At 49.1% G+C, this 57,671-nt stretch carries 51 protein-coding genes, 1 pseudogene and 2 other annotated features (2 of these 54 only partly in view); of the genes and pseudogenes, 5 read left to right on the forward strand and 47 right to left on the reverse strand.

Annotated elements, in window-relative coordinates; all coding sequences use genetic code 11:
* From recJ to ACRPK8_RS00345, 10 genes and pseudogenes are all read right to left on the reverse strand, one after another.
* On the reverse strand, window positions 1-2,045 hold the 5' portion of the coding sequence (gene recJ / locus ACRPK8_RS00300) for a single-stranded-DNA-specific exonuclease RecJ (protein WP_432236413.1). 265 nt of this gene lie to the left of the window's left edge; only the first 2,045 of its 2,310 coding nucleotides appear in the window; its start codon is at window positions 2,043-2,045; its stop codon lies beyond the left edge, outside the window.
* 72 nt (window positions 2,046-2,117) lie between these two features.
* A pseudogene (gene secD / locus ACRPK8_RS00305) lies at window positions 2,118-4,329 on the reverse strand (protein translocase subunit SecD).
* Window positions 4,330-4,482: 153 nt separating this feature from the next.
* Window positions 4,483-4,773 carry a preprotein translocase subunit YajC gene (gene yajC, locus ACRPK8_RS00310; protein ID WP_432236414.1) on the reverse strand — a complete coding sequence of 97 codons (291 nt, stop codon included), beginning with the start codon at window positions 4,771-4,773 and terminating at the stop codon, window positions 4,483-4,485.
* A 71-nt stretch (window positions 4,774-4,844) separates the two neighbouring features.
* A complete protein-coding gene (gene tgt / locus ACRPK8_RS00315) occupies window positions 4,845-5,990 on the reverse strand; it encodes a tRNA guanosine(34) transglycosylase Tgt (RefSeq protein ID WP_029342245.1) in 1,146 nt (381 codons plus the stop codon).
* Window positions 5,990-7,030 carry a tRNA preQ1(34) S-adenosylmethionine ribosyltransferase-isomerase QueA gene (gene queA / locus ACRPK8_RS00320; protein WP_432236415.1) on the reverse strand — a complete coding sequence of 347 codons (1,041 nt, stop codon included), beginning with the start codon at window positions 7,028-7,030 and terminating at the stop codon, window positions 5,990-5,992. Before queA ends, tgt begins: the two co-directional genes overlap by 1 nt.
* Window positions 7,031-7,034: 4 nt before the next feature.
* Window positions 7,035-8,030: a Holliday junction branch migration DNA helicase RuvB gene (gene ruvB, locus ACRPK8_RS00325; RefSeq protein ID WP_055968701.1), complete on the reverse strand. Its 996-nt coding sequence runs from the start codon at window positions 8,028-8,030 to the stop codon at window positions 7,035-7,037.
* Window positions 8,031-8,034: 4 nt separating this feature from the next.
* Window positions 8,035-8,628 (reverse strand): Holliday junction branch migration protein RuvA, encoded by a 594-nt coding sequence (ruvA, locus tag ACRPK8_RS00330; RefSeq protein ID WP_394679230.1) that lies wholly within the window; start codon window positions 8,626-8,628, stop codon window positions 8,035-8,037.
* 164 nt (window positions 8,629-8,792) lie between these two features.
* Window positions 8,793-9,890 (reverse strand): quinolinate synthase NadA, encoded by a 1,098-nt coding sequence (nadA, locus tag ACRPK8_RS00335; RefSeq protein ID WP_432236416.1) that lies wholly within the window; start codon window positions 9,888-9,890, stop codon window positions 8,793-8,795.
* Window positions 9,880-10,731, reverse strand: coding sequence for a carboxylating nicotinate-nucleotide diphosphorylase (gene nadC, locus ACRPK8_RS00340; RefSeq protein ID WP_432236417.1), 852 nt, complete (start codon window positions 10,729-10,731; stop codon window positions 9,880-9,882). Before nadC ends, nadA begins: the two co-directional genes overlap by 11 nt.
* Complete coding sequence (locus ACRPK8_RS00345) at window positions 10,646-12,115, reverse strand: L-aspartate oxidase (RefSeq protein WP_432236418.1); 1,470 nt, start codon at window positions 12,113-12,115, stop codon at window positions 10,646-10,648. Before ACRPK8_RS00345 ends, nadC begins: the two co-directional genes overlap by 86 nt.
* Window positions 12,116-12,213: 98 nt before the next feature.
* On the opposite strand from ACRPK8_RS00345, the gene ACRPK8_RS00350 reads away from it, so the two are divergent.
* Both ACRPK8_RS00350 and ACRPK8_RS00355 read left to right on the forward strand, forming a co-directional pair.
* Window positions 12,214-13,296 (forward strand): cysteine desulfurase family protein, encoded by a 1,083-nt coding sequence (locus ACRPK8_RS00350; RefSeq protein WP_432236419.1) that lies wholly within the window; start codon window positions 12,214-12,216, stop codon window positions 13,294-13,296.
* Between the two features lie 24 nt (window positions 13,297-13,320).
* Entirely contained in the window at window positions 13,321-13,863 is a 543-nt protein-coding gene (locus tag ACRPK8_RS00355; RefSeq protein WP_432236420.1) for a transcription repressor NadR, read from the forward strand.
* A 46-nt stretch (window positions 13,864-13,909) separates the two neighbouring features.
* On the opposite strand, the gene ACRPK8_RS00360 is transcribed toward ACRPK8_RS00355, so the two are convergent.
* The 23 genes from ACRPK8_RS00360 to ACRPK8_RS00470 form a co-directional block, all read right to left on the reverse strand.
* Window positions 13,910-15,178 carry a hemolysin family protein gene (locus ACRPK8_RS00360; protein ID WP_432236421.1) on the reverse strand — a complete coding sequence of 423 codons (1,269 nt, stop codon included), beginning with the start codon at window positions 15,176-15,178 and terminating at the stop codon, window positions 13,910-13,912.
* A 53-nt stretch (window positions 15,179-15,231) separates the two neighbouring features.
* A complete protein-coding gene (obgE, locus tag ACRPK8_RS00365) occupies window positions 15,232-16,527 on the reverse strand; it encodes a GTPase ObgE (protein WP_432236422.1) in 1,296 nt (431 codons plus the stop codon).
* Between the two features lie 15 nt (window positions 16,528-16,542).
* The gene (locus tag ACRPK8_RS00370; protein ID WP_432236423.1) at window positions 16,543-17,025 is read right to left on the reverse strand and encodes a Spo0B domain-containing protein; all 483 of its coding nucleotides are present in this window, start codon (window positions 17,023-17,025) and stop codon (window positions 16,543-16,545) included.
* A 68-nt stretch (window positions 17,026-17,093) separates the two neighbouring features.
* Entirely contained in the window at window positions 17,094-17,372 is a 279-nt protein-coding gene (rpmA, locus tag ACRPK8_RS00375; RefSeq protein ID WP_012370976.1) for a 50S ribosomal protein L27, read from the reverse strand.
* A 14-nt stretch (window positions 17,373-17,386) separates the two neighbouring features.
* On the reverse strand, window positions 17,387-17,725 hold the full coding sequence (locus ACRPK8_RS00380) for a ribosomal-processing cysteine protease Prp (protein ID WP_023468945.1): 339 nt from the start codon (window positions 17,723-17,725) through the stop codon (window positions 17,387-17,389).
* Between the two features lie 3 nt (window positions 17,726-17,728).
* Window positions 17,729-18,037, reverse strand: coding sequence for a 50S ribosomal protein L21 (gene rplU, locus ACRPK8_RS00385; protein WP_012370978.1), 309 nt, complete (start codon window positions 18,035-18,037; stop codon window positions 17,729-17,731).
* A gap of 15 nt (window positions 18,038-18,052) precedes the next feature.
* Window positions 18,053-18,122: a sequence feature (ribosomal protein L21 leader region), on the reverse strand.
* A gap of 74 nt (window positions 18,123-18,196) precedes the next feature.
* Window positions 18,197-19,537 (reverse strand): ribonuclease E/G, encoded by a 1,341-nt coding sequence (locus tag ACRPK8_RS00390; RefSeq protein ID WP_432236424.1) that lies wholly within the window; start codon window positions 19,535-19,537, stop codon window positions 18,197-18,199.
* 63 nt (window positions 19,538-19,600) lie between these two features.
* On the reverse strand, window positions 19,601-20,404 hold the full coding sequence (minD, locus tag ACRPK8_RS00395; protein ID WP_029342255.1) for a septum site-determining protein MinD: 804 nt from the start codon (window positions 20,402-20,404) through the stop codon (window positions 19,601-19,603).
* Between the two features lie 50 nt (window positions 20,405-20,454).
* On the reverse strand, window positions 20,455-21,129 hold the full coding sequence (locus ACRPK8_RS00400; RefSeq protein ID WP_432236425.1) for a septum site-determining protein MinC: 675 nt from the start codon (window positions 21,127-21,129) through the stop codon (window positions 20,455-20,457).
* A gap of 3 nt (window positions 21,130-21,132) precedes the next feature.
* The gene (gene mreD / locus ACRPK8_RS00405; protein WP_432236426.1) at window positions 21,133-21,636 is read right to left on the reverse strand and encodes a rod shape-determining protein MreD; all 504 of its coding nucleotides are present in this window, start codon (window positions 21,634-21,636) and stop codon (window positions 21,133-21,135) included.
* Entirely contained in the window at window positions 21,629-22,513 is an 885-nt protein-coding gene (gene mreC / locus ACRPK8_RS00410; RefSeq protein WP_432236427.1) for a rod shape-determining protein MreC, read from the reverse strand. The genes mreD and mreC overlap by 8 nt, the downstream gene beginning before the upstream one ends.
* 14 nt (window positions 22,514-22,527) lie before the next feature.
* Complete coding sequence (locus ACRPK8_RS00415; RefSeq protein WP_029342258.1) at window positions 22,528-23,562, reverse strand: rod shape-determining protein; 1,035 nt, start codon at window positions 23,560-23,562, stop codon at window positions 22,528-22,530.
* Between the two features lie 162 nt (window positions 23,563-23,724).
* A complete protein-coding gene (gene radC / locus ACRPK8_RS00420) occupies window positions 23,725-24,357 on the reverse strand; it encodes a RadC family protein (RefSeq protein ID WP_432236889.1) in 633 nt (210 codons plus the stop codon).
* Between the two features lie 47 nt (window positions 24,358-24,404).
* Window positions 24,405-24,980 (reverse strand): Maf family protein, encoded by a 576-nt coding sequence (locus ACRPK8_RS00425; protein WP_432236428.1) that lies wholly within the window; start codon window positions 24,978-24,980, stop codon window positions 24,405-24,407.
* Between the two features lie 106 nt (window positions 24,981-25,086).
* A complete protein-coding gene (locus ACRPK8_RS00430; RefSeq protein WP_432236429.1) occupies window positions 25,087-25,812 on the reverse strand; it encodes a hypothetical protein in 726 nt (241 codons plus the stop codon).
* On the reverse strand, window positions 25,809-27,548 hold the full coding sequence (locus ACRPK8_RS00435) for a fimbrial assembly protein (RefSeq protein ID WP_432236430.1): 1,740 nt from the start codon (window positions 27,546-27,548) through the stop codon (window positions 25,809-25,811). The genes ACRPK8_RS00430 and ACRPK8_RS00435 overlap by 4 nt, the downstream gene beginning before the upstream one ends.
* Window positions 27,549-27,566: 18 nt before the next feature.
* On the reverse strand, window positions 27,567-28,322 hold the full coding sequence (locus ACRPK8_RS00440; RefSeq protein WP_432236431.1) for a prepilin peptidase: 756 nt from the start codon (window positions 28,320-28,322) through the stop codon (window positions 27,567-27,569).
* A 57-nt stretch (window positions 28,323-28,379) separates the two neighbouring features.
* Window positions 28,380-28,907 (reverse strand): type II secretion system protein, encoded by a 528-nt coding sequence (locus tag ACRPK8_RS00445; protein ID WP_432236432.1) that lies wholly within the window; start codon window positions 28,905-28,907, stop codon window positions 28,380-28,382.
* A 137-nt stretch (window positions 28,908-29,044) separates the two neighbouring features.
* Complete coding sequence (locus tag ACRPK8_RS00450; RefSeq protein WP_432236433.1) at window positions 29,045-30,262, reverse strand: type II secretion system F family protein; 1,218 nt, start codon at window positions 30,260-30,262, stop codon at window positions 29,045-29,047.
* A gap of 4 nt (window positions 30,263-30,266) precedes the next feature.
* Window positions 30,267-31,301, reverse strand: a complete 1,035-nt coding sequence (locus ACRPK8_RS00455) for a type IV pilus twitching motility protein PilT (RefSeq protein WP_432236434.1) — start codon at window positions 31,299-31,301, stop codon at window positions 30,267-30,269.
* 8 nt (window positions 31,302-31,309) lie between these two features.
* Window positions 31,310-32,974: a GspE/PulE family protein gene (locus tag ACRPK8_RS00460; RefSeq protein ID WP_432236435.1), complete on the reverse strand. Its 1,665-nt coding sequence runs from the start codon at window positions 32,972-32,974 to the stop codon at window positions 31,310-31,312.
* An 8-nt stretch (window positions 32,975-32,982) separates the two neighbouring features.
* Window positions 32,983-33,297, reverse strand: a complete 315-nt coding sequence (locus ACRPK8_RS00465; RefSeq protein ID WP_432236436.1) for a hypothetical protein — start codon at window positions 33,295-33,297, stop codon at window positions 32,983-32,985.
* A 15-nt stretch (window positions 33,298-33,312) separates the two neighbouring features.
* Window positions 33,313-34,641, reverse strand: coding sequence for a G5 domain-containing protein (locus ACRPK8_RS00470; protein WP_432236437.1), 1,329 nt, complete (start codon window positions 34,639-34,641; stop codon window positions 33,313-33,315).
* A 229-nt stretch (window positions 34,642-34,870) separates the two neighbouring features.
* Here ACRPK8_RS00470 and ACRPK8_RS00475 point away from each other — a divergent pair, with 229 nt between their 5' ends.
* From ACRPK8_RS00475 to ACRPK8_RS00485, 3 genes are read left to right on the forward strand one after another with little or no spacing between them, the layout of a single operon-like run.
* Complete coding sequence (locus ACRPK8_RS00475; RefSeq protein ID WP_432236438.1) at window positions 34,871-35,398, forward strand: prepilin-type N-terminal cleavage/methylation domain-containing protein; 528 nt, start codon at window positions 34,871-34,873, stop codon at window positions 35,396-35,398.
* Window positions 35,361-35,981 (forward strand): PilW family protein, encoded by a 621-nt coding sequence (locus ACRPK8_RS00480; RefSeq protein WP_432236439.1) that lies wholly within the window; start codon window positions 35,361-35,363, stop codon window positions 35,979-35,981. The genes ACRPK8_RS00475 and ACRPK8_RS00480 overlap by 38 nt, the downstream gene beginning before the upstream one ends.
* Window positions 35,982-35,999: 18 nt before the next feature.
* A complete protein-coding gene (locus ACRPK8_RS00485; protein ID WP_432236440.1) occupies window positions 36,000-37,571 on the forward strand; it encodes a type II secretion system protein in 1,572 nt (523 codons plus the stop codon).
* Window positions 37,572-37,617: 46 nt separating this feature from the next.
* Here ACRPK8_RS00485 and ACRPK8_RS00490 read toward each other — a convergent pair whose 3' ends face one another.
* From ACRPK8_RS00490 to ACRPK8_RS00555, 14 genes are all read right to left on the reverse strand, one after another.
* On the reverse strand, window positions 37,618-38,304 hold the full coding sequence (locus ACRPK8_RS00490) for an ankyrin repeat domain-containing protein (protein WP_432236441.1): 687 nt from the start codon (window positions 38,302-38,304) through the stop codon (window positions 37,618-37,620).
* A gap of 18 nt (window positions 38,305-38,322) precedes the next feature.
* Window positions 38,323-41,916 carry a DUF5057 domain-containing protein gene (locus ACRPK8_RS00495; RefSeq protein WP_432236442.1) on the reverse strand — a complete coding sequence of 1,198 codons (3,594 nt, stop codon included), beginning with the start codon at window positions 41,914-41,916 and terminating at the stop codon, window positions 38,323-38,325.
* An 82-nt stretch (window positions 41,917-41,998) separates the two neighbouring features.
* Window positions 41,999-43,231 (reverse strand): bifunctional folylpolyglutamate synthase/dihydrofolate synthase, encoded by a 1,233-nt coding sequence (locus ACRPK8_RS00500; protein WP_432236443.1) that lies wholly within the window; start codon window positions 43,229-43,231, stop codon window positions 41,999-42,001.
* A 54-nt stretch (window positions 43,232-43,285) separates the two neighbouring features.
* Complete coding sequence (locus ACRPK8_RS00505; RefSeq protein WP_432236444.1) at window positions 43,286-45,922, reverse strand: valine--tRNA ligase; 2,637 nt, start codon at window positions 45,920-45,922, stop codon at window positions 43,286-43,288.
* Between the two features lie 50 nt (window positions 45,923-45,972).
* Window positions 45,973-46,202, reverse strand: a binding site (T-box leader).
* Between the two features lie 54 nt (window positions 46,203-46,256).
* Window positions 46,257-47,567, reverse strand: a complete 1,311-nt coding sequence (gene hemL / locus ACRPK8_RS00510) for a glutamate-1-semialdehyde 2,1-aminomutase (protein WP_195864652.1) — start codon at window positions 47,565-47,567, stop codon at window positions 46,257-46,259.
* Window positions 47,564-48,553, reverse strand: coding sequence for a porphobilinogen synthase (hemB, locus tag ACRPK8_RS00515; protein WP_023468970.1), 990 nt, complete (start codon window positions 48,551-48,553; stop codon window positions 47,564-47,566). The genes hemL and hemB overlap by 4 nt, the downstream gene beginning before the upstream one ends.
* The gene (locus ACRPK8_RS00520) at window positions 48,550-49,260 is read right to left on the reverse strand and encodes a uroporphyrinogen-III synthase (protein ID WP_432236445.1); all 711 of its coding nucleotides are present in this window, start codon (window positions 49,258-49,260) and stop codon (window positions 48,550-48,552) included. Before ACRPK8_RS00520 ends, hemB begins: the two co-directional genes overlap by 4 nt.
* The gene (gene hemC, locus ACRPK8_RS00525) at window positions 49,220-50,146 is read right to left on the reverse strand and encodes a hydroxymethylbilane synthase (protein ID WP_432236446.1); all 927 of its coding nucleotides are present in this window, start codon (window positions 50,144-50,146) and stop codon (window positions 49,220-49,222) included. Before hemC ends, ACRPK8_RS00520 begins: the two co-directional genes overlap by 41 nt.
* An 83-nt stretch (window positions 50,147-50,229) precedes the next feature.
* Window positions 50,230-51,570 carry a glutamyl-tRNA reductase gene (gene hemA, locus ACRPK8_RS00530; RefSeq protein WP_432236447.1) on the reverse strand — a complete coding sequence of 447 codons (1,341 nt, stop codon included), beginning with the start codon at window positions 51,568-51,570 and terminating at the stop codon, window positions 50,230-50,232.
* A gap of 212 nt (window positions 51,571-51,782) precedes the next feature.
* On the reverse strand, window positions 51,783-52,925 hold the full coding sequence (locus tag ACRPK8_RS00535) for an AI-2E family transporter (RefSeq protein WP_432236448.1): 1,143 nt from the start codon (window positions 52,923-52,925) through the stop codon (window positions 51,783-51,785).
* A gap of 27 nt (window positions 52,926-52,952) precedes the next feature.
* Window positions 52,953-54,386, reverse strand: coding sequence for a glycosyltransferase family 2 protein (locus ACRPK8_RS00540; RefSeq protein ID WP_432236449.1), 1,434 nt, complete (start codon window positions 54,384-54,386; stop codon window positions 52,953-52,955).
* Window positions 54,376-55,398 (reverse strand): HEAT repeat domain-containing protein, encoded by a 1,023-nt coding sequence (locus ACRPK8_RS00545; RefSeq protein ID WP_432236450.1) that lies wholly within the window; start codon window positions 55,396-55,398, stop codon window positions 54,376-54,378. Before ACRPK8_RS00545 ends, ACRPK8_RS00540 begins: the two co-directional genes overlap by 11 nt.
* Window positions 55,395-56,141, reverse strand: a complete 747-nt coding sequence (locus ACRPK8_RS00550; protein WP_432236451.1) for a response regulator — start codon at window positions 56,139-56,141, stop codon at window positions 55,395-55,397. The genes ACRPK8_RS00545 and ACRPK8_RS00550 overlap by 4 nt, the downstream gene beginning before the upstream one ends.
* Window positions 56,142-57,671, reverse strand: the 3' portion of a protein-coding gene (locus ACRPK8_RS00555) for a hypothetical protein (RefSeq protein ID WP_432236452.1). It continues 1,518 nt past the right edge of the window; 1,530 of the gene's 3,048 nt are visible here — the last part of the coding sequence; the start codon falls outside the window, past its right edge — the gene reads right to left on this strand; its stop codon occupies window positions 56,142-56,144.

A 57,671-nucleotide genomic window follows, 5' to 3' on the forward strand; every position in this document is an offset into this window, starting at 1 on the left:
CATTTTCGCGATTTCGACAAACGTACTAGACCGATTCGCAGCTCGTCACGCGGGCATTTCGCAAAATACTGGAAGTAATGTTTGAAGTCTTCGCGTGACGGGACCGTTTCGAAATAATAGCCTTCGTCCTTAAAGGCACAGTAAATCCGTTCTGCCTGTTGCACGTATGGATGAAATGCCGCTTCCTCTTCCGGTAAGTCGAGGAAAACGATATTTTGACGGATCGGACCATTCAATGGACGTTCCGCATACTTTTCTTTTACTTCATCGGTGAAAGCAACGAATGTCGTCGTCTCACGTGGTAAAGCAAACAGCTCGCTCAGCGGACGTTTGCCCCCACGGTAATCAAACACCTGGACATCTTCGACGGCGACGTCTTGAATCATCAACTGCGGTTTACGGAACCCATTCCATTCATTGATGTTCAGACTTCCCATCAAATGGATCTCTGACAAGGTCGAAACTTCATCGACGAGATCACCGAATCCGAAACCGATCGCGTCGAGTTCTTTCCCGTCACCGGACAGCAATGCCTTGACATGCGTCAAGTCACGACCAATCCGTTTCATATCGCGAATCTTCGCCTGCTCGATGACGATCCGTGGTGCAGGATTGCCCATACCGAACGGTGCCAGTCGCTGAATGTCTTCAATCAACTGGATCGAGACGTCACTGACCTGTAAACGTAAGTCGACATCAATCGTCGCGATGAATGCATCATCCGGCAGGCTACTCGCCTGTTCATTCAAGCGGCGGCGTAACGTTTCGACGTCATCGGAAGAGAGCGTCATGCCGGCAGCGGCTGGATGCCCGCCGAAGTGCGGCAGGATGTCTTCACATTTCGTCAGCTCCGCAAATAAATCAAAGGCAGGAATCGACCGTCCGGAACCCTTCGCCGTTCCTTTTTCAGCATCATGACACAGCATGATGACGGGACGATGATACTTCTCGACGAGTCGTGACGCCACGATACCGACGACACCCGGATTCCAGTCTGCCGCATCAACGACGAGGACGCGGTCATCTTTAAAACGTTCTTCGACAAGCGCTGTCGCTTCTTCGGCAATCTGTTTGACGATATCCTGGCGTTGTTTATTTTGTTGGTCGAGCTGTTTCGCTAAGTGCAGTGCTTCATCCTTACTTTCAGCAAGCAACATCTCAAGCGCCGGCATCGCAGAATCAAGACGTCCTGCCGCATTGATCCGTGGACCAAACGCAAATCCGACTGATTCTTCCGTTAGTTCGTCCTCCGTCAAACTACAGACGTCACGTAAGGCAAGGATACCCGGACGTTCACTTGCGTTCAGCGCCTCGATGCCGCGGATCGCAAGCAACCGGTTCTCTCCGACGAGTGGGACAAGATCGGCGATCGTTCCGAGTACGGCAAGATCAAGTAATTCGATCGGTTCCCGCTCGAGGAGTGCATGCGCCACTTTAAAGGCAACACCGGCTCCGGCAAGCTTCGAGAAGGGATAGTCTGGGTCAACACCCGGATGAATCAAGGCGAACGCATCGGGTAACGTCTCTTTTGCCTCGTGATGATCGGTGATGATTAAATCGACACCGAGTTCTTTAAGAACAGTCGCTTCATGAATACCGGAAATCCCACAGTCGACCGTGATGACGAGGCTGAACCCTTCTTCCGCCGCCCAGCGAAACGCTGCTTCGTTCGGTCCATAGCCTTCTGTGAAGCGGTTCGGGATGTAACACTCTGCCATCCCTCCGATTTCAATCAAAGCATGCCAAAGAATTGCTGCCGAACTCACACCGTCGACATCATAGTCGCCGTAAATCAAAATCATCTCACCTTCGTTGACGGCTCGCTGGATTCGCTCGACGACTTTTGGCATATCCTTAAACGCAAATGGATCATGGAACGCCATTTGGTCGGTTTCTAAAAAATCACGGGCGGCTTCACGTGTCGTGAACCCCCGTTGGACAAGTAGTTGTGCGACGTGCGGAGAAATCGTGCCATCCGACGTCAATTGTTCGATCTGTTCAGAATCAATGACTTTATCAAGCCATGTTTTTTTAGCATGGTACATCTCAAACCCTCCAATCAACTTCCCCATTATAATGGAAAATCCGCACCAGCGATAGCTGATGCGGATACTCTTTTAAGAAGCACGTTTTGTCCGACCCAGTGTCCGACCTTTCATGACGAGCCAGAGTTGCGCGGCAATGAAGATCGATGAATACATTCCCATGATCAAACCGACAAGTAGCGCAAGACTGAATCCACGGATGGATTCACTACCGAAGATATAGAGCGCTGCTGCCGTCATGATGACTGTAACGACCGTATTGATCGAGCGGATGATCGTCTGTTGAATCGATTCGTTGACGACATGCGCCAATTCATCGAACGTGACTTTCCGTCCACCTTTTTGAGCGAAACCGAGATTTTCCCGAATCCTGTCGAATGTAACGATCGTATCGTTGACCGAGTACCCGATGATTGTCAGGACTGCTGCGATGAAGTACAGGTTGACTTCGATCTGGAAGAGCGAGAAAAAGGCGATAATCATCAAGGCGTCATGAAGAAGAGCGAGTACTGTCGCAATTCCGTATAACGGCTGGAAACGGAACGAAACATAGATGACGATTCCGAGAGAAGCGAGCAAGACCGCATAAATCGCATTGCGGGCGATTTCCCGACCGACTTGTGCGGATACCGTCGAGATACTCGGTTCTTTATCGTACTTCGCTTCGACTGACTTCTTGATTTCTGAAACCTGTTGTTGATTGAATTCACCGACGAATGTGACATTCGCTAGTTTTCCACCTTGCGCGAATTGAATCCCGTCGATTTCTGCAGGATCGATGCCCGCGTCTTCGATGACGGAGCGGACGTCCGTTTCCTTGATTTGGTTCGTCGAGGAAATCTCGACACGTGTTCCTTGCGTAAAGTCAATCCCGAGGTTAAGACCACGGAACGACAACAGGAGCACCGAAATGACGACGAGCGCAATCGTGATCGCAAAATAGACTTTACGATGTTTGACGTAATCGAATTTCGTAGGATTAAAGCTCACGGATTTCACTCTCCTTTACACCGAACCATGATTTCTTCTTATCGAACCATCGGCTGCTGACGAGGAGCTGCATCAGGTAACGTGAGACGAAGACGTTCGTGACGAACGTGACGGCGATCGAGACCATCAGCATGATCGCGAATCCTTTGACCGTACTTGTTCCGAAGTAATACAGTACACCGGCAGAAATTAGCGTCGTCAAGTTGGCATCAAGAATTGTACCGAACGAGCGGCGGTTCCCGGCTTTAAATGCCGACAGGACCGATTTACCGCTTCGCAGCTCATCCTTAATCCGTTCAGCAGTGATGATGTTCGCATCCACCGCCATCCCGACTCCGAGAACAAGTGCCGCAATCCCAGGTAAGGTAAGGACGGCATTGATTCCGTTAAAGAAGATCATGACGAGATAGATATAGAATAACAATGTAATGATCGAGACAAATCCAGAGACGCGGTAGAACAGCAACATGAACAGGAAGACTGCTGCTACACCGATCGCTGATGCGAACAATGTCTGATCCAGTGCATCTTGACCAAAGGCAGCTGAGACGGATGTCGAGTAGATTTCATCTAACTTGACCGGTAGTGCACCGGCATTTAGGATCGACGATAGTTGTTTCCCGTACTCGGCATCGATATCGCCACCAGAGATGATTGCCTTATCCGAGTTGATCGGTTGTGTGACCGAAGCATCCGAGACAATCTTCGAGTTTGCTTTTTGAATCTCTTTTTCGTAGGTGTCACCTTTTTCATAATCGAGCCAAATGACGAGACGATTCGCGGGCGGTTGCATTTGCGAGACCTTTTGTGTCACTTCATAGAATTTTTGCTTGGACTTCATCGTCAATTCGACGAGAGGTTCGTTCGTGTTCGGATCATATCCGACCTTCGCCCCTTTGGCTTTTAAGTCTGAACCGTCAAGCAGGAGCTTATCGTTGATATCACGGAATGACAATTGGGCCGTAGACGACAAAATCTTCCGAGCTTCTGTCTGGTCTTTGACACCAGCGAGTTGAACACGGATCCGGTTATTGCCTTCGATCCGGATATCCGGCTCCGAGACACCGAGGACGTTGACACGGTTCTCGATTGCCGTCAGCGTCGCACTCATCGCGTTTTGATCGATGACATCCCCTTCTTTTAGTGGTTGTACTTCATACAAGACTTCGAAGCCGCCTTTAAGGTCAAGGCCAAGCTTCGTATCCTTCATCAACCATGACGACGTCGTACCGATCAGTACGAGCAACGCGATGACGATGATGAAGAATGTGGCAAGTTTCCCTTTCTTGATCATGCTACATTGTCCTTTCTCTAGTTCCCAGTATATTTTCAGACAACTTTGTTCTCCTATCCTAGCTTACAAAAGAAATGGCAATCATAGCAAACGTTTTTCTCATATATAAACAGAAAAGACGCTCCGGGATCCGGAAAGCGTCTTTTCAATACCTCATTCGGCCGTTTCATCTTCCATGACAGTCGTTGATTTTTTCGTCACTTCTGCCACAGCACTCCGGTTGAATGTCAATTGTGCATTACCTGACTTCAACGTCACGGTCATGTCGTCCACCTTTTGGACAACCCCGTGAAGACCACCGATCGTAACGATCGAATCGCCGCGTGAGAGTTCGTTTTGCATCTGACGCACTTGCTTCTGGCGTTTGTTCTGTGGACGGATCAACAAGAAATAGAACACCACGAAGATCAAGATCATCGGGAGGAATGTGAGTAATTGTTGCATCGTATTCAGCTCCTTTATCATTCAAATCACGTTCATTATACCGTGAAAGATTTGATTTGTCAGACGATTTGTTAGAAATTCTTTGCGTTCGGCAGATTGTAACCGTATTCTTCGAAGAATTCTTCCTTGAAATCAAGCAGACGATCCTCACGAATCGCTTGGCGAACGCCTTCCATCAACTTCACGAGGAAGTGAAGATTGTGTGTCGAACAAAGATGCAGACCGAACGTTTCCTGCGCGCGGATCAAGTGATGAATGTACGAACGCGAGTAATTCTTACAGGCGTAGCAATCACACTTCTCATCGAGTGGACGGAAATCACGTGCATATTTGGCGTTTCGGACGACGAGACGACCTTGTGATGTCATCAATGTACCATTGCGTGCGATCCGTGTCGGTAAGACACAGTCGAACATATCGATTCCGCGGATTGCGCCTTCGATCAACGCATCCGGTGAACCGACGCCCATCAGGTAACGTGGTTTATCTTCCGGCATGAGGGGAGTCGTGAATTCGAGCGCCCGGTACATGACGTCTTTCGGTTCACCGACCGACAGACCACCGACCGCATAACCCGGGAAATCAAGTGCTACGAGATCTTTCGCACTTTGGCGACGTAAGTCTTCATATTCGCCACCTTGGATGATACCGAAGAGTGCTTGATCGTGCGGACGTTCGTGCGCAGCAAGACAGCGTTCTGCCCAGCGGCTCGTCCGTTCGACAGATGCTTTCATGTACTCATGAGAAGCTGGATACGGTGGACACTCATCAAACGCCATCATGATGTCTGAACCGAGTGCATTCTGGATTTCCATCGCTTTTTCCGGTGATAAGAACAATTTGTCACCGTTCAAGTGGTTCCGGAAATGAACGCCCTCTTCCGAGATGTTCCGGAGGTCAGCGAGTGAGAAGACTTGGAAGCCGCCTGAATCCGTGAGAATTGCGCCATCCCAGTTCATGAATTTATGCAGACCGCCCGCTTCCTTGATGACGTCATGTCCCGGACGCACCCAGAGGTGATACGTGTTCGCGAGGATGATGTTTGCGTTCATGTCCTTGATTTGTTCCGGTGCCATCGTCTTGACCGTCGCTTGTGTTCCGACCGGCATGAAGACCGGCGTCTCGAAACTGCCGTGCGGCGTGTGGACGATTCCTAACCGCGCTCCGGATTGTTTACATGTTTTGATATGTTCGTATGTTACCGCGTGTTTAGTCATTAGTTTCGTTCCTCTCTCGTTAAGAACATCGCATCACCGAAGCTAAAGAAACGATAGCCGTTCGCGACAGCTTCTTCGTAGGCATGCAGAATGTGTTCCCGTGTCGATAAGGCGGACACGAGCATAATCAATGTTGATTTTGGTAAGTGGAAGTTCGTGATCAATCCATCGATCCCTTTGACTTCCTGCCCCGGGAAGATGAAGATGTCCGTCCAGCCCGTTGCTTCAACGAAGTCACCGTGATCACGAATGACCGTTTCAAGCGTTCGCGTTGACGTCGTACCGACCGCGATGATCCGTCCGCCTTGTTTCCGTGTTTCGCGTAGCAAAGCAGCTGAACTTTCCGGCAGTTCATAGTACTCGCTGTGCATCTTATGACTATCGACATCGTCGACCGAGACCGGACGGAATGTCCCGAGTCCGACGTGTAACGTCAACGGTGCGATCCGGACGCCTTTTGCTTTTAATGCTTCGAGCAACTCCGGCGTGAAATGAAGACCCGCCGTTGGTGCTGCCGCACTGCCACGTTCGCGAGCGTAGACCGTCTGGTAACGATCTTGATCCTCGAGTTGTTCGTGAATATATGGTGGCAATGGCATCGTTCCGAGTTGATCGAGGACTTCATAGAAAATCCCGTCATAGAAAAACTTCAGGATTCGTCCGCCGTCTTCCAGTGCTTCAACACATTCAGCGCGGAGTAATCCGTCACCAAACGATAGAATCGTTCCTGGTTTAACGCGTTTTGCCGGTTTCGCCAGTGTTTCCCAGACATCGTCACTTGTCTGTTTCAAGAGCAGTAATTCGATTTTCCCACCTGTCTCTTCCTTCACACCAAAGAGACGTGCCGGTAAGACTTTCGTATCGTTGATGACGAGTGTATCGCCTTCGCGGAAGTGGTCAATGATCTCATGGAAGTGCTGATGCTGAATCGCACCGGTCTCCCGGTCGAGGACCATCAATTTTGAACTCGTCCGGTCGAGCAATGGCACTTGGGCAATTTGTTCTTCTGGTAAATGAAAATCAAATAAGTTTACATCCATTGGTTCAATTTCCTTCTTTCAGTCCTAAATGTTGGCGGGCGAACGGTGTTAAGACACGTCCGCGCGGAGTACGTTGTAAAAATCCTTGTTGCAACAGATACGGTTCATACACATCCTCGATCGTCTGCGCATCTTCCCCAATCGTTGCTGCAATCGTCTCGAGTCCGACCGGACCACCGGCAAACCGTTCTGCTAATGAGCGCAGTAAACGATGGTCGACATCATCGAGCCCGAGCGCATCGACATGTAAGCGATCAAGCGCACTTGTCGCGAGTGTCGCGTCGATGTCGGTTTGATGGGCGACTTGGGCGAAATCACGGACACGCCGTAACAACCGGTTCGCAACACGTGGAGTTCCGCGTGACCGGAGCGCAATCGCTTCTGCCGCGAGGCGATCCGCTTCAAATCCGAATAGACGCGATGTTCGAGTCACGATGGCAGACAACTCTGACATCGTATAATATTCCAGCTTCAGCGTCACGCCGAAACGATCACGTAGCGGTGCCGATAGCATTCCGGCACGTGTCGTCGCGCCGACGAGCGTAAACGGTGGCAAGTCGATCCGGACGCTGCGTGCGAGTTCCCCTTGACCGATGACGATATCGAGACAATAGTCTTCCATCGCCGGATAGAGAATCTCTTCAATCGATCGACTTAATCGATGAATCTCGTCAATGAAGAGAACGTCGCCCGGCTCAAGCGATGATAGGATCGCCGCTAGATCACCCGGCCGTTCGATCGCGGGACCGGCTGTCGTCTTGATGCCGACCCCCATCTCGTTTGCGATGATCGTCGCGAGCGTCGTCTTCCCGAGACCCGGAGGACCGTAGAGTAAGACATGGTCGAGTGTTTCCTGACGGATTTTTGCCGCCTCGATGAAGACACTCAAGTTTCCTTTCGCTTTCTCCTGCCCGATATATTGCTCGAGCGTCTGAGGACGCAGACTCCACTCTTCTTGATCTTCCGCATGGGCGGATTCTGACAAAATGCGCTCTTCCATGTCCTCACCTCACATTCAATAACAACTGGAGTGCCCGTTTGACATATTGATCCGTCGACAGGACTTCTGCCTGCAACGTTTTTTTGACTTTCTCGACTTCTCGGTCACTGTAACCGAGCGCCGTCAACGCTTCACACGCTTCGTTCAGCTCAGCATTGCCTTGTGCGAACAATCCTTCACTCGGTACGTAATCCGGCGCGAGCTCGGCTAACTTCCCTTTCAGGTCGAGCGTCATTTGCTTCGCTGTTTTCTTGCCGACCCCCGGGAACTTGACGAGATAACTTTCCTTCTCTTGCTCGATCGCTTCAACAAGCGCATCAACATTTCCGGATGCGACGATTGCGAGCGCTCCTTTTGGTCCAATTCCTGTGACACCGAGCAACTTCGTGAACAAGGCGCGCTCACGACGGGAACGGAATCCGAATAAGACTTCTTGGTCCTCTCGGACATAATGATACGTATATACGATGATCTGTTCGTCTCCGGTCCGATAAAAAAACGGGTTCGGTGCTACGATTTTGTAGCCAATCCCGCCGACTTCTACCGTCACGAATTCCGCACAGACATAAGCGACTTCGCCGCGTACGAATTCTATCAATGTGGAACGCTCCCATCTATAAACAAACTCTCGTGTTATTGTAGCATACATCTTCGTTTGGCTTCAAAGCGTTCTTCAGCAAAAATCAATACATATGTTCGCTCTCTCATCCGAAGGCGACAAAAAGCGTGATCGTTCGTACGACCACGCTCCCATCCTCTATTTTACGAACGCTCAAGCATCCGTTCGAGCGCCAACACGGCGTGCCGTGTCGTCTCTGCATCGACCGTGATGACGTTGACCGGCTCACCGGCTTCGACCTGTTCGAGTGCCCACGCCAAGTGCGGTAAGTCAATCCGGTTCATCGTCAGACACGGACACATGAATGGATTAAGCGACACGATATCGAGTTCCGGATAGGTCGTTGCGAGTCGATTGACGAGGTTCATCTCCGTTCCGATTGCCCACTTCGTTCCCGGTGCAGCCTGTTCGATTTGTTGAATGATGTACGCCGTTGATCCGTTTAAATCAGACGCCACTACGACTTCATGCGAACATTCCGGGTGGACGAGAATCTTTCGCTCCGGATCCGTCTTACGGAACTGCTCGATTTGTCCGACCGTGAATTTCTCATGGACCGAGCAGTGTCCTTTCCACAAGATGACGCGGACGTCCTGGTCTTCTCCGTCAAAGACGAGTTCGTCCTTAATCGGATCCCAAATCGCCATCTGCTCTAACGGAATTCCGAGTGCATGCGCCGTATTACGACCAAGGTGTTGATCGGGCAGGAAGAATAAGATGTCGCGTTCAGCCAGCGCCCACTCAACCATCTGGACAGCGTTTGACGACGTCACCGTCGCCCCACCGTGACGACCGACGAATGCTTTAATCGCTGCCGTCGAATTGACATACGTCAACGGCAAAATCGATTCTCCAAATCGTTCCGTTAAAATCGCAAAGGCACGCTCCGTTTGTGTGTCATTCGCCATATCGGCCATCGAACAACCGGCACGCATATCAGGCAAAACGACCGTATGTGACGCATCGGTCAGCATATCTGCCGTCTCCGCCATGAAGTGGACCCCACAAAAAACTGTATATTCCGCTTCTGTCATCTGCTTCGCGACTTGCGCGAGCTGGAGCGAATCTCCCGTCGCATCCGCGAACTGGACGACTTCGTCTTTTTGATAGTGGTGGGCAGGTAAAAATAAGCGACTCCCCATCCGTGTTTTGACCCCTTCGATGATCGCGATCAAGTCTGCTTCTGATTGCTGTAAGTACGACGCCGGAATCCCTTCGTGACGTAATAGATCAAATGACATCTTTTTTTCCTCCTTCGATTTTCATGCTGATATCAAGCGCTGTTGCTGAATGGGTAAGTGCTCCGAGTGAGATGACGTCTGCTCCGCTCTCCGCGAAGTCGGGTAATGTCTCGATCGTAATCCCGCCGGAAAGTTCGACCGTGATGTGCGGTGGAATCAGTTGCCGGAGCTGTCTGATTTCTGCCGGTGTCCGGTTATCGAGCATGATGATATCGACTTCTGCCGCTACTGCCTCAAGCACTTCCGCTTCCGTCTCGACTTCGACTTCGATTGGTGTCGTATGACCTGCGACCCGTTTTGCCCGCGTCACCGCTTCCGTAATTGATCCCGCGACCGTGATGTGGTTATCCTTGATCATGACCGCGTCATCGAGTCGCCCGCGGTGACTCACGCCGCCACCGACACGAACAGCGTGTTTTTCTAACATGCGTAATCCGGGTGTCGTCTTGCGTGTATCCGTGATCCGGATCCGCCCTGCTGCTACCTCGACTGCTTGACGTGTTTTTGTCGCGATCCCAGATAAGCGCTGCACAAGATTCAAGGCGACCCGTTCTCCGCTTAAAATATCCTGTAACGAACCCGACCACTCGGCAAGGCGTGTTCCTCGCGTGACGACCGTCCCTTCCGCTACATGAATCGTCACGTCGACCTGTAAGAGATGCGCCATCTCCCGAATGATGTCGACTCCGCAAAAGATGCCATCTTCCTTTGCTAAAAAACGACCGGTCCCGCGTTCTTGTCCCGTCAGACATCCTTCACTCGTGATATCCCACTGTCCGATATCCTCGATTAAAAATGCCTCCAGTTGTTGCCGTAACTGCCACTTGTTCAATGTTTTCATCCTCTCCTGTCAATCGATTTCGTGCTCCTTCAAGTAACAAACATGCCGTTACGTGACGTAATCGATTTTCTTCCGCTTCCTGTCCGGATTCGTCTAATGTCCAGCCTTTTAATACGTCCAGACTTTTTTGTATCTGCCTCACATCCATCTCAACACCGATGACCGTTGATAGACTGTCTGTTACGGAACGAAGTGTTCCCAAGCGTCGTTTCACTTGTTTTACTGAAAGTTCCGGTAACAACTTGAGCTGTTCTGCTACTGTTTTCCCGATGACGACACATTCAAGAAGTGAGTTCGATGCCAGGCGATTTCGACCGTGTAATCCGATCGATGCTGTCTCACCGACCGCGTAAAGGCCAGGAACATTCGTTTTTCCTGTAAGGTCTGTCTCAATCCCGCCCATCAAAAAGTGAATACCGGGTGCAATTTCGACGCGCTCCGGATTTATGTTCAATTTTTCACATTTTTCAACAAACGTCGGAAACCGATTTGTCCGATCAACGACTTTAGACGTATCGAGATAGACCGGTTCGTGTTTTCGCACCTCATGGATTCGTTTGGCGACCTCATCTCGCGCCGCTAAATCTTGCAGCGGATGGTCCGCCATGACCCGCTCCCCGTTTTTTGTCACAAGAACAGCCCCTGCTCCTCGCAATGCTTCCGTAATCAAACCTTCCGAGCGCCCTTCGTGGATCAGTACTGTCGGATGGTGCTGGATATAACCGAGATCACGAATCGTCGCCCCCGCTTCAAAGGCGAGCGCAATCCCGTCTCCTTGAATCGATGGATCATTCGTCGACGCCGCGAATAATCCACCGATTCCACCGGTCGCGAGAATCGTTGCTCGCGCCACAATCTCGATCGGCTCTCCATGGCTATATCCGACTGCACCTACTACCTGCCCGTTTATTTGAATCAACTCTGTCATACGCGTCTGCTCAAGAATCGGAAATGGCACTTGCGGCATCAACGTCTCCATGATTCGTTTACCAGTCTCGTCCCCGCCACAGTGATAAATCCGCGGCAACCGATGTGCTCCTTCACGACCGAGCAAAAACGCTCCCTCGGACTGATCGAATGGAACGCCTTGTCGTAACAAGAATTCCATCGCCTCGGTTCCCGATCGGGTGACGTAATCGACGACGGACGGATTGATACGCCCTTTTGCTGCTTGGCACGTATCTTCAAAGTGACCGCGATGATCGACTTCCGCATAAGCAGAAGCAATCCCACCTTGCGCTCGGACGGAATTCGTCTCAAACCGCGAACCTTTCGAGACGAGTAATGCGTTTATCCCTGATGGAAGGTGCAGGGCGACTGAAATCGCAGCAAGCCCTGTTCCGATGATCAACACATCCGTCTCAAGTCTTTTATGTAAAGACATATGATTTACACCTCTATATCTAAATGTTTACTATTGACTTGACAATAAGTTTGGCATACTTTTAGCTGAGTGACAAGACGAAAGGACAGGATTTTTTCATGATCTATCTCGATTACGCAGCGACGACTCCGCTACACCCACGAGCGCTCGATCATTATCAACAAGCCGCTCAGTCGTTCTACGGCAACAGTTCTTCTCTTCATGACATCGGTGGTGACGCAGAACGGTTGCTCGAACGAGCCCGCCAGTATCTAATGCAAAAATTGAACCAACAAGAAGGAACGATCATCTTTACAGGAAGTGGATCCGAAGCAAATTTTATCGCTTTGACACACTTGATGCGACAGAGTAACAAATCAGTTGTCTTGACACTTCAATGTGAACACGATTCCGTCTTGCTTCCACTCGCACGCTGGGCGCAAGAAACACGTCACCTTTCTTTATTACCGGACGGAACGTTCGATTGGGAACAATTCGTCGCGACTTGTACGGACGAAGTGGGTGTCGTCTCGATTCAGCATGTCAATTCGGATACCGGATTCCGGTTTCCGGTCGAAGAGATTGCAGCATACTGTCAATTGCGCGGGATACTGTTTCATTGTGACGGGGTCCAGGGATTTCTCAAGGACTCAATCAACATTGATGCGTTTGACGCCTACACGATGAGTAGTCATAAGGTGTACGGTCCAAAAGGATTAGGGGCCCTCTATCTGCGCCGACCGCTCTTTAGTCCCTATTACGAAGGACATCACGAATTCGGAATTCGACCTGGCACCGTCGATGTTCCGGGAATCGCGGCCTTCATCGCTGCCTGTGAAGCCTTACGCTTAGAAAATCAAGGAATCCAGGATGCAAGCCGTCGATTTCGTGGTATGCTAAAAAAAACATTGTCTTCGTCTCGTTACACGGTCGTCGAATCACCGTCTCAACTCGCTTCCATCTGTGCCATTCATACGAAACAACGCGATGGTCAATATGTATTGCTCGCCTTGAACCGGGCCGGAATCGGTGTCTCCGCCGGGAGTGCCTGCCGAGCGGGCGAAAACGGGCCGAATGCGACATTGCGGGCGATTGGGTTTGACGAATCAGCAGCTCACGGTTTGATTCGACTCAGCTTTGGAAGAAACACGACGAACGAAGAAATCGAACAGTGCATCGATGTGTTGAACACGATCTCATGACACTGGAGAAAGGTAGGAGACATGATGGGGAAACGCATCTCCGGAGAAGAACGCCGGAAATCATTACTTCGTATGATTGAGGAAAGTGAACAACCGGTCACGGGAACAGCGCTGGCTAAACAAGCAGGAGTCAGCCGCCAAGTCATCGTGCAGGATTTATCATTATTAAAAGCCAAAGGATATCCCGTCATCGCGACGGCTCGTGGATATTTGATCAACGACCCTGAAGTCGATGGCTCAAAATTGCGCCGCAAGATCGTTTGCCGTCATGGTATCGATCAATTAAAGGATGAATGTGACGCGATCGTCGATGAAGGAGTCGTCATCCGCGACGTCATCATCGAACATCCGGTCTACGGCTTCATTACAGGGGAATTGATGTTGAAAAGCCGCCGGGATGTCCGTGTTCTGCTCGAACAACTGAAGGAGACGCAAGCAACGCCTTTATCGAGTCTGACGGACGGTGTCCATATCCATACGCTCGAAGCCGATCACGAAGAAGCGCTCGAAGCCGCGATTTCGAAACTCGATCACCTCGGGATTCTCGTTTCGGAACTCGATGCCTGAAATACCAAAAACCCGCCTATTCCATGGAATAAGCGGGTTTTTATCGTTAAATCGATTCAAGCTGTGAATCCACCAATGTAGAAGATTCGTCAAACGTCGCTAAGACTTTTCGGACACGCCGATTTTCGATGTGCAAAACGGTCAACGTGACACGTTCATACCGCATCGCCGTTCCGACTTCCGGCAACCGGCCGCTGCCTTCCATGATCCAGCCCCCGAGTGACTGGGCTTCGGTATTTGGCATCGTCAATTGGAACTGCTGACAGAAGTCCTCAATGTCATACTCTGCCAAACACTCATACTGATTCGGAGCGATTCGTTTCGTGTATTCCAGTGATTCATCGTGTTCATCCCAAATCTCACCGACGATCTCCTCTAAAATATCCTCAAGCGTGATCAGACCCGCCGTTCCTCCGAATTCATCAAGGACGACAGCCATATGGGACTGCTTGATTTTAAGTTCCGGTAACAAATCCATCAGCCGTGTCTGTGGAACGACGAACGACACGGGACGAATCCATTCCCGGATATCAACGGACCCTGACCGGACATAGGCTTGCAGAAAATCACGTTCGGATAATACACCGATGACATGATCAATCGAGTCTTTATAGACCGGTAGACGGGAATAGCCGCCTTTTTGAACTTCAGCTAGAATGTCCTCAAATCGTGCATCGATATCGATTGCCTGAATGTCCATCCGTGGTGTCAATGCATCCTCGACCGTCGCATGTTGAAAATCAACCGCGTGATGGACGAGATCCGCTTCCGCACTTCCCATGATTCCCTCTTCCTGGCTGATATCGACGAGTGCTTTCAGCTCCTGCTCTGTTACGAGGGGTCCTTTCGGATCCGCTCCGATCAGACGCAGCGCAAACTGCCGTAAGCGGAGTAACAAGAACACGAGCGGGCGAAAGAGCCATGAACACATACGAAGCGGTCGCCCGATCAATAGGACGTACCGTTCCGTATGTTCACGGGCGTACGACTTCGGAATCAATTCTCCAAACAAGAGCAGTAAAAAGAACAGCATGAGAAAGGCAACGGTCTGCGTCGCCATCGTTTCGATGAAGTGGATGATCCACCAACCACCAAACAAGATGAAGCTGACATTGACGAGTGTGTTGCCGATCAAAATCGAAGTCAGTGTCTCCTCATACCGTTGAAGCAAGCGAAAGACGCGGGACGCACGTGCGTCCCCTGCTTCCGACTGATGCAACAACCGCAACCGATTGACACTCGCGAGTGCCGTCTCGGCTGAGGAGAAGAACGCGGATAAAACGAGAATCGGAATTAACCAAACGAATGAAATCATGGGCAATGGGTCCACGATGTTTTCACACTCCGTTTCCTAATGGAATGAACCGCTTAGAACGATGACTCGACGAATTCGAACTCGAAATCACGGATCCGAACGACATCACCGTCAATCGCACCAAGACGACGTAACTCATCATCGACACCCATTTGACGTAGTGTCCGGGCGAAACGTTTAATTGATTCTTCACGCATGAAGTTCGTCATCGTGAAGAGTTTTTCGATCCGTGGTCCTTTGATGACGAAGCAATCGTCTTCATCTTTCGAAATCGTAAAGCCGGCTTCTGGTGCTTCGTAACCGTAGACGACACGTGGTGTCGCTGTTTTCTCTTCGAGTTCCTCAAGACCGAACTCTGGTGTCGCATCGACGAGATCAGCGATTCGGAACAAGAGATCACGTAACCCTTGACGTGTTGCTGCTGAAATCTCGAATACTTCAAGCTCTGGGAAAGCTTCCTTGAAGGCTTCAAGGTGTTCTGCCGCATCCGGCATATCCATCTTGTTCGCGACGACGACTTGCGGACGCTCTGTCAAACGGAGGTTATAGTCCGCGAGTTCTTTATTGATGATGTTGTAGTCTTCGATCGGATCGCGTCCTTCCATCCCACTCATGTCGATGACGTGGACGATGACTTTCGTCCGCTCGACGTGACGGAGGAACTGATGCCCGAGTCCAACACCTTCACTTGCGCCTTCAATCAATCCTGGCAAGTCGGCCATGACGAAGCTACGGCTATCTTCCGTTTCAACGACACCGATGTTCGGTGTGATCGTCGTGAAGTGGTATGCGCCGATTTTCGGGCGCGCTGCCGAAACAACGGATAACATCGTTGATTTCCCGACACTCGGGAACCCGACGAGACCAACGTCTGCTAGCATCTTCAGTTCAAGTTTCAAGTACTTTTCTTCTCCTGGCTCCCCGTTTTCCGCATGCTCCGGAGCCGGGTTCGCTGGTGTCGCAAAACGGGTGTTTCCACGTCCGCCGCGTCCACCGCGTGCAACGATTGCTTGTTGTCCGTGATGGACAAGGTCAGCGAGTACAGCATCCGTATCGTCATCATAGACGACCGTACCCGGTGGAACCTTGACAATCAAATGCTCAGCCTTACGACCGTGCATGCCTTTTGACATTCCGTTTTCACCTTGGACTGCTTTAAAGTGACGTTTGTAACGGAAGTCCATCAATGTCCGAAGCCCTTCGTCAACTTCGAGGACGACGTGAGCCCCGTGACCACCGTCTCCGCCGGCAGGACCGCCGTCCGGAACGTACTTCTCGCGACGGAACGCTACTTGCCCACGTCCTCCGTCACCTGCTTTTACATAAATATTTACCTGATCGACAAACATGTCGGATCCCTCCTCTTACTTCTCTTCCTCAAACGGAAGACTTTCAATCTCAATCACACACTCATTTTCCGTCTGCGACTCGATTTCCATCGGCGTCACTAGATTTTCAAGGCGCGACATATCTAGTAGATCCCGATAGATCTCGATGGTCACGCCCTCGTGAAAGGTCACGGATACTTCTCCTACTCCTACATCAATCATGGCGATGGCTGCTTCGACGAGTTGCTTCAACCGCTCATCTTCCATGTGGGGTGCTCCGATGATATCATACGTCACAGTTTTGCCTGACCATTCAGCTTGCAGTAACGCCAGTGCGGTTTTCGGCAATCCGATTCGCGCTAGACGTCCTTCCCGTGATGCTTGATCCCGGTATGCCGAACAGATTGACTCGACTGCTTGTTCGTCTCCGATCGCGCCATACGAACGGACGAGTTGTATCCGGTTCAACCACTCGTGACGAAGAGTCTTTAAAAGATCAAGTACCTGTTGTTCCTCCATCGGTCGTTCCCTCCTAAAAAAAACAGACCCTAACCCTCGAAAGTGGCTAGAGTCTGCTTCGTCGATCCTTATGCTGGGTAAACGCTGACTTGTTTCTTGTCGCGTCCGAGACGTTCGAAACGAACGACACCAGTTGCAGTTGCGAAAAGTGTATCATCGCCACCACGTCCGACGTTCATACCTGGGTGAATCTTCGTACCGCGTTGACGGTAGAGGATTGAACCAGCAGAAACAGTTTGACCGTCTGCACGTTTCGCCCCAAGGCGTTTCGATTGCGAGTCACGACCGTTCTTTGTCGAACCTACCCCTTTTTTCGATGCGAAGAACTGAAGATTAAGTTTCAACATGTGGAATCCACCTCCTATACTTGTTCAAGTTGGATAAACTCACCGTAACTTTCAGCGATGGTACCAAGCTGGACCAATGTCGCCTCCAGTAACAATTGGGTGCGTTCACTGACATCCGGTGCTAAGTCAGCGTACGGTTCTACATAAAAGTAGCCACCCTCTTGTTGTTCTGCCATTTCAAGGAGCAGGACCTGCCCGAGTAATGCTTCTATGGCATTGTATGCCCCGAAGATCACCGACGAGACGCCGGCGCAGACAAGATCGAGACCTGGTTCTGCGAACTCGGCATGTCCTGTCACTTCGATGGAGCGGACGAGTTCCGCTTCATCTCGTCGAATCTTAACACGTATCATGGCTTACGCTTCGATTTTCTCGATGCGGACCTTCGTGTAAGGTTGACGGTGACCTTGCTTACGACGGTAGTTCTTTTTCGCTTTCATTTTGAAGACAGTGATCTTTTTCGCGCGAGCGTGTTTGATGACCGTTGCTACGACCTTCGCACCTTCTACGAGTGGAGCGCCGACTTTAACATCGTCACCACCAAGGATCAATACTTCACCAAATTCGACTGTGCTGTCGACGTCTGCGTTTAATTTCTCAACGTAGATTTCTTGGCCAGCTTCGACTTTGACTTGTTTACCACCAGTTTTGATAATTGCGTACATTACGTGCACCTCCTCTTAGGAACTCAGACTCGCCATCACGGGCAGCGGATGCTTTAAAACCCGGTCTGTGCGGTTGTAGTCATTTGGGTGCTTCCAAACGAACTAACGTTATTCAGAATACCAAACGTTCTTCCACCTTGTCAATGCTGTTCTGAAGGATTATTCCGATCGCTTGACGAAATCGACACAGTCCTGTGACGACCCGGTGAACAGGACGGCCGGCTCCCCTTCAAGCACATGGACCTCGAGCGGTTGACGGGAGACGAATTCGTCTTGCAGCAAGTGACGCGGTGCGCGAATGACCGCGGCTTCCGCGTAAGTCGCAATCTCAAGCAACTTCGGTTCAATCAACCGATAGACACTTAATCGTGTCCAGTTCCCTGACTCCTGCGAGCGCTCCTGTAGCGATTTCCCGTGGCGTTGTCGGGTCAGTTCACATAAACCCATCTTCGTAAAGCCGTAGACTTCGATCTGTTTCGTTTCGAGTGCTGCTCGCTCTTTTAAGAGTTGGGTCACTCGTGTCTGCCCCTTACTTGAGCCGCGGAGAAAGTCGATTGCAATCATCCCGCTGATGTTGCGCAAACGGAGCTGACGCATGATTTCAACTGCTGCTGCTTCATTGATTTGGTCGAACGTCCGTTTTTGTTCCTTGACGGAAATCGTCTTCCCGCTGTTGACGTCGATGACCGTCATCGTTTCGACTTCTTCAATCAAGAGATACGCCCCACCGTCAAGCCAGACGACACGTTGCATCGCCTTCTCGATTGCCCCGTCGATCGTCTCCATCTCGGGTAAGCGGCCTTTTCGTAGCGATCGTTCGACGGATAGTCCAAGTAATTCGAGGCGTTCTTTTTCCTGACGCGTCATGACGAGTGCTTCCGTGACATGTGGAAGCCGTTTCGCTTCCTGGACAATCAGTGCCTCGTCTTGTTCAAGACGCGGTGCCTGCAGAAGTTCTTTGTGCCGTGTTCGTAACGATTGCAATTCCTGCTTCAATTCGTCGATTGATGCTTTTGCCGCCTCTGTCCGGTAGAGAATCCCCTCTTCTTCCGCCGTCGTCAGTTGCTCGGCCAACTGGCGCTGTACGACGACATCGAGTTTCCGGCTGAAACGGACGCGTCGACCGTACGGGAAATAGACGAGGTAACGTCCGCCATACGTGATGTTCTGTGTCACTTTATGCTGTTTCGGTGCGACACCCTCTTTGACGACCTGGACGAGTAATGTCTGTCCGACCTGGACCGCTTGCCCGATTGTCGGTACGTCCGGATAACGCCGGAGCGCTTCGATTGTCTCATTGAGCGGTAAGTAGAGCGGTGTGCCATCGGTTGCAATCAAAAAAGCTGCTCCGAGCGTCGGATGCAACCGGTCGACCTTTGCATAGACGAACGTTCCGATTCGGATTTCGTCGCGCATCCGTTCATGGTATTCAATCAATCGTCCCCCTTCGACCAATGCCAGTCGTTCGAGTGAGGCGGTCTGTTCACTAATCCATCGCATGCTGATCCCTCCAAAAAAATTAGACTAGGCGCGACGATGTCGTCCTAGTCTAATTTCCCATTCTTATTTCATCCCAAGCATCTTCTTCAATTTGACGAAGAATCCTTTTTGCGGCTGTTCATTTAAGTCCAGCAGTGGTACGGATTCTCCGAGAATCCGGCGGGCGATGTTCCGGTAGCCGAGTCCAGCCCGGTTATCCGGATTCATCGTCACAGGCACACCACGGTGCGAAGCAGCGATGACTTCCTCATCATCGATGATCAGACCAAGCAGATCAATCGACAGAATGCGCATGATTTCATCGATATCGAGCATATCACCGGACGCCATCATGTGTGAACGAACCCGGTTGATGACAAGTTTCGGAACGATATTACGTTCTGAACGTTCGAGCATTCCAATAATCCGGTCCGCATCCTGGACGGCTGCTTTTTCTGGTGTCGTTACGACGACGGCTTCATCCGCTCCAGCGATTGCATTCATGAACCCTTGTTCGATCCCTGCAGGACAGTCAATCAAGACAAAGTCGTATTCCAGCTTTAATGTATCGATGATTGCCTTCACCTGTTCGGGTGTGACGGAGGACTTATCCTTTGATTGAGCAGCAGGCAACAGATACATCTCTTCAAAACGTTTATCGCGAACGAGTGCTTGGTGCAACTTACATTGCCCTGTCACGACGTCAACGATGTTATAGATACTCCGGTTATCGAGACCCAGCACGATATCGAGATTGCGTAAGCCGATATCCGTATCGACGAGACAAACGGAATGTCCCATCAACGCAAGGGCCGTTCCGATATTCGCAGTCGTCGTCGTCTTTCCGACGCCACCTTTACCGGATGTGACGACGATGGCGCGTCCCATGTTCGTCTTCGCCTCCATATGTACCTGTTCTTTCACTTGTTCCATATCCGTCACCCTCTTTCACTATCAATCGCAAACTGATCCATCCGCGCATGCGGGACGGTTTGAAGGCGGGAGAATTCAACCCCGTCTTCCCCTAAAAATGCACAACCCATGTCAAGTGCAGGAATCGGTGCGTCATCCGGTTCCTCATGGACGGTCCCTGCGACCGCGACCCATTTCGGCTGCAATACACTGGCCGCGATGACCGCGTCTGTATTCCCCCCTTTTCCTGCATGAACGGTACCACGGAGGGCACCTAAACAATAGATACTTCCTGTCGCATGGACGACCGCTCCCGGGTTGATATCCCCGATGACGACGATCGATCCCTCGACGTCTACTACATGCCCACTGCGTGCCGTTCCACCGAAATAATGGAACGTCCGCTCTCCGTACAAGGCTTTTGCCTCTTCCTTCGTGATGCACTCACTGTCATATCCTTTGAAAGAGAAGGAATCATGTCGCGCGACGATAGATTCGACGGCCGTCAACACCCCTTCATCGACATATCGTCGACCGAAGAAGAAGGTGATCGGTACGGCGCGTCCGTTCTCGACGGATTTGTCCGCAAGCGTCAACTCTAAATCGTCAAGAAATTCATCCACACTGCACCTTTCATTCACATAGACGGCGAGGCCACCACGATGACCTTTCATCGTTACATAACGTTTACGCTCAATCATGACTCATCCTCTTTTCTCGTCAAGGGTCGATTGCACGAGCCGGGTCATCGGATAATACAGGACGATGATTCCGATCAACTGTGCCACCAGACTCCTTGGAATGATCTGTGTCGCGAGTTCCTGGAAGGAAACCCCGACACCAACGACCGAAGCCGTGAAGAAATATATATCGAGTTCATACAAAATGGCACTAAACGTGAACGTGACAAGAATCGTCAATACGTTCTCCTTTACATATTTTAGCACGAAGCTACTAAAAAGCGGAATGGCGGATAACGCAAATAAGTAAATGCCGATGATATCCGAGTATACGAAATCATACAGCAATCCGAAAACGAGACCGAATCCGAGTGCCTGTTCAAGTTTTCCGTACCGACCAAGAAACATCAATCCGATCAATGTCGCATGGATGACATACGGTGAACCATCACCGAGCGGTCCCGCGAACAACGTCCCTTCTAAGATAAAAAGAAGGAACACGGCGAAAAACAACTTAACGTTATTCACGAGTGTCCCCTCCTTTATCGGTCTCAGCGAAAGGTTCCTTCGCTTCGCGTTCAATCACGAAGACATGACCGAACTGTTCGAAGTCTGCTGCCGGTTTGACGTATGCGATTTTCGAAGCCCCATACTGATCGGATTTCACTTCATCGATCGTGCCGACGACGATCCCGCTCGGATACTTCCCACCAAGACCTGACGTCGTGACGGTCTGCCCTTTTTTCAGTTTCGCGTCATTTGGAATCTTCGTGAACTTAAGTAATTTCGATTCCTCATCAAAACCTTCGATCGTACCGAAGACACCTTTACCTTTCGTGTCATCTGCCGTCGCCGAGACATTATTCGTCCGGCTCGTATCCGACATCAACTGCACGAGAGACGTATAAGCGCTCGCCTGGATGACGCGACCGATTAAACCATCCGCCGTGACGACAGCCATGTTCGCTTTGACCCCTTTTTGTTCACCGATGTTGATCGTCACGAATCGTTGCCACTCGGACGACGTCCGACCGATCATCTCTGCCGGTAACAAGTTGTAGTCCCGAATCGAACCTTTCAGGTCGAGCATATCTTTTAATTCTTTATTTTCACGTTCGAGGTCACGGACTTTGACGGCATTCCCGGCATAGTCACTCAAGCGTGATTTCAAATGTTCATTCTCTTTGTACACGTCACGCACTTCTTTAATCGAAGTGACCGTATCATCAATCCAGCCAATCGGTGTCGCGAAAAGGCGCTGACCGACGCCCACGGTATCCCGCACGAAGCTTTGATACCAGTGGGATTGGTTACGCCCTTGCAGCGAAATACCGATTAAGATCACCAAAAGGAGAAAACTAAGGAGTGTGATGAGCAGTTTTCGATTATTTAAAAATCGCTTCATCGCTCATCCCGTCCTTATCTTTTTTGCGAGATGCCTGATTTCGAACGAAGAACATTCATCATCTCGAGTGATTTTCCTGTACCGATTGCGACACAATCGAGCGCGTTCTCAGCGACGAGTGTCAAAATACGTGTTTCGTCTTCGATGACGGCGTCAAGGTTTTTCAAGAGTGCCCCACCACCCGTTAAGACGATTCCGCGGTCCATGACGTCTGCTGATAATTCAGGAGGCGTCTGCTCAAGCGTGTGTTTGACACCTGCAAGAATCGCTTCGACCGTATCTGACAGTGCGTCACAGATTTCAGCACTTGTGACTTCGATCTGTTTCGGAAGACCTGTCACGAGATCGCGACCACGGATTTCCATTGTTTCGTTTTCTGATTCTTCATCGATGCGAGCGTAACCGATCGTCATTTTCAATGTTTCAGCTGTCCGCTCCCCGATCATCAAGTTGTATTTCGATTTGATGTAACGAATGATCGACTCATCCATCTCGTCACCACCGACGCGGATCGATTGGCTTGTGACGATACCACCAAGTGAGATGACGGCAACTTCCGTCGTACCACCACCGATATCAACGACCATCGAGCCCGTTGGTTCTGAAACCGGAAGACCCGCTCCGATTGCTGCAGCGAATGGTTCTTCGATCGTGTACGCTTCACGCGCACCTGCGAGTTTTGCCGCATCTTCAACCGCACGTTTTTCGACCGATGTGATGCCGCTTGGGACACAGATCATGACGTTTGTTTTAGAAGAGAACAAGCCTTTTTTCTTCGAAGCTTGATCCATGAAGTATTTGATCATCGTAGCGGTTGTTTCGTAATCCGCGATAACCCCGTCTTTCATCGGGCGTCGTGCAGTCACGTTACCCGGCGTACGACCGATCATGTTTTTCGCTGCGTTACCGACTGCTTCAATTTTCCCTGTATCCGTACGGAAGGCGACGACGGACGGTTCGCGGACGACGATTCCTTGCCCCTTTACATACACGAGCGTGTTAGCCGTACCTAAGTCAATGCCGATTTCACGGCTGAATGATCCAAACATTATTCAAAAAACCCCTCTCTGAGAATACACTTCACTAATTATAACGGAAAAGCCTTCATTGGAAAGCGTTAAAACGTTACAGCTTGTTTACAGTTCGCCTTAGAAAACACACAAAAAAACGTCTGACGGAAAGAATCGAGTCTTTCCCTTCAGACGTTATTCTTACATAAATCCGCGCTGTTTCATACTAATAAATTGTCCGTGACCGATTACGATGTGGTCAAGACAACTGATTCCGATGAGCCGTCCTGCCTCAACGAGTCGCTCCGATACCTCGATATCTTCCCGACTTGGTGTCGGATCACCCGACGGATGATTATGGACGGCAATGAAGTTCGCAGCCGAGCAGCGAATCGCTTCCCGGAAAACGTCTCGCGGGTGGACGATCGACGTGTTCAATCCTCCGATGAAGAGCGTCTTTTTCGAGACGACCTCGTTTTTCGTATTCAAATACAGGCAGATGAAGTGCTCCTGCTGATAGAGACGCATCTCTTCTAACAACAGTTCCGCTGCATCTTCCGGTGAGCGGATCGTCGGTCGAACCCATTTCGGTTCCGTGACGAGACGGCGACCAAGTTCAAGGCCTGCCATGATTTGTAATGCCTTTGCTTTCCCGACCCCAGGCGCTTTTTCAAGTCCGCCGACTCCCGCTGCCTCGAGTTCGATCAACGAAGGATAAATGTGCAGTAATTCTTCCGCGATTTCAAGCGGTGTCCGGTCGCGCGTTCCACTTCGGACGAGACACGCCAGCAACTCGACTGTCGTCGCTTGTGCCAAGCCTTTCAACTGAACCATATCCTTCGGCCATTCAATCACAGCATCCGACCTCTCTGTTTTCAGGATTACGCAAACATCGGCTTGATTGCAAAGGACGCGAGACGTTTCGTGATCTCGTGGATCGGCAGTCCGACGACATTATAATAATCGCCCTCGATCGCTTCAACGAATAGACCACCCATCGCTTGGATACCATATCCACCCGCTTTATCGTAGGGCTCCGTCGTCGCGATATAGCCTTCGACCCACTCGTCTGGCAATGCACCAAAACGGACGTGTGTCGTCACGTCGAACGTCTCTTCCTTCTCACCAAAGCGAATCGTCACTCCTGTCACGACTTCATGGGTTCGTCCTGATAAGCGGGCGAGCATTGCTCGTGCTTCTCCCTTATCCGCCGGTTTCTCGAGAATCATGTCGTCGATCGCGACGACTGTATCGGCAGCGAGAATGACACCGTCTGCTGGGATCGCCCGCGCTTTCTTTTGCGATAGATGACGGACGTACTCGTGTGGTGTCATCGGATATGGTGCCTCCTCGACGACATTCGCCGGTACGACTTCGTGAAGGATTCCGATTTGTTTAAGAAGTTCCGTCCGGCGCGGTGAAGCCGAAGCGAGAATCAAGTGTGGTTGCGTTATCATCAGTATCACGTTCTTTCCCATTAATTTCGAATCGGATAATTCGAGTCATCGTTTAGTCTAACAAAAAACAAGCGGTCCCTAAATAACAGGAACCGCTTGTTACATCTTAATTACCTGTCACATCGACAAACGGATCCGACTTCGGTGTCTTCTCCTCGAGTGGGGTTTGTTTATCCGGCGTCAACTTCGTCAAGTCCGGACGGTAATACGATTCGATCTCGACTGTGAACGAGAGCATCTCATCATCGAGTAGGACCGTTCCACTGCCTGGACCTGGTTCTTCCGGTCCTGACAACTGGATTTGGCGTAAGACCGTAATTCGATCCGTCCGTTCGATTTGCTTCAGGAATGCCATCAATTCAAGATAAGACGGGGCTTCGACCGTCAAAGACGCTGGAAGCGGTGTTGCGTTAGCCGTAACAGGTGCTGAAGTAGCCGCCGCAGCCTGCTGATCAGACTCTGTCGCCATTGCTCCGTCAACAGCAGGCGTAGATGTCACCGGTGACTGCGGTGCTACATCGGTCGCCTGACCAAACGTGATCGACTGGACTTTGACTCCGGCGATTTGACTCGATGCGTTGATCGCATCGATGACGTCATCGTTTGACGCCGTCACCGGTACTTTTTGTTGAAGGAAGCTTGATTCAGCGACGTCGACTTTCTGCTCGTTTGCTTTTGCTTGCTCGAGTACCATCTGTTCCCGCTTGAGCGTCGCTTCCTTCTCTTGCAACGTTTGGTGCGTCGTATACGTCGTATAACCGAAGTATCCGACCGCACCGAGGACAATCACGATCGTTAGACCGAGGAGGATATAGCTACTATAACGTTTCAATTGTCCGGCACCTCCTCGATTTCAGTCGTTACATTCGGATCAGTCGTCTCCGTCGTCGTATCGGTCGAAGGAGTCACTTCCGTTGAGCTATCTGTTTCCGGTTCAGCCGGCTGGTCTTCCTGCGGTACGTCTGGATCAGCTTCGTTCGTCTCACCTTTAACGACTTCCGTTGGATTGACGTTTAGCGAAAACTGTCCGATATAACGGGGTTCTTCAGATTTGGCATCGTCAGACGGTGTAATTTCCGTCGTCGGAACTTCTTGCCCGGTCGTCGGATCAACCGTCGTCGTCGTGACGACGTCTGCCTTTTCATTCATCGTCCGTGTCGTCACACTTGCAAGATTCGTTTCTGAGAAGACTTTATCCGTCAATAACTCACGATAAAAATCGTTCAGTTCGTCAAGCGTCTCGAATTGGGTCGTCATCGTCACGGTGTGATCCGCACCGTAGGCGAATTGAAGAATATAGCCGCGTTCCGGCAGATAGCGGGTAATCCGTTCAAGCGTCGGCACGGCAGGACGAGGCGTCGTCTCAAGACCTTCGACCGTCTGCTTGAGTTGTGCGACTTCTTGTTTCGCCGATTGGTCCGACTCTGACTGCAACTGACGGACAATCTGGATTTGGTCGTTCGTCGATTCGACGCGATCCGCAAATTGATCGGTTTGCCAGTAGAGATACCCACCGGCGAGTCCGCCGAACAATAAGAGAATCAGTGAAGCGACGAGCGGGTACTTCGGGGCTTCATCATTTTCCGGCAACAAGTTGATTCGGTCTTTTCGTGGTGAAGCAAGACCAGCAAGCGGTAAGTACACCCGTGGGATCGACTGTCCGTCAATCGTCATCATGTCTGGGATTTCATCAAGGCTTAAATCGAAGTTCGACCGGAACCGGGTCGCCAGTTCATCGCGGAACGGAAAATCCCCGGCAAGGACGACGTTCGTGATTTCCCGTCCATCGCGCGCGAGTGAAAAACGATAGAAATCGAGCACACGCGAGAACTCGAGCAACATCTCGTCTAAGACAAGTTCGACAGTCGGATCATCTGAGCGGTAACGGTAATGCAGTTGATCGTCGATGACATCGACATCCCACGCGTCAGCCGCAAACGTATCAACCGAGCGAATCAGACGTGGGACATGGTCTTCGATGATGATCAGCTGATGGTTCGTCGCATTCGCATTCCAGATCAGTAACGTGTCAGCGTCTGTTGCGACAGGATGATGGGCTTCGATCCCGAAATAAGTCGCGAGTGGTTGGGGTTCGGCAGCAACGAGGCGCAGGTGTTTTTGTTTGAACAATTGTGTGTACTGCTTCAGTGCCTCGTTTGGTGCGGCGTATAACATGATTTCCCGTTTCCCGTCTTCTTCAAGAACCGTGTAATCAAAATACGGTTCTTCAAACGGCAAGACGATACTATGTCCGATCTCCATGAACAGGTAGCCGCGAATTTGATTCGTCTCGATTGTCTCCGGAATATCAAGTTTCCGGGCGAGAACGAGTGAACCATCGAGCGCTAGCACCGCTTGCGAGCCACGTGGTACTTTCAGCTTCGTCAATAACCCGTCAAAGATGAAATCAAGCGAGGCTTCCGGTTGCAACCAGCCTCCTTGCAGTGTTCCTGGCGGCAGCGCGACGACTGCCCGGCGCTTAATGACGCCTTTTTTGACGACTGCACCGAAAATTGCGACATCGGTGAAATTAAAGTAGATATAAGTACCTTTACGCCGTTGCGCCATATGTACGTTCTTCCTTTCTTAAAGCAGTAAATCGAGGTACCACGATACCCAATCATCCGCAAAATAATATGTCAGTAATGTTCCGACAGCAATCGACGGAACGAAGGGAATTGGTTGTTTCCGTTTCACGCGCCCGAGTCCAAGTAACGTTAACCCAAGGACGGATCCGACGAATGCCGAGACGAACAAGGCAATGACGACGTGAAGCGGTCCAAGGAAGATTCCGAGCAGTCCGAACAGCTTGACATCCCCTGCCCCCATACCACGCCGGGAAGCAAGAAAGATGACGAACAATAGAACGAACCCGACGATTCCACCAATAATTGGATTATACCAGTTTTCGAGTGGAGAAAGGTAGCGCACAATCAAGGCAATCGGCAAAAAGATGAGTAAAATTTTATTCGGGATCAGCATGTAAGCTAAGTCCGACATCGTCAAGATGAACAGCAAGCTCGTCAGGACGAGCGTCAATGCCAGTTCCATCGACCAGCCGAACTGCCAAAAGGCATAGGCGTAAAGAATTCCTCCAAGTAATTCAAGCGCTGGATACTTGATTGAAATCGATTGTCCGCAAGAGCGGCACTTCCCACCGAGTACAGCGTAACCGAGTACCGGTGTTAGTTCGAGCGGTCCAAGAACATGTCCACACGTTGGACAATGGGAGCGCGGATGAACGATCGACTCCCCGACCGGGACGCGCAGACCGACGACGTTCGTAAACGACGTGATGAGTAAGCCTAACAAGAAAAAATAAATCGTGAAAACGATCGTCATGACACGACCTCCCTTTCAAAAAAGTTCAGAAAAAAACCCCCGAGGAGGGGGTAATAATTATTTCTTTTCTTGTACTCCACTACGCTTCAATGCTGAAGGAGCTGAAGCATTGAAATAAGTATAATCTGCTGATTTACTAGTTAACGTAACTGCATATGTGTAAGAACCATTTTTCTCAGTAACGACAACATATGAATTTTTGTAATCTTCATCTGAGTTCAATGCATCTTTCATATCATCAATATATTTTTTTAAAGAGTCAGTACGTGGTGCTGCTGCAGTACCTTTAGCAACATCATTAGCCACAATAGCATCGTTATTGTCATTAACTCCAACTTTTACCGTTTCACCTGGTTGAACAGGATTTGAAGATGTGTACAATTTAGCCGCAGCAACTAATTGCTTAGCATCCGAAACAACAGCATCCTTACGTGAGTTCTCGATCAATCCACCGATTGCGACGACAGCGATTGCTGCAATGATTCCTAAGATAACGACGACGACGAGTAACTCGATCAATGTGAGTCCGCGCTCATCGCGCATTTGTTTTGCATCTAACCAGATTTCTTTTAACCGTTCTACCATTACATTATGCCTCCCTAGTACTTTTTGACTGTTCTTGGTTAGTAGGTAATACTATCCAAACGAATACTATTATAGTAGCACCATATTTTTTGTATATTATGTCTTTTTTTCACAACAGGTAAATGTTTTTACAATTGTCAACTTGCCTGGATATCCGAGTAAATTTTAAACATTGGTACGACGACAGCAATGACGATGACCCCTACAATTGCAGCAAGGACAACGATTAATAGCGGTTCAATGATTGACTTCAAGCGATCCGTCGTCGTCTCGACCTCGGTCTCATAGAAGTTCGCGACTTCCGTCAACATCGAGTCAAGCCGTCCTGACTCTTCACCGATTGCAATCATCTGTGTGACAAGAGGTGGAAAATATTTGTTTTTTTCGAGCGGTTCATGCATCGGAATGCCGCGGGACATTGCTTCGTTTGCACCCGCAATCCCTTTACGAATGATCCGGTTCGTGACGATCCGTTCCGTAATATCAAGCGATGCCAAAATCGGGACCGAGGCGTTCAATAATACAGATAGTCCACGCGTCATCAAGGCGATTTGTGATTTTTGAATCAATGGACCAAAGACCGGAATCATCAACAAGAAGCGATCAAAGAATAGGCGTTGCCGTTCATTTTTTAAGTTGAAGTACAGTAAGCCAATCAAACCAAACGCAATTAACAACAATACCCACCAATAGGCAACGAAGAAGTCCGATACGGCAACAACGAGCTTCGTGATCAACGGCAGTTCACTTCCGAGCTGGTCGAAGATTGACGCAAACGTCGGTACGACGTTCATCATCAAGAAGACGACGACGCCAACGGCAACGAGTGAAACGACCGCCGGATAAATAAGTGCCGAGATGACTTTCCGTTTTATTTCATACTGTTTCTGCAGTTGGGTGACGATATTATCGAGCGCTTCCTCGAGATTCCCGCTCGCCTCTCCTGCCATCGCCATGCTGACGAAAAACGTATCAAAGACCCGGGGATGTTTTTCGATTGCTTGCGAAAACTGAATCCCGCTTCGTAAGTCGTCCTCGACCTCAACGAGTGCCCGTTCGAGTGGTTTTGATTCCGTCTGTTTGCGGAGAATTTCTGTCGCCTTGACGATTGAGACGCCGGACCGCACGAGTGTCGCGAACTGTCGCGCATACATGACGAGATGTTCGATTTTCGGTTTGGCACTAAGAAACGTAATTTCGGTGTTCAAGCCTTTCGATTCTTGTTTTTCAAGCGATGTCACAGCAATCTGATCCGTCCGCAACCGTTCTGCGGCTTCACGTTTCGTCAGTGCTGTAATCTTGCCTTTCTTTCGTTTACCGGCCATCGTCCGACCTTCATAAATGAATACTGCCATATGTTCACCCCGATATGTACGGTGATGCAGCAGAAGCCGGAATCAATCCCCGACTGACGAGATCCTGCAATGCCATCTGCATCGTCTGCATGCCGTATTGTTTACCCGTCTGCAGGACGGACTGAATCTGATATTCCTTACCGGTCCGAATCAGGTTCGAGACAGCTGGCGTATCGACCATGATTTCAAGAGCTGCGACGCGTCCTGTACCGTCCGATCGTGGCATCAGGCGTTGCGAGATGACACCCGCAAGGACGTTCGCCAGTTGAGCCCGAATCTGATCTTGCTGCTCGGACGGAAAAACATCGATGATCCGGCTGACCGTCGAGGCAGCCGTCGACGTATGGACCGTCGCAAAGACGAGGTGACCTGTCTCTGCTGCCGTTACGGCTGTCGCAATCGTCTCGAGGTCCCGCATCTCACCGAGTAAGATGACATCCGGATCCTGACGGAGCGCTGACCGTAAGCCGGTCGCAAAGCGTGGTGCATCGATTCCGATTTCACGCTGATCGATCAGACTTTTATGATGACTATGTAAGTATTCAATCGGATCTTCCAGTGTAATGATCCGTTTATACATCGTCTGATTGATTTCATTGATCATCGCTGCAAGCGTCGTCGATTTTCCGGAGCCGGTCGGACCCGTCACGAGGATCAGACCGTGCGGTTTCGTTAAGAACCGCTTTAAGACGGGGGGGAGTGCCAATTGTTCGAGCGTCGGCACTTCGGTCGGAATCGTTCGAAACGCCATCGATAAGGCGCCGCGTTGATAAAAACAGTTGACCCGGTACCGGGCAACACCGGTCACACCGAATGAAAAATCGATGTCGCGGTCCTGTTTCAGTTGTTGATACATCTCGTCCGTAATGAGTGAACGGACGAACCCGTCGATAATGATCGGTTTCATCTTGTCTGTTCCGAACGGTGTCAATGTTCCGTTAATCCGAAAGACCGGTGGGGATCCTGCCGTCAAATGGACATCGGATGCCCCTCGTTCCTTCGAAGAACGCAAAATATCTTCGATTTGTGCACGTTCCATCGTACTGTTCATTCTGAAATCACCGTCCGTAAAATCTCTTCTGTCGTCGTAATGCCATCTGCTACTTTCGATAGACCATCCGCAAGTAAGAAACGTTGGTCTTGTGATTTGACATACGCTGTAATGTCGCTTTCCGTCGATTGATTCATGATCATCCGGCGTAACACCTCGTCGACCATGATGACCTCTTGAATCGCAACCCGTCCACGGTAACCCGTCATATTACAAGACGAGCAACCACGTCCACGCATGACCGTCGTCGCTTCGATTCCCTCTTGATCAAATAACTCTTGTTCTCGTTTCGAAATCGGATGGACTTCGCCACAATCACGGCAGACACGGCGAACGAGCCGCTGTGCAATCAATCCACTGACAGAAGCAGCAACAAGGAACGGTTCGACCCCCATGTCAATCAATCGCGTGATCGAACTAACGGCAGAATTCGTGTGCAAAGTCGAAAGAACCAAGTGTCCTGTCAGCGAAGCACGAATCGAAATCTCAGCTGTCTCGATGTCGCGAATCTCCCCGACCATGACGACGTTCGGATCCTGACGCAAAATCGAACGAAGACCACTTGCAAACGTTAAACCGATTTTCGCGTTGACTTGAACCTGGTTGATTCCATCAACCTGATACTCAACAGGGTCTTCGACGGTGATGATATTGCGTGATTCATCGTTTAATTCATTCAAAGCGGCATACAACGTCGACGATTTCCCGGAACCGGTTGGACCGGTGATCAAGATGATCCCGTTCGGACGTTTCAGCATTTCCCGGAATTGGAATTCATTCCGCGAACTAAAACCGATTTTTGAGATTGAGATATTCGAGTTCGAACTATCAAGAATCCGGATAACGACCTTTTCGCCGTAAACGGTCGGTAAGGTCGAGACACGGAAATCATACGGTAATCCGTTAAAGACATATTTAATCCGTCCATCCTGTGGTAAGCGTGACTCAGTGATATCAAGTTCACTCATGACTTTGATTCGCGTCGTCAAAATGCTTTGGATTTGTTTCGGATAGTTGTTCTCCGTGCGTAATTCCCCGTCAATCCGGATTCGGATCGTCATCGACGTTTCCTGCGGATCCATATGGATATCGGATGCGCGCTGCGCAATCGCGTTCTCTAGAATTTGATTGACGAGCCGGATGATCGGCGCGTCTTCGCGTGTCACGACATCACGGGATTGATCCGATTCCGCCATATCGTCGGATTCTAGTAATTCCCGTAACGATGAATCAATATCATAGTATTTCAGGATCGTTCGTCTGATTTCGTCCCGCGTCGCAATCCCGACATCAATCGATAAACCTGTCTGCATCCGCAAATCATCAATCGCAATCAAATCCATTGGATCGGCCATCGCGATGAAGAGACGGTTTCCTTCCCGGTAGACCGGAACGAGCGTATGCCGCTGTGCCAGGTCTTTTGAGATCAACTTCGTTACAGCGACGTCGACCGGGTAGTTGTACAGTTGGATGATCGGAATCTTCAATTGATGGTGCAGTGCCTCTAACAATTGTTGTTCAGTCAAGTGACCCAGTCGAAGCAGCGCGTCCCCGAGCTTTTCAGTCGGTCGTTTGACCGTTAGTGCCTCTTCGACTTGTTGATTCGTTATGAGTCCCTCTTCGATCAACATTTCCCCTAAACGTTTTCGTTTCATTGCCATTTAATGTGTCATCCTTCCGCGTGCCGTGTTTCTTCTTCCTCTAACACATCCGGTTTTTGATGTTTTTCATCCATTACACTCGTTACGGCTGCGGTCAACAAACACAAGACGACAATCCCAACGAGTACGAGTGGATTCGTGATCCAGTCGAGCTGAATACTAAAGTAGATCAACGTTACGATCAGAATCGCCGCAACGGACAAAATCGATTTAGCAGTTACAGTCGTCACATAAGGAATCGTTACCGCAAACATCAGTCCGCAGATGATCGTCGCAAGACCGATGATGATACCGAGTTCAATTGCAATCGTCGTCCAGTTCATCGTCTCTCCTCCTTCTTATCCGACAGGTTCCCCTGTTGTTTCACCTTCTACAGGTGAAGCAGGATCACCCGTTTCATTACGATCCGGCGTATCAGGTGACGTCGGACTTGTCGGAGACGTTGGTGTATCTGGCGTCTCGACGCCATCCGTCTGCGGTTCATCCGTCGTTTGGTCATCGGGATTATTCGTATCTGTTGAATCATTGGAATCATTCGTATCCGTCGAATCATCGGAGTTCGTGTCATCTTCCGGTTCAGGTACGACGACTGGTGCTTGTTCTTCTTGACTACTCTTCGTCACGATTGCCGGGACGGCTGCGTAGAAATCAAGAGACAATAACTGCTTCTTCTCCCCTTGAGCCGTCTTCGTCACACGATAGACTTCAATCGATTTCCCTTCTTCTCCCGCTTGTGTATCACTTGTCGTTCCTGCTGTGAGTGTTGCGGAATAACGCGTGATCGTACGGAATGGAATCGTTTTTTCGCCTTCAAGAACTGTTGTGACCGTCTCTTTGAACGGGGTTCCTTTCAGTTCGAGCGTGACATCACTCCCGTTTTGGGTTGCAACGACGTGGTAAATCGATGCTTGTGTATTACGAACGGCAAAATCGGTTTTCTCGTCAATTTTGACATCGTATCCAAGTGTGACACCATCTGGTAACGACGCATGCGGCATCCGTTCGACGATTTCAAACGGAGTCTTTGCGAACAACTCATACAGTTTGCTACCGACATATGATCCTGCGACCGCATCCATGCCATAGGTCTTGACATTCATCAACTGTCCCGGTTTGATTTCAACGTTCGTCATTGCTGTGATCATCTGTTCTTCTGCAGCAGAACGTGTCGAGAAGGAAACCGTTGAAACGACCTCACCTGTTGGATCGACTGCTGCTTCCGATTGAGCAGGATCAAAGTTTTCTTCCTGCAATGTTTTGCTCGTATCGATTAACCATGTCTTAAAGGCAACGAGTTGCTCATCCGAGTAACTGATCGGCTGTGTCGCCAGAAAATTCTCAAGCGACGCTTCATCTACCGTCACCATCAAGTCTCCACCTTTTTTCAAAGAAGCTTTTTTAACAGAATCAGCGGCGTTGATCGTCACGACTTCTGTTGGAATCGGTGTTGTCTCTTCTCCCGTTCCAGTCGTCAGGGGTGTCTTCTTCGTCCATTCCGTAATCGCTTTCTCAACTTTCGATTGTGCTTCTTTTCGATCCATGCCACTGACTGGAACCGATCCAATCCGTGCCGTCTCAGAAAAGGTCGTCGGTGCCGTTGCTTTACCGGTAAAGGAAATCAAGGCAAACGATGGTACGTAAATCAAGGCTACCAGTACAAGTAGCAAAAGTGTATGTATAGCAAAACGCTTCGGATTAATCATCATCTGTTTCCTTTCTGTATGAATTTAATCATTTCAGGTGCCTAGTATTTCCATTATAATGAATATTATGATGAAACATAAGTCCTATCCTGACAAATCCTTTCATGATCTGTGAATAGGTGCTGTTTTTGATTTTCTAGAAAAATCACTTAGGACCTTTCATCCTCATCTATCATGAAGTAGAGGTGAATCCATGCAACGCGAGCAAGGCGGTTTTTCGCTCATCGAAGTACTAGTCAGCATTACGATTTTATCTATTATATCGGTCTCTCTCATCAGCATTTTTTCTCAGTCACTGGCGGCTTCACGTGACAGCACGGAGTTGACGTTCGCAAATTATTTAGCGAAAAATGCCACGTCGTATATTAAACGGGAAGCGCTAGAAGCAACAGCAGATGAACCCTTCGCTTACCATGTATTAAAAGAACAGGCGGGTAGTGCTACGTATTTGAACGGGAAATATGTCATTCCTGATCCGGTATCGCCTTCATGTGGACTATCGGCAATTTGTCGTTCAATCTTTACCGATCCTGAAATCAATAATATTGCCTTTGATGTCAAATACAGCGTGACCCCCCGAAAAATCGAGGGAACCGTCAATCCTAATCTGTTGGATTTGTATGTATTCGTCTACATAAAAGGAACGACCGAACCGATTACGACATTGAAAGGATCGATTACGAATGCGACGCTTAACCAAAGTTTTCCGACAACAAAATGACGGCTTCTCGCTCGTCGAACTGCTCGTCGCGATCGTCATTGCTTCCATCTTCAGTGCCGTTATTCTGACCGTATTCATTTCGGGTACGAAGAGTTTCCGCGCAACCGGAATCATCAGTGAACTGCGGAGTGAAGCTGATAGTCGAGTCGGCATCATATTAAATGAAATCAGTGGATTCGATGCAATTCGGATCGATGAAGCGAAGCAGTTGTCATTCTATAAAAAAACACTTCCCGCTTTGAACCCTGATACCGGATTACTCGAACGTGCCTCAGGTTTTCAGCCGTTTAATGCTACAGCAGAAGCGACTGCTTCCAGTACGGAAGACACCCCGATCCGTTATACATTTGCAGAACAACGCGCAGATGGAACCGAACTGGAATACGAATCTGCTCCACAATCCGTCGACGACCAAACTGAATTATTTCAGACTTTCACATTATCGAGTCCGGAGTATCAAACGATTATATCAGGTGATAATCCGGGACGCTTCATCACCCATGGTATTTTAACCATCACGACTAAGATTCAATCAACGGATCAAGAAGAAGTCCAGACCTTCACAAGCACGATTGGATTTTAACTTAGAAAGGAACACGGTATGCGTAAATCCGAGCAAGGCTATACATTACTTTTCGTTCTTGTCACCTTAACCGTCCTGTCCGTTCTCGCTGTTGCGACGATCGGTATCAGTTTACAGTCGACTCGTCTAACTGAAATTCGTGAAACCGATATTGATGTCGAGACGACGACACAAAATGATCTTGATTTGGCGGTCGCTTCCTTGCAAACTATCGTTGCAAAAACAAAAGGGACATCACCGACGACTTCCTCACAGGCGATATTCGAGAACCTTGATAGTTCCATCGTCTTACCGCTAAAGTCAATCGTACCGAATGTGACGGTTCAGCTTAACGAAGCAGCGTCGAATATCCGGGTGAAAGCACTCGATTTGACAGCAACGGTCACGAAACAAAAAGGTGATCAGCCATCCATCAAAAAAACGTATCGGCAACGTGTCTATTTGTCTGCAATCCCCAGTTTCCTATACTATACGCTCGGCTCAGATGATCAAGTCATCTTAAACGGTGCCCCGTTGATTGAAGGCAACATTTTTTCCCGTAATGCACTGCAAGCGACTGCGACACCGATTTTCAAATACAATAATGTAGATGGGGAATATACGAATACAAAAGCGTTGCCCTACGTAGCAGGTCAAGTACGCGTCTTTCAAGAGAAAAACCAACCATTATTGCAATGTGGTGATTATCTGGTATGCGATCAATCGATTTTTGATCCTAAAGGTGGAACGGAATTAGTAGCGACAAAAGAAACACTCGTACCATTCGATTTTGAGTATGCTTTGAATGATTTTCTGAAGCTACCAACGAATACACCATTTGCTCAAATTGTCTCTTCTTTAAAAAACTCTTCCATTTCGCAATCTATATTGACTGGTCCTTTTCTGACAGAACTCGATACGAAGCGACAAATGATCAGTCCGGCACCGAATACGAATAACACCGTGACATTGACGGACGACTTGGTTCAAGAAACACTCGAACCTTTAATCATCAATGGCAATTTAACGATTTCTTCTTTAAACCCGTTAACACAACCACTTGAAATCAAACGTCCCCTCGTCGTACTCGGTAATCTTCTCATCCGAGGGAACGTTGGCTTTGCGACGACGATTTATACGACCGGAACAAGCCGTCTCGATGATGCCAACATTCAAGGTCTTGTTTCCACTTCAAAACAAAATACATTGATTCTGCTCAGTAAAGGGACTCTCGTCATTAACCGTGTCAATAAATTCTCGACACCGCAAACGGATGTACCTGATTTGAACGCCTTTTTATACAGTGATGACGACCAACGAAATACGATTTACTCCGTTGGTTCAACGATGAATGTACGCGGTGGTATTTTTACGAAAGGTGAACTAGAAGTCAACGCCTATCGTGGGAAACTGGATTTACCTGAAAATGCGTTCCCTGCAAATGTTACGGAGCTTGAAAAACTGATGGTCGCTAACAAATCATCTGACTTTGAAGCTTCCCGCTTACGCATGGCGTATGATGCGACCGTCTTGAAAAATCCGACAGCACTGCTTCCACTCAATCGAGCAGTTCAACTGTATGTCGAAACACCCAAGCGCATTCAACCATAGACACATCAAAAAGAGTCATTCGCCAACGACGAATGACTCTTTTTGATTAGAATTTTGTTGCTCGGTATTGCTTAGCGAGCTTTTTTACTTTTTTATTTTCAACCTCTGCGCCGTTCTGTTGTAGCATCCTATATAAATCTTTTCGGTTTTGTTTGACCGTTTCATAAACCGGTTGCTCTTTCCCGCGATTTGGATCAGCACCCGCTCGTAGTAACAATTCCATCGCTGCTTCGTTTTGGTCAAGTGTCGCATAAAAGAGCGGTGTATGACCGAAGTCATCTATCCGATTGAGTTCCTTTTTTGATGCTTTTTTTACCAGTAGAGCATACGCATCGATTGATCGATTCACACTCGTCGCGACATGAAGCACCGACTGACTGTGTGCATTCAGTTGACTGATTTCCGCACCCTTTGCCAGCCATTCGGAGACCGAACTCCGCGGCGCGAATTGCGCCGCATAAAACCAGTTCGTTTTATTTTGTACGGTCTGTTCGTCGAGAAGGAGTTTCACCTTATCAAAGGCGAGCGTTTCCTGGAATTGACGAATGTAACGATTTTTCTCCTTCGTCGATAAAGAAGCATCTTTTAATGCATTGGCAAGTCGTTCTGGTTTTTCTGAACGCAATCCTTGCTCGAGTGCGGCTTGTTGATTCGTTTGTATGACGTACACCGTTCCCCCGATTCCCATGATGAGTAACATCAAGAGGACGGTTATGAGTCGTTTTCGTTTCATATATGGCGTCCTCAGTTCTTAGTAAACATCTCCATCCAAGTCTGACGTTCCTGACTCAGAACCAATCGTCACTTTGAATGTCGTCGTTAGTGGTGTTTTTTGATTGTCTCTCATGACTTCAAGCACATCTTTATTCTCTTTTAGTGCCGTTACTTTGATTCGTGCCACCCCTGGACGTAGTGGTTGCAGTGCTTGTCCGGTTGGGTCAATCTTGACGTATTCCTTCCCTTGAAGAACTTCTAAGCGATAGAACCGTTCTGTCGCCGTCACTGGGAACCAGCGCAGAATCGGTGATTTCTTATCATCTTTCATCGTCATTGCGATATCGTCGGCTGTCAGATCGATTGGGTTCTCACGTACCCGAACGAGCGTCTTCGCGACTGTATCAGGGAAATCGGTTAACGTCAGTAACGCTTCGACTGGTCCGTTTGGTGTACCGGCCTTACCTGTAATCGTATAACCCGATGACGTCTGTTTTAACTCAATAGCATCACTGACAGTCGAAGTAGTAAACGGCAATGAGTAATTTGGTTTAAATGTCGCTGTCACGTCTTGATTCGACCCGACCCATAACTCCAGGTTATTTGGTGAGACAGACAGTTCCGGCAACTTGACTTGAATCGTATACGTCGTTGACTGGGCAAGATAAGTGGAGCTTCCCGTCGTCGCCGGTACGACCGCTTTGACGGTGACTGTCCCTGGCGTCTTTCCTGTCAACTCCAATGTATTCTTCGTTAAGCCGTTTGTCGTAACACGGGAATCATTCGTAATGATCCATTGAATAGGTGTCTCGCTTCCCGATACCATCGAGGCAGTTCCCGTCATCGATTTCGTTTCTCCGATATATAACGTATCCGGTACATTCCGAACAATTAATCCACCGAACACATCATTGATGACGAGTTCAGAAGTCGCCGTCAACTCTTTACCATTTCCGACGGGTACAACGAGCTTAATCTGTGTCGTACCGACTTTATTCGGTTTAATGACCCCGGCTTCATCAATCGTGGCAATCGCCGGATCCGCAATCGACCACTTCAATGTGCCGTATTGACTGCCTGAAGGGTTGATTTCTGGTAAAACTTTATACGACGGCGTCGTGATATCCATTTTGACGGATGGAATTTTCGCACTTGTCGCAAAGGACGGTGTCAGTGCATAACCAATCGTCGGAAAGGCTTGCGGGTCATTTGCGACGTTTGTTGATTTATCTTTTCCGTTCTTCTTATCCCGATAGATGTTTTTTGTTGATGTCAGCGTGTTATCTTTTTTATCAAGTACATGGACTCCAGCTGCATCCTTGGCGCGTACTTTGACAGTGAATGTCACTTCCGATTGGTCTGCAATCCATTCTCCTTTATGGACGCCTTCAATCGCTTCATCATATTCGATATCCGGGAGATTTCCTTTGACCGTTTGTCCCGTGATGTTCGTTCCGGTCAGCCCCGTCGTCGAGAGGATTTCCAGGTTACTCGGGAACTGTTCGTTGAACAAGATGTTTTCCATCGTTACCGAAAATTGGCCCATGATGTATCCGTTGTTACCGATTGCATCCTTTTGCATCATCGGCGACGTTTTGACAGTGTAGGTGATAGTTGCTGTCTCCCCTTTTGGAATCGTTGCTGGGTCAATCGAGCGGGACAGGACGAATGGCGCAGATGCAGCTGGACGAACGACTTGAACCGTCCGTGTCTCGATCGTTTTTGCTCCGCGTTGATCTTCTGCTTCAATTCGAATCGTCACACTCGTTTTTCCTTTGAGCTTCGATTCAAATGATTGACTGACGAATGAATTATTCTTCAGTTTATTGTTTTCAAAGACTTTCTCATCATCAATATAGATACGTGTCTTCAACTCACGATCTTGTAGATCGTAGTCATTGACTTGATACGAAATTGTCAACGGCTCGTTCTCAAGGTAACTTGATTGATCTGTCGGTAAAATATTCTTAATTAATGGTTTATGATTGGCACCGATGAATGCACGGTACATCGTGTTCGAGAACAATTCTTTTTCTTGTTGCTGGTTGAAACTCGAAGTATGCCCTGCTCCTGAATACGTAATGTTCCCTTTTGTGTACATATAGTAGTGGTTTCGTGCGTCGCCGATTGTTCTTCCGGCAGCCTGATTCGAACTGCTAAGGTTGTTTTCACGGATGTTATACCATGGAATCAGGTCCGGTTGCTCAAGATCCAAACCAAAATACTGGTTATGTGTCGTTGCGATAGCGACCGTATCCGCCAAAGCAAATGGATACGAAGTCATGACGCCGGCATTTTGTTTGACTGCCTGCCCCGTTGTCCGAGGTGCCGCATATCCCATATTCGTAAAATTCTTTTGACCGGCGAGATCTGCAAACTTCGTTTCCCAGAATAGCTCTGGTTTGCTGGATTGTGCCGGTCTGAAGATCGTATCATGTGTCAGCATCAATCCTTGCCCTGTATTCGTGAAGTTAAGAATAGCATCTGATGCAGGATCACTGAGTGAAGCTGCACCATACGAATCCTGAAAACCGAAGATCAGCATATCATAGGATGTATTTATATTTTTACTGGCATACGTTTTGTTAAACGTGTCCGCAGAAATGACTTCTACATTGAAGTCATATAACCCATCTTGTTTTAGTAAAGATCCTGAGTTCATAAAACCGTTGATTGAACCGGTTGATCCTGAACGTGTGACTTGTAAAATCTTCGCTTTTGCTTCTTGATCCTGCATCAGAAAGCTACCTGTTTTGTAATCTGTCAATCCATCGTCACTTATGACTCGAATCATCCAGTTACGTGGTCCTGTATAACTTGGCGCATCAAAACGATATGATAACGAACCAGAAGACGTAGCCACTTTCTCGTCGACTTTCTCCGACTCATCGAATTGGTCATTACTATTGAAGTCAATATACAACTGGACACGTGTATTAGCTGTAGTTTGATCAAGCGTAAAATTAAAATCAATTGGTTTATCTGGTGAAGCGGGTGCAGCTTTATCTACCGATGTTAATCCGAGACCCGCCTGCGAAACTGTCACCTTACTTAAGCGTGGTCGCTCGATTTTTTCAGATTGTAGGCGAAGCGTGACCTGTTTTGTGTCCGTGTAGGCAATTGCAGCACCTGATGTCATGCTTGGCTTAAAAACCGAAGTGAAATTACTCGTTGCATGCGTTAATACATCAGCATGTAAAAAGACTGGTAATCCTTTTTGAATATAGTTCGTTAAAATTTCATTTGCTTTTAATTTTGTAATATCATTCTCAATTTTACTTGTATTATGCATTTTGGACGTATCAGAGACTTTTACGGAATAACGGTCTGCGTCCGTAAAAACAGATGGATCAAAAACAATCGCATCAAACGCTCCATCAAGCGGGAAACGAGAAGCATTCAGCTCCTTGACCGTCATCATCTTAATATCAAAACGTGCTGAATCGAGTCCCGTTAATAACGACGTGATTTTGGTTCCCGGATCAATCCGGTTCGTCGTCGACCAGTCATCGCGAATCTCTAAAATCTTAAACTTTTCACCCATTGCCGCTTTGGAATGCGGTTCATGTATATACGTAAAACTTGAAAAAATCAGTAAGATAGCTAAGGTTAGACGGACCCACTGTTTCATCACTTATCGTCTCCTCATCGTGTCATTGAATTATGGGACTATACTCCCCCATTTCATTATAACGAGAGAATGAGGATTTTCCCTATTTTGTAAAAATGGAAGCGTAATAATGCCGCACTTCACTGATGAAATAGAGTGATCCTGTCACGACGTATGTCCGGTTCACTTCTAATTGCTCGAAGAATGCTTCGACCGTCGTTATGTTGGCTCCGTCCCGCTTCAACTCATCAAGTGTCCGCGCACGCGGAAAATCAAATGTCGTCTCATAAATATTTGGTGTGATGTTGCGTAACTGCGTTAGCATCGCCGTCCGGTCTTTGTCACGCAAAATCGAACAAAGTAACGTCACAGGTTTGGACTCCTCTTTTAACCGTTCAACAAGTGCCGTGATGCCTTCCGGGTTATGGGCACCATCGAGAATGATTCGTGGTTTACGCGAGATGATCTCAAACCGTCCCGGATGTTTTGCTTCCCGTAGTCCTTTTCGGATCGCCGCCTTCGACCAGCCGAGTCGCCGCGCACAGATGACGGCGTTTGCCGCATTGTGGACTTGATGATGGCCTTCGAGCCCTAAACGTGTCTCCGGAATCCCATCATATGTCGCCCAGGTACCCGTCTCTTTTAATCGATAACGGATGATCGCTTCCTGACTCCATTTCAACGTCGCATTCCGGTCACCGCAATACGCCATTAACGGTACCGTCAGTTCTTCTTGCAGTTTCCCGGCAATGACCGGTGTCCCCTGTTTGATGATACCGAACTTCTGTAAGGCGATTTCTTGGAGCGTATCTCCGAGAATCGCTTGATGATCGTGTCCGATCGAGGTGATGATTGCCGCAACCGGATTCTTAAAGACGTTCGTCGAATCATATAAGCCACCGAGACCAACTTCATAGATGACGAAATCCGGACGAATCTGATCAAAATAATAGAAAGCAAGTCCCGTCAATGCTTCGAACTCAGTGACCGTACCAAGTGCCGGATCAATCTGCCCGATAGCAGTCTGAACAGCGATGGCGGCTGCAACGAGATCATCTTCTTCAATCGGCACTCCGTTTAACATGATCCGTTCCTCGAACTGAATGATATACGGCGACGTAAACGTCCCGATTCGTAATCCTTCCGCAATTCCCATCTCACGTAAGAACGCAACCGTTGATCCTTTTCCGTTCGTGCCAGCGACATGAATCGTCGGAATCGTGTCCGGGTCAATCTGTAATTCTAGTAGCATCGCCTGCATCCGTTCAAGACCCGGTTTGACACCGAATGCTAGTAAGCTCGACAACCAATCCAATACATCTTCTCGCGTCCTCATGCTGTTCGCTCCTTTAAAAAAAGTGGCTCAAGGAGACTTGAGCCACTGCTGTTATTAGTGTGAGAGTTCGTTGATGCGTGCTTCGACAGCTTGACGTTTTTCCGTGTAGTCAAGTGCCTTCGCTTTTTCTTCATCAATGACGTGTGCCGGTGCTTTACCGACGAAGCCAGGGTTGTTGAGTTTTTTCTCGACCCGTTCGACTTCTTTCGTATATTTGACGAGTTCCTTGTTCAAGCGGGCGATTTCTTCCTCGATGTTGATCAAGTCAGCGAGTGGGATGAACAATTCTGCTCCCGTCACGATCGCACTCATCGCTTTTTCTGGCGCTGGCATCTGCTCTTCGATTCGGAGTTCAGACGCGTTCGTGAACTTTTGCAAGTACGAGCTGTTTGACGACAAGTCGTCTTGAACACGTGCGTCATTCGTCGAGATGAACAGTTGGATCTGTTTCGACATCGGTGCGTTCACTTCAGCGCGGATGTTACGAACCGAACGGATGACGTTCTGAACCGCTTCGAATGCTGGAACAGCTTCCGGGAAGTCGAGTGACGTCTCGCGTGTTGGCCATGCAGCACGTGTGATCGTTTCGCCTTCATGCGGTAAGTGTTGCCAGATTTCTTCCGTGATGAACGGCATGAATGGGTGCATCAGACGCATGATCCGGTCGAGCGTATAGGCAAGAACCGAACGCGTTGTCTGTTTCGCTGCTTCGTCTTCCCCGTTGAGCGGTAATTTCGCCATCTCGATGTACCAGTTACAGAAGTCTTCCCAGATGAAGTGATAAAGAATTCGTCCTGCTTCACCAAACTCATATTTATCCGATAGACGTGTTACGTCGTCAATCGTCGTCTGTAAGCGTGTCAGGATCCATTTATCTGCGAGTGACTTCTCGCCTGTCAAATCAATCTGATCAAACGATAGACCATCCATGTTCATCAAGGCAAAACGGCTTGCGTTCCAGAGTTTGTTCGAGAAGTTCCATGTTGCTTCGATCTTTTCCCAGTAGAAGCGGAGGTCGTTCCCTGGCGTTGATCCTGTTGTTAAGAACCAACGAAGAGAATCGGCACCGTACTTCTCGATGACATCCATCGGATCGATTCCGTTCCCGAGGGATTTCGACATCTTCCGTCCTTCCGAATCACGAATCAATCCGTGGATCAGGACGTCTTTAAATGGACGTTGTCCTGTGAATTCGTACGATTGGAAGATCATCCGTGAAACCCAGAAAGCGATGATGTCATAGCCCGTCACGAGTGTTGATGTCGGGAAGTATTTTTGATAATCAGCAGCGTCCGTGTTCGGCCACCCCATCGTTGAGAACGGCCAGAGCGCTGACGAGAACCACGTGTCGAGAACATCGTTGTCTTGCTCCCAGTTCTCGATATCGGCTGGTGCTTCCTTGCCAACGTAAACTTCACCTGTTTCTTTATGATACCAAGCCGGAATCCGGTGTCCCCACCACAATTGACGGCTGACACACCAGTCACGGATGTTTTCCATCCAGCGTACGTATGTGTTTTCAAAGCGTTGTGGAACGAAGTTGACCTTGTCTGGTCCTTGTTGCTCCTCGAGTGCTTTTTGCGCAAGTGGCTCCATTTTAACGAACCATTGGAGTGAGAGATACGGCTCGACGATTGCATCTGAACGTTCTGAGTGACCGACAGAGTGCAGGTGTGGTTCGATTTTGATCAAAACGCCTGCTGCTTTTAAATCTTCAACGATTTGTTTCCGGCATTCGAAACGATCCATGCCTTCGTATTTCCCTGCGTTCTCGTTCATCGTTCCATCTTCGTTCATGACGAGGACACGTGGTAACTCGTGACGGTTACCGACCTCGAAGTCGTTCGGGTCGTGGGCTGGTGTGATCTTAACGACACCTGTACCAAACTCCATATCGACATAGTCATCGGCAACGATCGGAATCTCGCGACCGACGATTGGTAACGTAATCGTTTTTCCGACGAGGTGAGCATAACGCTCATCCTTCGGGTTCACGGCGATCGCTGTATCACCGAGCATCGTCTCAGGACGTGTCGTCGCCAGTTCCACGTGACCTGAACCATCCGTCAGTGGATAGCTGAAGTGATAGAACGCACCTTCGATATCTTTGTAGATGACTTCGATATCTGAGATCGCTGTTTTTGTTGCCGGGTCCCAGTTAACGATATATTCACCGCGGTAGATCAAGCCTTTTTCGTAAAGTTTCACGAAGACTTCTTGAACCGCTTCTGACAATCCTTCGTCGAGCGTGAAGCGCTCGCGTGAATAGTCGAGTCCGAGTCCGAGTTTTGCCCATTGTGCACGGATCGTTGACGCATACTCTTCTTTCCATGCCCATGATTGCTCGAGGAATTTCTCGCGCCCCATTTCAAGACGTGATTGTCCTTCTGCCCGCAGTTTTTGTTCGACTTTTGCTTGTGTTGCGATACCGGCATGGTCCATTCCCGGTAAGTAAAGGACGTCAAACCCTTGCATCCGCTTCATCCGTGTCAGCATGTCTTGTAACGTCGTGTCCCACGCGTGACCAAGGTGCAATTTACCTGTGACGTTCGGTGGTGGAATGACGATCGTGTACGGCTCTTTTTCTGGATCCTGATCGGCTTTGAAATAGTCACCTTTCACCCAAAAGTCGTACCATTTTTCTTCCGTTGCCTGCGGATCATACTTCGTTGGCATTGATAATTCCTGCATCCTGATCGCTCCCTTTTTGTCCATAATAAAAACGGCTTCTCTCGTCCTATGCTAAGGACGAAAGAAAGCCGTTGCTTTTTTCCGCGGTACCACCTTAGTTCATCCAAAATCGGATGCCCTCGAGCCACGTAACGTGTGGAGGACGGATATCGCTCGTAAGACTCACGATACCAGCTCGTGGGGTGACCTTCCTCCTGTTCGCCCGTCACATCTTTCAGCCAAGGATGTGTTCTCTACACCGGTACGAATACAGGACTACTCTTCCCGTCATCGCTGTTGCCATTTTCTTCTTTACTCATTTTAGCCGAGAGTTCAAGTAATCGTCAAGAACTGCTTAACGACCAAATTCGACTTGAAGTTCCTTGAACGTCAATTCGACGGCTTCGATCGTCCGCTCGATGTCTTCATCCGTATGGGCGATCGACAGGAAGAGACCTTCGAATTGTGACGGTGGTAAGAAGACACCACGCGCCGCCATCTTTTGATAATACGAACGGAACATCTCAAGGTTCGACGTTTTCGCTTTTTCGAAGTTCGTGACACGTTCATCCGTGAAGAAGACACCAAACATCGCGCCTGCACGGTTCGTCGTCAGCGGAATGTTGTATTTCGCTGCAGCGTTCAGGTAGCCTTCCGACAAACGGCTCGCTTTCCGGTCGAACTCTTGATAGTGTTCTGGTTTCAATTGTGTCAATGTCGCTAGACCAGCTGCCATCGCGAGTGGATTTCCGGATAACGTACCCGCTTGATAGATTGGACCTTGTGGTGCGATCTGCTCCATGATGTCACGACGTCCACCGTAAGCACCGACCGGCATTCCGCCACCGATGACTTTACCGAGACACGTGATGTCCGGTGTGACACCGAAATGTCCTTGGGCACAGTGGAATCCGACACGGAAACCAGTCATGACTTCGTCAAAGATCAGCAATGCGCCGTTTTCTGACGTGATCTCCCGTAAGCCTTCAAGGAATCCTGGCTCTGGTGGGACGAAGCCCATGTTCCCAGCAGCCGGTTCGACGATGACACCAGCGATATCGTCGCCGTGTTTTTCGAACGCGATCCGGACAGCGTCCAAATCGTTATATGGAACCGTCAGCGTCATGCTCGCGATTTGCGCTGGAACGCCTGGTGAATCTGGTAATCCGAGTGTCGCGACACCTGAACCTGCTTTGATCAAGAGCGAGTCACCGTGACCATGGTAACAGCCTTCGAACTTGAGGATTTTCGTCCGACCTGTATAGCCGCGTGCGAGACGAAGCGCTGCCATCGTCGCTTCTGTTCCTGAGTTGACCATCCGGACGACTTCGACCGACGGCACCCGGCTGATGACGACTTCCGCCATCGCTGATTCGATTTCCGTTGGTGTCCCGTAGCTCCAGCCACGTGTCGCTTGTTCTTGGATCGCTGACGTGACGCTTGGATCGGCATGACCAAGAATCATTGGTCCCCATGACAAGACGTAATCGATATACTCTTTTCCGTCGATGTCATAGAGCTTCGATCCTTTTGCATGATCTGCGAAAATCGGTGTCATCCCGACCGATTTATAAGCACGGACCGGGCTATTGACACCACCCGGCATGAGCGGGAGTGCCCGCTCGAATGCTTCTTTTGATTTTGAATTCTGGTTAATTAAGCTCATTTCGACCCCTCCAGGTAACGACAAATGTCTTTTGCGAAATAGGTGATGATTAAATCAGCGCCTGCTCGTTTAAAGCCAAGCATCGTCTCAAGGACGATTCGTTCTTCGTCGATCCAGCCGTTCAAGGCAGCAGCTTTGACCATCGCATACTCACCCGATACGTTATACGCAACGATTGGTAAGTCAATCCGCTCGCGCACATCACGAATGATATCCATGAACGCAAGCGCAGGTTTGACGATCATGAAGTCAGCTCCTTGATCAACGTCCGCTGTTGCTTCGCGGAACGCTTCGCGACGGTTTGCTGGATCCATTTGATAACCTTTCCGGTCGCCTTCTCCCGGTGCCGAGTTCGCCGCATCACGGAATGGACCGTAATAAGCAGACGCATATTTAACACCATAGCTCATGACCGGAATATGGCTGAATCCGTTCTCGTCTAATCCTTGACGAATGGCTGCGACAAATCCGTCCATCATCGATGATGGGGCAATGACGTCAGCACCCGCCCGTGCTTGTGAGATCGCTGTTTTGACGTGAAGCGGTAATGACGCATCATTATCGACCGTACCGTCCGCGACGATACCGCAATGACCTGTCGACGTGTATTCACATAAGCATGTGTCGGCAATGACCGTTAGCTGCGGGGCAACCTTTTTGACGAGACGTGTCGCTTCTTGAACGATCCCGTGATCGTGAAACGCACCTGATCCTTGCTCGTCTTTTAAGTGGTCGTGCGGGACACCGAATAAGATGACAGATTCGATTCCGAGTGCGACGACTTCTTCAATCTCAGCCGTCAGATGATCGAGTGATAAGTTGAAAACGCCAGGCATCGAGCTGACTTCCCGTTTAATGTCTTCGCCTTCTGCGACGAAAATCGGATAAATCAAATCTGATTTATGCAATTGGTTCTCGCGAACGAGTGACCGGAGTGATGCGGTATGACGTAAACGACGGTGACGTGCGTATTCTAAAGTATTCATGCTGATTCCTCCTCAATGATACGATCAATCATGCCGTCCACCGTGAATTCACGGGCGACATGGATCGGTTGAAGTCCGGCTGCTTTTGCTGCTTGCTCCGTGATCGTTCCAATGACGATGAACGTCGTTTGCGGGGCTAGTGGAGCAATCGCTTCGACAGCGGAAGGACTCTGCAGTCCAATGTAGGTAGCAGTTTTGAAAAGTGCTTCCGGTGGCCGACGTGTGACGGTTTCATAGGTGATGATGTCTTCAATCGTGAATCGATTCAGTTTCCGTAACTGCTCGACTGGTGCTTGACGTGACCGGTTTCCCCGCGCAAACACGATGTGATTCCCGTCAGACAAGTATGGTCCAAGCTCTGCGACGAGCGCATCGCCTGTATAAGTCGAAGGTATGAAATCGGCTTGTCGTCCGTACTTTACAAGCACGTCCGCCGTCTTTCGTCCGACGACCGCGATACGCGTTTCTGCTAATTCAGGCAACGCGTCAGCAATCCGGTGGACACCATTCGGACTCGTCACGATGAGCCAATCGATTTCCTTTGGTAACGTAAACGAAACAGGCTGCGTTTCGATGACCGGATAGTGTACACTCTCGATCGCAACTGCACGTAGTCGAGCCACCTGCTCGTTCGTTGGTGGTCGGCTCCCTGTGAACAATACCTGCTTATAGGTCATCTGGAAGTGACGCGAGGATTTCACGGCCACCCGAAGCAAGCAGACGTTCGGCAATATCTTGACCGAGTTGCATCGGATCAAGACCTGATTCCCGCTCAATTAAGATTTGCTCTCCATCGACCGATCCAATGAATCCGACGAGTGTCGTTGACATGTCTTCGTTGATTGTTGCGAATCCACCGACCGGTACGTGACAGCTCCCTTCGATTGCGGCGAGGAAAGCCCGTTCTGCATAAGCGACCTTTTCCGTCATCTGATCATGGATCAGGTGCAACAGATCACGTACTTCCTGGTCATGTTCGCGACATTCAATCCCGAGGATTCCTTGACCGACGGCTGGAATCATCTCTTCTGTCGAAAGGTATTCCGAAACGACATCTTCCGACCACCCCATCCGTTTCAAACCGGCTGCTGCGAGCAGAATGCCGTCGAACGGACCATTCTTTAATTTATCGAGTCGTGTATCGATATTCCCGCGAATCGATTCGATTTTTAAATCAGGGCGGAGTTTTAGCAATTGCGACCCGCGACGTAAGCTACTCGTACCAACGACCGCACCTTCCGGCAAGGAAGCAAGGCCTTCTCCTGTTTTCGTGATCAAGGCATCACGGGCATCAACACGCGCCGGTGTTGCCCCGATGATAAGACCAGCTGGTAATTCAGACGGTAAGTCTTTCATACTATGGACGGCAAAATCGATTTCTTCATCCATCATCTGCTGTTCGATCTCTTTTACGAATAATCCTTTGCCACCGACCTTCGAGAGCGTCACATCCAAGATGCGATCCCCTTTTGTGATGATGTTCTTGATTTCGAACTCGTATGGTGCGCCGGCTTGTTTCAACTGATCGATGACCCATTTCGTCTGTGTCATCGCTAGCTTTGAGCTACGCGATCCAACAATGATTTTTCGCATGCTAAAATCCCCCTGTACAATGATAAAGGGGCGGCACAAGTCCGCCCCATGCATTTTCTATTGTAACACAAATCGTGCTTTGTTCACCGGTTCACAGCTTTTGCTGAAGGTGTCGTTTCTTCTGATGTCACGACTTCATCTTCGAGCCCTTCGAACAAGTCTTCGTTTAATGCAAACGTATCCATGAACTGTGCAATCCGCTCATCGGCATCTGGTTTTGCTGCCGCATCTTTGATGTAAGACAACGGTTCACGCAACAGTTGATTAATGATGGATTTCATGTGTTTCCCGATGACGGTTTTTTCCCGTTTCGACATCTCCGGTAATTTCCGTTCCAAGCTTTGCATCGTCTCTTGTTGAATTCGTAAGGCTTGGTCTCGGAGTTCCGTGATGATCGGTACGACTCCAAGTGTCGTCATCCAACCTTCGAACTCAGCGATTGCCGCTTCGATGCGTTGTTCGATCTTCGCTGCTTCCTTCATCCGTTCCGCCATGTTTTGCTGAACGATTGAAGTCAAATCATCGACATCATATAAATGAACGCCTGGCAAGTCACCGACGGTCGGTTCGATGTCACGTGGTACGGCGATGTCAATCAATAGGAAGGGACGATCATGACGGAACAGTTGTGCAGCCGCGATGTCTTCCCGTTTGATGATGGCACGTTTCGCACCCGTTGAAGAGATGACGATGTCTGCCCGAAGCAAACCGCACTGCATCTCGTTAATGGAATGCGCCGATCCTTCGAACCGATTCGCGACCTCTTCTGCTTTTGCTAACGTCCGGTTAAAGACCGTGATGTCACGTGCCCCTGCTTCATATAAATTGAGCGTCGTCAGTTCGCCGGTTTCTCCCGCACCGATGACGACGATTGATTTATCTTCAAGCGATCCGAGTAACTGTTCGGCAAGCGTGACGGCAGCAGCACTGACAGAAACGGCATTTTCACCGATTCCAGTTTCTGCGTGAGCCCGTTTGGCGAGCGTGACCGCTTCTTTAAAGAGTTTATTAAAGACCGTTCCTGTCGTTTCAAGCTTCTGCGCCATGAAGAAACTCGTCTTGACTTGACCGAGAATCTGCGTTTCGCCGACGATCATCGAATCAAGTCCACTTGTTACGCGGAACAGATGTTTCATCGCGTCGAATCCTTCATGAATGAAGAGATACGGCTCCAGTTCCTCCATCGTCAAACCGAACCAGTTCGCGAGGAAACGTTTTGTATAGTAGCGCCCCGTATGCGGCTGATCCGTTACGACATACAGTTCCGTCCGGTTACATGTCGAGACGATGACACTCTCAAAAATACTTTTTTCATCGCGAAGTGCGACGACCGCTCCCTTCATCTCATGCTCCCCGAATGAGACTTGTTCGCGTATTGATACTGGCGCTGTTTTGTTGTTCAAGCCGACCACTACGATATGCATGCGCTCTACCCCTTACGTCCAAAGATTTCGTTCCGATCTATCTTTTCGTTCTCTACCCTACATTATAACCATTATAAAAAAGATTCCAATCAATTTATAAACTAAAATGAGTCGAAGTTGTGAAATCTTCTTCCTTTTTCTCTTCTTCTACCTTATCCCTCTCTCGCCAAAATCACAAACCCTCTGCTCCTAAAAAGAGCAGAGGGCTACACTTACTTCAATGAGTCCGGTGATACCGTCACGTCCAGTACATCAAGACGTTGCTGACGGAGACGATAGATTCGGGCGATGTTCTGAATGACGACCTTTGAGACCGCATAGGTCGGTACAGCTAGGATGACACCGATGATGCCGCCGATCTTTCCGGCGACAAGCAAGACGATGATGATCGTCAATGGATGAACCTTGAGCGTTTTCCCTTGGACGTAAGGTGAGATCAGATTCGATTCGATTTGCTGCGCGACGACGATCGTAATGATCGCATAGACCGCTTTGATCGGATCATCGATGAAACCGACGATGACCGCCGGAACAGCACCAATGTAAGGACCGAGATAGGGAATGATATTCGTGACCGTACAGAATAAGGCAAGCAATAAGGCGTATTGAATATCGGAAATGAAAAAACCGATCAATGACATCACACCGACGCAAATCGAGACGATGACCTGCCCGTTGACATAATGCTTCACTGTCACATGCATGTCATGCAGAATGTTGCGTGTTTCCGTCTCATAGCTTTTCGGTAATAATTTCACGACGGAATCCGGAAATTTGTACCCATCGAGCAACATATAAACCAAGATGAACGGCACTAAAACGATGATCAGAACGGTCGAAGAAATGAAACCAAAGATCGTGCCAACGGATGTCGAGACAGACTTGAAGACTGTGCCGATATACGATGTCGCTTCATTCGTCCATTCATCGAACAGAGCCGTATTCTCATGAACCCACGTCGAGATGAAACGGTTGTCCATCAGCTGGTCACGCAGATTCAACGTTTGATCACGTAACTCAACGACAAGCGTCGGGATACTCGTTGCGAAGTCCGTTACCTGTTCGACCAAAATCGGTCCAATCGAAGCAATGGCGATCGTCAGGATTGTGATGAACCCGAGTAATACGATCAATACGGCAAGACCGCGTTTCTTGACCCGCTTTTGTAACGCATCCACGATACCGAGTGTAAAGTAATAAAAGATACCTGCGATGATCAGGGGCGGGAAAATCAATGCCAGCATGACTTTGATCGGCTGGAATAGAAATGAAATTTTCGTTCCGACCCAGATGACGAGAAAAATCAGCAAAATCCAGATTAATGCTTTAAACCACTTGTTTCGTAACAACTCCACCTAATATATCCTCCTCATGCCTATTCGTCAGCCGACTTTTTCCTCGGTGACGTCTTCGAGACGTTGACGCTCCATCTGTCCCCAGTGACCGCGTCCTGTTAAGAATTGAATCAATCCTCCAAGCTTAAAGAAGACAAGGATCGGGCGATACCAGAAGGACTCCGTCAAAGACCAGAGATACAAACGAATCAATTCCTTGACGTTTTTGAACCGATGCATCGTCCACTCTTCCAATAATACGGCACCTGCTGATAATAAGGAACCATAGAGTAACGCAACGACCAGTAAGACGACTCCAAACTCGAAATTGAGTGTTCCGACGAGCAAGTTAAGCGGAATGATGAAATAGCCGATCAGTTCGACGATTGGTCCAAGCAACTCGATTAAAAAGAAGTACAGCATCGAGACACCGCCAACGGAACCATACTTCGGGTTTCCGATCATCCGTTTGTGTGCCCATAGCGTCTCAGCCAGCCCCCGGTGCCACCGTGTCCGCTGTGACCGTAACACTTCCATCGATTCCGGTGCCTGTGTCCAGCAAACCGGTGCCGGAACATACTCGATTCGTTTATCGAGTTTATTTTCCTTCATATAACGGTGTAAGCGGACGACAAGTTCCATATCCTCACCGACGAGTCCTTCTTTATATCCCCCTGCCTGAACGACGATGTTCTTTTGGAACAATCCGAACGCACCGGAGACAATCAATAAGATGTTGAAACGACTAAGTCCGAGGCGACCGAACAGGAATGCTCGGAAATACTCGATCATCTGCATCAGGACAATCCGTTGTTTCGGTGTCCGAATCTCAACGATTTCGCCGCCTTCGATCGTACAACCATTGACGAGGAAAATCGAACCGCACGTCGCGACGACATCTTCATCGGATTCGACAATCGGCTTCATGACTTTCAGTAAGGCATCGCGCTCTAAAATCGAGTCCGCGTCAAGCGAACAAAAATACGGATAACTGGAGTGATCAATTCCGGCATTCAACGCATCCGCCTTTCCGCCATTTTCCTTATCGATGACGATCAATCGGCTGTCGATTCGCGAACGATAGACTTGTTTGACCGGCTTTGAACCGATTAAAATCCGCGGGTAACGAACCTCTTTTTCAAGTTCATACGCCCGGAACAATTCGTCCATCGTCCCGTCCTTCGAACCATCATTGATGACGAGAACTTCATGTTCCGGATAGTCAAGTGCAAGCAAGGCTTGAACACTTGAGACGATCGTATACTCCTCATTGTACGCCGGCACAAGGATGCTGACCGGTCGTGTATAGAGGGAACGCATCAATGGGAGGTACGAACTTTCCTTTCGACGAAAACGTTGGCGTCGAACCATCTGCGCTGAAATCAGGTACAGCGTCGAATAAAAGACGATGACGAGTAACATGTAAATCAATACTGTCCAGGAGAGGACTTCAATAATAGCTTGGATCGTCTCAGACGACATGATGTTTCATCTCCTTTGCCAACCGTTCGGTCGCTTTTTGACGTGCATAACGGTCGGAATGTGTCCGCGCGACTTTCGCTAACTGTTCGATTCCGCCGCAAGAGAGCAGTGCATCGAAGGCTGCCGTCCGGACCCACCAAGAACGACTGCCGACGAATGGCAAAATCGACGGGATGGCGTCATCCGGTACGACGTGCTCCAAAAAGCGGAGTGCAAGCATCTGCTCAACCCAGCTGGATTCCTCTTCAAGATAAGGTACGTATAGTTTCCAGTCTTCCGCTAGTCCGATTCGTGTCAAGGCACGTAGTGCCCGTTTGCGGATTTCCGGATTCTCCTCCGTCGTCTTTTCGCGTACGAGATCGATATAACTTGTTTCATCTCGGTCGAAGATCAACTGTAAGATCGCTAATTTAAAGGACAGCGTCAAGTCATCGAAGGCCATCACCCATTCAGTCAAGTCTTGGCTACGACCAACCGCAAGAATTGCACCAAAGAAGCTGATGTCATTCTCTTGTTTGGCGATGGCAATGGCCTCTTGCGGTGATAGTGAAACGAGCGTCCGGACAATAACGTCGCTCTCCTCCTTCTCCGCTGCACTTCCCCAGCGTTTTTGAATCATTGGTGCAACTGCAACCAAACGGAATTGAGAGACCGCTTCATATGCGTTAAGGCGACGGTCAATCCGCCGGTGTCGTAATTGTTTCTCATAGTAGGTCTGCATATTCGTCGCAACGAACGCTTGAATACGGTCAAGATGCTCCGGTGTTGCTGTCAAGTTGGACAATGCGAATAACTCGAGCTCTGCCAAGTCTTCATTTCCGTTTTGAATCGTCGGCATCTCGTGTCGTTCACCTGTCGCATAGTCATAAATGTCATCCCGAAAAGCGAGTTGCCAGTCCCGGCGCGCATGTTCATGATGCGCACGCTTCCGCTTTTGAACGACGAGATAGGCGAGCGCACCGGCTTGTAAAAGCACTAGTACGACGATGAAGAGAAGGATCGCCTGCATCATCGGCCGTCCTCGACTTTTCGGATCCAGGCGCGGAACTCTTCAATCTTCAGCGGAAGGGTCATGATGTAGTCGACGCCTCGGTCAATCGCGAGTACATGATCGCGTTCACGGTTATACATCGAGATCATCATCGATTGGAAAGGCGCAACACTCTGTTGTTTCGCCCGTAACAGTAATTCTAGCCCATCCGCTCGTGGCAACGCGGAAGTGAAGACGAGTAGATAAGGACGTGATGCGACATATTCATCCAAAAACGTCTCCGCTCGCTCGAACGTAACGAAACGTTCGAAACGATCCGTTAATTCTCGTTCCATTAACCGACGAATGTGCGGATCTTCCGTCACGACGACAACTTCCGCGACCTGTTGGATCCGTTTATAACGTGCAAGTCGATCCAGGACGAGCGCTTTAGGCAACACTGTAGGCAACACTTCCTGAGCATTATCTAGTCCATAAAAAGTCGACTCCGAATTGAAGTAGACGACAGGAATCCGCTCCTCGATGATCGGTTCACTCGCTAAGATGACATCCGCATATGAAATATCCGTCCGGACACACCAGCCTTCTTCAATCAGTTCATTGACTGTATCCGGCATGGTTCCGACCGTGTGTACGAATAACGTATTCGTTGACGATTGTCGGATGGTGTCTTCCGTCCACTCAATCGCTGAACTGACCTCCTGTTCTTGATTCGTCGCTTCGAATGATTGGTGAATCAATCGCCACATTTCTTCCCGTCTCATTTAGTTTCCTCCCTCTGTAAATGCTTTTTTCATCGTTTCGTAGACAGGTTTCAACTCTTCACGTTGTTGTGGATTCGTCCACTCTGCCCAGTTGTAGAAGCCGCGGTCCTTCTCCGGGATACGTGTATCGCCGACCTGACCAGTGACTTCGATTCCTTCCGTGATCATCTTCGCTTCCAGTCCATCTTTCCAGAAGTCGCCGATGATTTCGTGTTTACTAGGGTCACGCATATTCAAGACCATCCACGGAATGCGAAGCTCGACGGTTGGTTTCGAGATATCCGAAATGTCGGTCAGAATGCTATCCTGCGCTCCTTCATGCAAAATACCGGTATCCCATTTGACAGCAGGTTTGACGATTTTCTTCGTCACCGGATCGCGTCTTGCATAATCCAGCATCTGATAAATCGGAACGAACTTGCCGCTGTCTTTTTGGTCAGACGGTGGTTTCACCATCTCAAACGGCATCTTTAGACCATAGTGGTAACGGAAGATATCGTATCGCGTATCGACATCAAGTCGGGCTGTCTGATCGATCGTCAGACGATATTCCGCTCCTTCTTCAAGTGTCAACGGTCCCACTTTTGTATTGCCATCATTCGGTTTCGTCGATAACGCAAGCGTCGTCGGTTCAGCCTTCTTCCGGTCAATCCGCAAGTAGAGATACGCCTCATCCGATGTCATATATATCGCCTGATCTTCGTTCTCAGCTACCGGTGCATACCCTTTCCAGTCATCCAGTTTTCCATCAATGACGATGTCTGAGCGAAGGAACCCGAGCATGCCGAAGTGTTGCTCACTCGTCTGGACATTCGACCAACGCGGTCGCGTATCCGCATCATCATAATCCATCGTGTTCCACGTCCGCTTGAACCACTCATCTTGCCAGATGAAGACGAGTCCACCAGCCGTCTTGACATCTTTAATGTCTTGATAGAGCTGCGCGACGAGTTCTCCTTGTTTTTCCTCACTGACATGTCCTTGATCGAATCCGTTCGGTCCAAGGTGTGTTTTCCCGCGGGAACTCGGAATCCCGAATTCCGATACGAGTAACGGCATATCATGATAGTCCTTCATTTTTTTCAGATAGCGGGAGTAAGACTCTGATCCCTTATCTGTTTTTTGACTGTATTCTTCCTTGATGAACGAAGGGTAATACGGATAGATGTGGTAAGACGCAAACAAGCCACCCGGGAATTCCTTCGTTGCTTTCAAGTGATTGAAGTCGATTGAGACGAGATCTTGTTCTTCCTCGACCTCTTTCGGATGTTTCAACGGATCTGTCGTCGGCCAGTTCGTCGAACCGATCGGTCGCGTCGTTCCGTATTCCTTGATTTCATGATCGGTCGCTGTATCCATTCGACCTGCTAACCAGGATTCAAACGGGGACGCTTCTTTTGTCGTCGTCACGTACTTGCCTTCGAACCGTTTCCCGTTATTCTTTTTATTCGTCTCGACGACGGCTTCCGGTAACCACTCGATTCCGAAAACGAACGCTGAGACATATTGTGAGACATCTGAAGTATATGT

Source organism: Exiguobacterium sp. TDN 0502, from assembly GCF_050846835.1.
Classification (GTDB): Bacteria; Bacillota; Bacilli; order Exiguobacteriales; family Exiguobacteriaceae; genus Exiguobacterium_A.

Coding starts and splice junctions, on each gene's coding strand:
- yajC (WP_432236414.1), bottom strand. CDS start 4,773: ATGCAACAATTACTCACATTCCTCCCGATGATCTTGATCTTCGTGGTG.
- tgt (WP_029342245.1), bottom strand. CDS start 5,990: ATGACTAAACACGCGGTAACATACGAACATATCAAAACATGTAAACAA.
- queA (WP_432236415.1), bottom strand. CDS start 7,030: ATGGATGTAAACTTATTTGATTTTCATTTACCAGAAGAACAAATTGCC.
- ruvB (WP_055968701.1), bottom strand. CDS start 8,030: ATGGAAGAGCGCATTTTGTCAGAATCCGCCCATGCGGAAGATCAAGAA.
- nadA (WP_432236416.1), bottom strand. CDS start 9,890: ATGTCATTTGATCTATTACGTCACGAAGGGATTCCGGCGTCGTACTTA.
- nadC (WP_432236417.1), bottom strand. CDS start 10,731: ATGAAAACATTGAACAAGTGGCAGTTACGGCAACAACTGGAGGCATTT.
- ACRPK8_RS00345 (WP_432236418.1), bottom strand. CDS start 12,115: ATGTCTTTACATAAAAGACTTGAGACGGATGTGTTGATCATCGGAACA.
- ACRPK8_RS00350 (WP_432236419.1), top strand. CDS start 12,214: ATGATCTATCTCGATTACGCAGCGACGACTCCGCTACACCCACGAGCG.
- ACRPK8_RS00355 (WP_432236420.1), top strand. CDS start 13,321: ATGGGGAAACGCATCTCCGGAGAAGAACGCCGGAAATCATTACTTCGT.
- ACRPK8_RS00360 (WP_432236421.1), bottom strand. CDS start 15,178: ATGATTTCATTCGTTTGGTTAATTCCGATTCTCGTTTTATCCGCGTTC.
- obgE (WP_432236422.1), bottom strand. CDS start 16,527: ATGTTTGTCGATCAGGTAAATATTTATGTAAAAGCAGGTGACGGAGGA.
- ACRPK8_RS00370 (WP_432236423.1), bottom strand. CDS start 17,025: ATGGAGGAACAACAGGTACTTGATCTTTTAAAGACTCTTCGTCACGAG.
- rpmA (WP_012370976.1), bottom strand. CDS start 17,372: ATGTTGAAACTTAATCTTCAGTTCTTCGCATCGAAAAAAGGGGTAGGT.
- ACRPK8_RS00380 (WP_023468945.1), bottom strand. CDS start 17,725: ATGATACGTGTTAAGATTCGACGAGATGAAGCGGAACTCGTCCGCTCC.
- rplU (WP_012370978.1), bottom strand. CDS start 18,037: ATGTACGCAATTATCAAAACTGGTGGTAAACAAGTCAAAGTCGAAGCT.
- ACRPK8_RS00390 (WP_432236424.1), bottom strand. CDS start 19,537: ATGCGATGGATTAGTGAACAGACCGCCTCACTCGAACGACTGGCATTG.
- minD (WP_029342255.1), bottom strand. CDS start 20,404: ATGGGACGCGCCATCGTCGTCACATCCGGTAAAGGTGGCGTCGGAAAG.
- ACRPK8_RS00400 (WP_432236425.1), bottom strand. CDS start 21,129: ATGATTGAGCGTAAACGTTATGTAACGATGAAAGGTCATCGTGGTGGC.
- mreC (WP_432236427.1), bottom strand. CDS start 22,513: ATGAAGCGATTTTTAAATAATCGAAAACTGCTCATCACACTCCTTAGT.
- ACRPK8_RS00415 (WP_029342258.1), bottom strand. CDS start 23,562: ATGTTTGGATCATTCAGCCGTGAAATCGGCATTGACTTAGGTACGGCT.
- radC (WP_432236889.1), bottom strand. CDS start 24,357: ATGGTTCAGTTGAAAGGCTTGGCACAAGCGACGACAGTCGAGTTGCTG.
- ACRPK8_RS00425 (WP_432236428.1), bottom strand. CDS start 24,980: ATGATAACGCAACCACACTTGATTCTCGCTTCGGCTTCACCGCGCCGG.
- ACRPK8_RS00435 (WP_432236430.1), bottom strand. CDS start 27,548: ATGGCGCAACGGCGTAAAGGTACTTATATCTACTTTAATTTCACCGAT.
- ACRPK8_RS00440 (WP_432236431.1), bottom strand. CDS start 28,322: ATGACGATCGTTTTCACGATTTATTTTTTCTTGTTAGGCTTACTCATC.
- ACRPK8_RS00445 (WP_432236432.1), bottom strand. CDS start 28,907: ATGGTAGAACGGTTAAAAGAAATCTGGTTAGATGCAAAACAAATGCGC.
- ACRPK8_RS00450 (WP_432236433.1), bottom strand. CDS start 30,262: ATGGCAGTATTCATTTATGAAGGTCGGACGATGGCCGGTAAACGAAAG.
- ACRPK8_RS00455 (WP_432236434.1), bottom strand. CDS start 31,301: ATGGAACGTGCACAAATCGAAGATATTTTGCGTTCTTCGAAGGAACGA.
- ACRPK8_RS00460 (WP_432236435.1), bottom strand. CDS start 32,974: ATGGCAATGAAACGAAAACGTTTAGGGGAAATGTTGATCGAAGAGGGA.
- ACRPK8_RS00465 (WP_432236436.1), bottom strand. CDS start 33,297: ATGAACTGGACGACGATTGCAATTGAACTCGGTATCATCATCGGTCTT.
- ACRPK8_RS00475 (WP_432236438.1), top strand. CDS start 34,871: ATGCAACGCGAGCAAGGCGGTTTTTCGCTCATCGAAGTACTAGTCAGC.
- ACRPK8_RS00480 (WP_432236439.1), top strand. CDS start 35,361: ATGCGACGCTTAACCAAAGTTTTCCGACAACAAAATGACGGCTTCTCG.
- ACRPK8_RS00485 (WP_432236440.1), top strand. CDS start 36,000: ATGCGTAAATCCGAGCAAGGCTATACATTACTTTTCGTTCTTGTCACC.
- ACRPK8_RS00490 (WP_432236441.1), bottom strand. CDS start 38,304: ATGAAACGAAAACGACTCATAACCGTCCTCTTGATGTTACTCATCATG.
- ACRPK8_RS00495 (WP_432236442.1), bottom strand. CDS start 41,916: ATGAAACAGTGGGTCCGTCTAACCTTAGCTATCTTACTGATTTTTTCA.
- ACRPK8_RS00500 (WP_432236443.1), bottom strand. CDS start 43,231: ATGAGGACGCGAGAAGATGTATTGGATTGGTTGTCGAGCTTACTAGCA.
- ACRPK8_RS00505 (WP_432236444.1), bottom strand. CDS start 45,922: ATGCAGGAATTATCAATGCCAACGAAGTATGATCCGCAGGCAACGGAA.
- hemL (WP_195864652.1), bottom strand. CDS start 47,567: ATGAGCTTAATTAACCAGAATTCAAAATCAAAAGAAGCATTCGAGCGG.
- hemB (WP_023468970.1), bottom strand. CDS start 48,553: ATGAATACTTTAGAATACGCACGTCACCGTCGTTTACGTCATACCGCA.
- hemC (WP_432236446.1), bottom strand. CDS start 50,146: ATGCGAAAAATCATTGTTGGATCGCGTAGCTCAAAGCTAGCGATGACA.
- hemA (WP_432236447.1), bottom strand. CDS start 51,570: ATGCATATCGTAGTGGTCGGCTTGAACAACAAAACAGCGCCAGTATCA.
- ACRPK8_RS00540 (WP_432236449.1), bottom strand. CDS start 54,386: ATGTCGTCTGAGACGATCCAAGCTATTATTGAAGTCCTCTCCTGGACA.
- ACRPK8_RS00545 (WP_432236450.1), bottom strand. CDS start 55,398: ATGATGCAGGCGATCCTTCTCTTCATCGTCGTACTAGTGCTTTTACAA.
- ACRPK8_RS00550 (WP_432236451.1), bottom strand. CDS start 56,141: ATGAGACGGGAAGAAATGTGGCGATTGATTCACCAATCATTCGAAGCG.